This is a genomic window from Rufibacter soli (assembly GCF_054781795.1).
Genome location: NZ_BAAGTS010000002.1, coordinates 2,234,762 through 2,292,432 on the forward strand (window position 1 = coordinate 2,234,762; position 57,671 = coordinate 2,292,432).

The 57,671-nt window shown below is 49.8% G+C and carries 46 protein-coding genes and 1 tRNA gene (2 of these 47 running past the window's edge); 28 read left to right on the plus strand and 19 right to left on the minus strand.

Annotated features, from left to right (window positions below; all coding sequences use genetic code 11):
* A protein-coding gene (locus tag ACYVJQ_RS11215) for a glycoside hydrolase family 43 protein (protein WP_460893164.1) crosses the window boundary here: on the minus strand, positions 1-913 show its 5' portion. Its footprint begins 227 nt before the window's first position; 913 of the gene's 1,140 nt are visible here — the first part of the coding sequence; the start codon lies at positions 911-913; its stop codon lies beyond the left edge, outside the window.
* 312 nt (positions 914-1,225) lie between these two features.
* Here ACYVJQ_RS11215 and ACYVJQ_RS11220 point away from each other — a divergent pair, with 312 nt between their 5' ends.
* Both ACYVJQ_RS11220 and ACYVJQ_RS11225 read left to right on the plus strand, forming a co-directional pair.
* Positions 1,226-3,133, plus strand: a complete 1,908-nt coding sequence (locus ACYVJQ_RS11220; protein ID WP_460893165.1) for a sugar-binding domain-containing protein — start codon at positions 1,226-1,228, stop codon at positions 3,131-3,133.
* A 167-nt stretch (positions 3,134-3,300) separates the two neighbouring features.
* Positions 3,301-4,059: an MBL fold metallo-hydrolase gene (locus tag ACYVJQ_RS11225; protein WP_460893166.1), complete on the plus strand. Its 759-nt coding sequence runs from the start codon at positions 3,301-3,303 to the stop codon at positions 4,057-4,059.
* 80 nt (positions 4,060-4,139) lie between these two features.
* Here the strand turns inward: ACYVJQ_RS11225 and ACYVJQ_RS11230 are convergent, their stop codons facing one another.
* The gene (locus ACYVJQ_RS11230) at positions 4,140-4,511 is read right to left on the minus strand and encodes a hypothetical protein (protein WP_460893167.1); all 372 of its coding nucleotides are present in this window, start codon (positions 4,509-4,511) and stop codon (positions 4,140-4,142) included.
* A gap of 146 nt (positions 4,512-4,657) precedes the next feature.
* Positions 4,658-4,999, minus strand: coding sequence for a hypothetical protein (locus tag ACYVJQ_RS11235; RefSeq protein ID WP_460893168.1), 342 nt, complete (start codon positions 4,997-4,999; stop codon positions 4,658-4,660).
* A gap of 378 nt (positions 5,000-5,377) precedes the next feature.
* Here ACYVJQ_RS11235 and ACYVJQ_RS11240 point away from each other — a divergent pair, with 378 nt between their 5' ends.
* Positions 5,378-7,849, plus strand: coding sequence for a prolyl oligopeptidase family serine peptidase (locus ACYVJQ_RS11240; RefSeq protein ID WP_460893169.1), 2,472 nt, complete (start codon positions 5,378-5,380; stop codon positions 7,847-7,849).
* 163 nt (positions 7,850-8,012) lie between these two features.
* Here ACYVJQ_RS11240 and ACYVJQ_RS11245 read toward each other — a convergent pair whose 3' ends face one another.
* From ACYVJQ_RS11245 to dnaB, 7 genes are all read right to left on the minus strand, one after another.
* Positions 8,013-9,059 carry a 2Fe-2S iron-sulfur cluster-binding protein gene (locus ACYVJQ_RS11245; RefSeq protein WP_460893170.1) on the minus strand — a complete coding sequence of 349 codons (1,047 nt, stop codon included), beginning with the start codon at positions 9,057-9,059 and terminating at the stop codon, positions 8,013-8,015.
* A 220-nt stretch (positions 9,060-9,279) separates the two neighbouring features.
* Positions 9,280-9,669, minus strand: coding sequence for a methionine-R-sulfoxide reductase (locus ACYVJQ_RS11250; protein WP_460893171.1), 390 nt, complete (start codon positions 9,667-9,669; stop codon positions 9,280-9,282).
* Between the two features lie 140 nt (positions 9,670-9,809).
* The gene (locus tag ACYVJQ_RS11255) at positions 9,810-10,610 is read right to left on the minus strand and encodes a phosphatase PAP2 family protein (RefSeq protein WP_460893172.1); all 801 of its coding nucleotides are present in this window, start codon (positions 10,608-10,610) and stop codon (positions 9,810-9,812) included.
* Between the two features lie 119 nt (positions 10,611-10,729).
* Positions 10,730-12,592, minus strand: a complete 1,863-nt coding sequence (locus tag ACYVJQ_RS11260) for a S41 family peptidase (protein WP_460893173.1) — start codon at positions 12,590-12,592, stop codon at positions 10,730-10,732.
* A 257-nt stretch (positions 12,593-12,849) separates the two neighbouring features.
* Positions 12,850-13,299, minus strand: coding sequence for a hypothetical protein (locus tag ACYVJQ_RS11265; RefSeq protein ID WP_460893174.1), 450 nt, complete (start codon positions 13,297-13,299; stop codon positions 12,850-12,852).
* A 230-nt stretch (positions 13,300-13,529) separates the two neighbouring features.
* Positions 13,530-14,516, minus strand: coding sequence for an ABC transporter ATP-binding protein (locus tag ACYVJQ_RS11270; RefSeq protein ID WP_460893175.1), 987 nt, complete (start codon positions 14,514-14,516; stop codon positions 13,530-13,532).
* Between the two features lie 560 nt (positions 14,517-15,076).
* Positions 15,077-16,648: a replicative DNA helicase gene (gene dnaB / locus ACYVJQ_RS11275; RefSeq protein WP_460893595.1), complete on the minus strand. Its 1,572-nt coding sequence runs from the start codon at positions 16,646-16,648 to the stop codon at positions 15,077-15,079.
* Positions 16,649-16,986: 338 nt separating this feature from the next.
* On the opposite strand from dnaB, the gene ACYVJQ_RS11280 reads away from it, so the two are divergent.
* Positions 16,987-18,369 (plus strand): UDP-N-acetylmuramate--L-alanine ligase, encoded by a 1,383-nt coding sequence (locus ACYVJQ_RS11280; protein ID WP_460893176.1) that lies wholly within the window; start codon positions 16,987-16,989, stop codon positions 18,367-18,369.
* A gap of 40 nt (positions 18,370-18,409) precedes the next feature.
* The gene (locus ACYVJQ_RS11285; RefSeq protein WP_460893177.1) at positions 18,410-19,231 is read left to right on the plus strand and encodes an exonuclease domain-containing protein; all 822 of its coding nucleotides are present in this window, start codon (positions 18,410-18,412) and stop codon (positions 19,229-19,231) included.
* A gap of 277 nt (positions 19,232-19,508) precedes the next feature.
* On the opposite strand, the gene ACYVJQ_RS11290 is transcribed toward ACYVJQ_RS11285, so the two are convergent.
* Positions 19,509-20,303: a M48 family metallopeptidase gene (locus tag ACYVJQ_RS11290; protein WP_460893178.1), complete on the minus strand. Its 795-nt coding sequence runs from the start codon at positions 20,301-20,303 to the stop codon at positions 19,509-19,511.
* Positions 20,304-20,542: 239 nt separating this feature from the next.
* On the opposite strand from ACYVJQ_RS11290, the gene ACYVJQ_RS11295 reads away from it, so the two are divergent.
* The 12 genes from ACYVJQ_RS11295 to ACYVJQ_RS11350 all read left to right on the plus strand — a co-directional run bounded on the left by ACYVJQ_RS11295 (position 20,543) and on the right by ACYVJQ_RS11350 (position 32,833).
* Positions 20,543-21,154, plus strand: coding sequence for a fumarylacetoacetate hydrolase family protein (locus ACYVJQ_RS11295; protein WP_460893179.1), 612 nt, complete (start codon positions 20,543-20,545; stop codon positions 21,152-21,154).
* Positions 21,141-23,060 carry a M23 family metallopeptidase gene (locus tag ACYVJQ_RS11300; RefSeq protein WP_460893180.1) on the plus strand — a complete coding sequence of 640 codons (1,920 nt, stop codon included), beginning with the start codon at positions 21,141-21,143 and terminating at the stop codon, positions 23,058-23,060. Before ACYVJQ_RS11295 ends, ACYVJQ_RS11300 begins: the two co-directional genes overlap by 14 nt.
* A 162-nt stretch (positions 23,061-23,222) precedes the next feature.
* Complete coding sequence (gene bcp / locus ACYVJQ_RS11305; RefSeq protein WP_460893181.1) at positions 23,223-23,669, plus strand: thioredoxin-dependent thiol peroxidase; 447 nt, start codon at positions 23,223-23,225, stop codon at positions 23,667-23,669.
* A 130-nt stretch (positions 23,670-23,799) separates the two neighbouring features.
* Entirely contained in the window at positions 23,800-24,657 is an 858-nt protein-coding gene (locus ACYVJQ_RS11310) for a transketolase (protein ID WP_460893182.1), read from the plus strand.
* A gap of 51 nt (positions 24,658-24,708) precedes the next feature.
* Complete coding sequence (locus ACYVJQ_RS11315; RefSeq protein WP_460893183.1) at positions 24,709-26,103, plus strand: vWA domain-containing protein; 1,395 nt, start codon at positions 24,709-24,711, stop codon at positions 26,101-26,103.
* A 1-nt stretch (position 26,104) separates the two neighbouring features.
* Complete coding sequence (locus ACYVJQ_RS11320) at positions 26,105-27,061, plus strand: transketolase family protein (protein WP_460893184.1); 957 nt, start codon at positions 26,105-26,107, stop codon at positions 27,059-27,061.
* 168 nt (positions 27,062-27,229) lie between these two features.
* On the plus strand, positions 27,230-27,769 hold the full coding sequence (locus ACYVJQ_RS11325; protein ID WP_460893185.1) for an RNA polymerase sigma factor: 540 nt from the start codon (positions 27,230-27,232) through the stop codon (positions 27,767-27,769).
* Positions 27,770-27,825: 56 nt separating this feature from the next.
* A complete protein-coding gene (locus tag ACYVJQ_RS11330; protein ID WP_460893186.1) occupies positions 27,826-28,242 on the plus strand; it encodes a hypothetical protein in 417 nt (138 codons plus the stop codon).
* 10 nt (positions 28,243-28,252) lie between these two features.
* Positions 28,253-28,711 carry a hypothetical protein gene (locus ACYVJQ_RS11335; protein ID WP_460893187.1) on the plus strand — a complete coding sequence of 153 codons (459 nt, stop codon included), beginning with the start codon at positions 28,253-28,255 and terminating at the stop codon, positions 28,709-28,711.
* A 253-nt stretch (positions 28,712-28,964) separates the two neighbouring features.
* Complete coding sequence (locus tag ACYVJQ_RS11340) at positions 28,965-30,158, plus strand: aspartate aminotransferase family protein (protein ID WP_460893188.1); 1,194 nt, start codon at positions 28,965-28,967, stop codon at positions 30,156-30,158.
* 161 nt (positions 30,159-30,319) lie between these two features.
* Positions 30,320-32,086, plus strand: coding sequence for an SLC13 family permease (locus ACYVJQ_RS11345; RefSeq protein ID WP_460893189.1), 1,767 nt, complete (start codon positions 30,320-30,322; stop codon positions 32,084-32,086).
* 87 nt (positions 32,087-32,173) lie between these two features.
* Entirely contained in the window at positions 32,174-32,833 is a 660-nt protein-coding gene (locus ACYVJQ_RS11350; RefSeq protein WP_460893190.1) for a hypothetical protein, read from the plus strand.
* Here ACYVJQ_RS11350 and ACYVJQ_RS11355 read toward each other — a convergent pair.
* Positions 32,830-33,258 carry a tellurite resistance TerB family protein gene (locus ACYVJQ_RS11355; protein ID WP_460893191.1) on the minus strand — a complete coding sequence of 143 codons (429 nt, stop codon included), beginning with the start codon at positions 33,256-33,258 and terminating at the stop codon, positions 32,830-32,832. The genes ACYVJQ_RS11350 and ACYVJQ_RS11355 overlap by 4 nt on opposite strands.
* 305 nt (positions 33,259-33,563) lie before the next feature.
* Between ACYVJQ_RS11355 and pfkA the strand changes: the two genes are divergently transcribed.
* Positions 33,564-34,535, plus strand: a complete 972-nt coding sequence (gene pfkA, locus ACYVJQ_RS11360; protein ID WP_460893192.1) for a 6-phosphofructokinase — start codon at positions 33,564-33,566, stop codon at positions 34,533-34,535.
* 91 nt (positions 34,536-34,626) lie between these two features.
* Here pfkA and miaA read toward each other — a convergent pair whose 3' ends face one another.
* Positions 34,627-35,544 (minus strand): tRNA (adenosine(37)-N6)-dimethylallyltransferase MiaA, encoded by a 918-nt coding sequence (gene miaA / locus ACYVJQ_RS11365; protein ID WP_460893193.1) that lies wholly within the window; start codon positions 35,542-35,544, stop codon positions 34,627-34,629.
* A gap of 3 nt (positions 35,545-35,547) precedes the next feature.
* Positions 35,548-36,630, minus strand: coding sequence for a glycosyltransferase (locus tag ACYVJQ_RS11370; protein ID WP_460893194.1), 1,083 nt, complete (start codon positions 36,628-36,630; stop codon positions 35,548-35,550).
* A 160-nt stretch (positions 36,631-36,790) separates the two neighbouring features.
* On the opposite strand from ACYVJQ_RS11370, the gene ACYVJQ_RS11375 reads away from it, so the two are divergent.
* The 5 genes from ACYVJQ_RS11375 to ACYVJQ_RS11395 are packed head-to-tail and all read left to right on the plus strand — an operon-like array spanning position 36,791 to position 45,046.
* Positions 36,791-42,049, plus strand: coding sequence for a PAS domain S-box protein (locus tag ACYVJQ_RS11375; RefSeq protein WP_460893195.1), 5,259 nt, complete (start codon positions 36,791-36,793; stop codon positions 42,047-42,049).
* Between the two features lie 2 nt (positions 42,050-42,051).
* The gene (locus tag ACYVJQ_RS11380) at positions 42,052-42,429 is read left to right on the plus strand and encodes a response regulator (RefSeq protein WP_460893196.1); all 378 of its coding nucleotides are present in this window, start codon (positions 42,052-42,054) and stop codon (positions 42,427-42,429) included.
* A 24-nt stretch (positions 42,430-42,453) separates the two neighbouring features.
* Positions 42,454-42,732, plus strand: coding sequence for a hypothetical protein (locus ACYVJQ_RS11385; RefSeq protein WP_460893197.1), 279 nt, complete (start codon positions 42,454-42,456; stop codon positions 42,730-42,732).
* The gene (locus tag ACYVJQ_RS11390; protein ID WP_460893198.1) at positions 42,729-43,490 is read left to right on the plus strand and encodes an MBL fold metallo-hydrolase; all 762 of its coding nucleotides are present in this window, start codon (positions 42,729-42,731) and stop codon (positions 43,488-43,490) included. Before ACYVJQ_RS11385 ends, ACYVJQ_RS11390 begins: the two co-directional genes overlap by 4 nt.
* Before the next feature lie 2 nt (positions 43,491-43,492).
* The gene (locus ACYVJQ_RS11395) at positions 43,493-45,046 is read left to right on the plus strand and encodes an NFACT RNA binding domain-containing protein (RefSeq protein ID WP_460893199.1); all 1,554 of its coding nucleotides are present in this window, start codon (positions 43,493-43,495) and stop codon (positions 45,044-45,046) included.
* A gap of 184 nt (positions 45,047-45,230) precedes the next feature.
* Here the strand turns inward: ACYVJQ_RS11395 and ACYVJQ_RS11400 are convergent.
* Positions 45,231-45,313, minus strand: a tRNA-Leu gene (locus ACYVJQ_RS11400).
* 1,564 nt (positions 45,314-46,877) lie between these two features.
* Here ACYVJQ_RS11400 and ACYVJQ_RS11405 point away from each other — a divergent pair.
* The gene (locus ACYVJQ_RS11405) at positions 46,878-47,678 is read left to right on the plus strand and encodes a DUF1206 domain-containing protein (protein ID WP_460893200.1); all 801 of its coding nucleotides are present in this window, start codon (positions 46,878-46,880) and stop codon (positions 47,676-47,678) included.
* 523 nt (positions 47,679-48,201) lie between these two features.
* On the opposite strand, the gene ACYVJQ_RS11410 is transcribed toward ACYVJQ_RS11405, so the two are convergent.
* The 3 genes from ACYVJQ_RS11410 to ACYVJQ_RS11420 all read right to left on the minus strand — a co-directional run bounded on the left by ACYVJQ_RS11410 (position 48,202) and on the right by ACYVJQ_RS11420 (position 51,929).
* Positions 48,202-48,786 carry a hypothetical protein gene (locus ACYVJQ_RS11410; RefSeq protein WP_460893201.1) on the minus strand — a complete coding sequence of 195 codons (585 nt, stop codon included), beginning with the start codon at positions 48,784-48,786 and terminating at the stop codon, positions 48,202-48,204.
* Positions 48,787-48,877: 91 nt separating this feature from the next.
* Positions 48,878-50,125, minus strand: coding sequence for a hypothetical protein (locus tag ACYVJQ_RS11415; RefSeq protein ID WP_460893202.1), 1,248 nt, complete (start codon positions 50,123-50,125; stop codon positions 48,878-48,880).
* A gap of 430 nt (positions 50,126-50,555) precedes the next feature.
* Complete coding sequence (locus ACYVJQ_RS11420; protein WP_460893203.1) at positions 50,556-51,929, minus strand: hypothetical protein; 1,374 nt, start codon at positions 51,927-51,929, stop codon at positions 50,556-50,558.
* Positions 51,930-52,418: 489 nt separating this feature from the next.
* Here ACYVJQ_RS11420 and ACYVJQ_RS11425 point away from each other — a divergent pair, with 489 nt between their 5' ends.
* Both ACYVJQ_RS11425 and ACYVJQ_RS11430 read left to right on the plus strand, forming a co-directional pair.
* Positions 52,419-53,345 (plus strand): PhzF family phenazine biosynthesis protein, encoded by a 927-nt coding sequence (locus ACYVJQ_RS11425; protein WP_460893204.1) that lies wholly within the window; start codon positions 52,419-52,421, stop codon positions 53,343-53,345.
* 112 nt (positions 53,346-53,457) lie between these two features.
* Positions 53,458-54,648 (plus strand): metal-dependent hydrolase family protein, encoded by a 1,191-nt coding sequence (locus ACYVJQ_RS11430; RefSeq protein WP_460893205.1) that lies wholly within the window; start codon positions 53,458-53,460, stop codon positions 54,646-54,648.
* Positions 54,649-54,726: 78 nt separating this feature from the next.
* On the opposite strand, the gene ACYVJQ_RS11435 is transcribed toward ACYVJQ_RS11430, so the two are convergent.
* Positions 54,727-55,617: a TolB family protein gene (locus tag ACYVJQ_RS11435; RefSeq protein ID WP_460893206.1), complete on the minus strand. Its 891-nt coding sequence runs from the start codon at positions 55,615-55,617 to the stop codon at positions 54,727-54,729.
* A gap of 191 nt (positions 55,618-55,808) precedes the next feature.
* Between ACYVJQ_RS11435 and ACYVJQ_RS11440 the strand changes: the two genes are divergently transcribed.
* Positions 55,809-56,504 carry a glycosyltransferase family 2 protein gene (locus tag ACYVJQ_RS11440; RefSeq protein WP_460893207.1) on the plus strand — a complete coding sequence of 232 codons (696 nt, stop codon included), beginning with the start codon at positions 55,809-55,811 and terminating at the stop codon, positions 56,502-56,504.
* A gap of 6 nt (positions 56,505-56,510) precedes the next feature.
* Positions 56,511-57,671, plus strand: partial view of a cellulose synthase family protein gene (locus ACYVJQ_RS11445; protein WP_460893208.1) — the 5' portion only. It continues 300 nt past the right edge of the window; the window shows 1,161 of its 1,461 coding nt (coding positions 1-1,161); the start codon lies at positions 56,511-56,513; its stop codon lies beyond the right edge, outside the window.

Sequence of the window (57,671 nt, forward strand, 5' to 3'; positions counted from 1 at the left end):
CGTAGGCAATGTTGTGGGTGTCTCCCGTGGAATAAGAGAAGTAGTATTTGCCATTGTATTTGTGCAGCCAGGCGGCTTCAAAGAAACGCTTGTCATGGTTGTTGGCCTGGAAGGGCTTGCCGTTTTCATCCAGGATCTGCACATCCTTCACAGGGCCTTCAAAGCCTAGCATGTCTGCGCGCATTTTCGCCATTTTGGGGGCCAGGGCATTTCCGGTAGCAGGCTCGGGTGTGGCGGTGGAGTCATATTTGCCTTTGGCCCAGCGCTGCAGCTGTCCGCCCCAGATGCCGCCAAAATACATGTAGGAAGTCCCGTCAGTATCCGTGAACACGGCCGGGTCAATGCTATAGCTGCTGGCAATAGGCTTGGCTTCGGCTTTAAAAGGGCCGGTGGGTGAGGTAGAAGTAGCCACCCCAATTCTAAAAATATCTTGCTTGTCTTTGACAGGGAAGTAGAGGTAATACTTGCCGTTTTTAAAGGCCGCGTCTGGGGCCCATAACTGCCGCCCGGCCCACGGAATATTTTTGATATCCAGCGCCACCCCGTGGTCGGTTACTTTGCCGCCAATGCTGTCCAGGGAGAAAACATGGTAATCGCGCATGTCAAAATGGTCACCGTTGTCATTCTCAGGGGTACCGGCCTCAATGTCGTGCGAAGGGTAAATGTAGATTCGGTTGTTGAACACGTGCGCCGAGGGGTCTGCCGTATAAATGTCTTTTACCAACGGCTGGGAAAGGTATTTAATACCGGAGGTGTCTGCCGTGGCGGTAGAAGTGTCTGCCGTGGCCGAGGTGGTATCAGCGGAGTTTCCCTCGGCGGTGCCTAAGGGTCTTTTCTGTTCGCAGGCGGTGGTGAGCACAGACGCTGAAAGGGCCGCCATCACCAGATAGCGGAAATGTTTTGGATGTACCATTGTTCGTTAGCGTTTAGGTAGTTGGTGTGGTGAAGATAGGCAAAACCCGCCTCAATTCGCAACCGATTGCAGCGTAAATTGTCCGTTATTTTCAGGTACGCAAATACGTTATACTTTCGGGCATACGGTACGTTTTTGCTTCCTTGTCCCAGCTGTTTTAAGCCCGTTTTTCTGAAAACAGGCTAAAACCAAACTTAATTAGGCTAATCCCGGTATTTGGCATCGGCTTTCATAATTGAGACAACCTTGGGGGAAAATATTTCCGTTAAAGACAAAAACAAACAAGACTCTGTTCTTATACCATTGCCCACTATGACAAATCCACATCCAAATCTCAGTGCCACTGAAAGCATTGAGGAATCTGAGATCGCCAATAATCGACAGGGCTCCACGGAGGTAAGCAGCACCCTGGAACCTAACGCAGACCGAAGTTCCCAGAACCCTCTCCCCCGCACCGTCCTTCGGCCCAACACCTATTCCCTGCTGGATGGCGAATGGAAATTCCAGCTGGACCAGGAAGACCGGGGCCTGCTGGAAGGCTGGTACCTGGGCCATAAATACCCGCACACCGCCCACTGGCCGGGCTCTGTGGAAGAGCACATGGCCAAAACCCGTGGCGAGGTACAGGCTGCTCCCTGGCAGGACAAGATCATTGCCTGGTACGAGCGGGAATTCACCCGGCCCGAGAAAATTGAGAGCAACGGTAAAACCATGTACCAGCTCACGTTTGGGGCCTGCGGCTATGAAACCCGCGTCTGGTTAAATGGACGACTCCTCACTGATATTGAAGGTGGCGATGTGCACTACGGTGAATACACCTCCTTCTCCTTTGAGATAAACGAAGAGCACTTGCTGCCCGTGAACTGGCTCACCGTGCGCGTCTCGCACAGCATGGACGCCGAGGTACCCCGTGGCAAGCAGGAATCCCATGTGTATAAGCGAGGCGGTATCTGGTACCAGACGTTTTCTGGCGCGGTACGCAGCGTGTGGCTGGAAACCATTGAACGGAACCGGTTGCGGTCCAGGGTGGGCGTTTTCAGTTTGATTGAGGATTCCCTGGTACGCTTTGGGTTTACCACCAGAATCCATGACCCGGGCCAGTACACCCTTCGGTTACACGTGTATGAACGGGAGAGCGACGGCAAGAAGCCGCTGGCCTCCTCAGATTTCCAGCTTCGGCTGGAGGCCGGGCAGAAGCAGCAGCATGTGGTCATCCAGATCCCCAATGCCCAGATCTGGTGCCCGGAAAACCCGCACCTGTACCGGTTTGAGGCCCAGTTGGTAGATGCCAGCGGTTACGCCGCCGAAATTGGCGGTCACTTCGGGCTCCGGAAAATTGAGGCGCGGGGCCGCCATATCTACCTCAACAACTCAGAAATTTACATAGACGGTATTCTCTACCAGCCCGGCACGGCTACCTATGAGGAAATGCGCCGCCACATGTACGCCATGAAAGAACTGGGCTGTAACCTGGTACGGGTGCACATTGCCGGGATTGACCCGCGTATCTATAACCTGGCAGATGAGATTGGCATGCTGCTGTGGGTGGAAGTGCCCAGTCCGCACACCTCTACCAAACGTAGCCGCGAAAACCACTGGAAAGAACTTCTCAGGATGCTGGCCCTCATTGAGACGAACCCCTCAGTGATTATCTGGAGCCTTTACAATGAGGACTGGGGCGCCCAGGACATAGCCACCAACCCAGAGACCCGCCAGTACATCATGGACACGTTCCATTACATGAAAATCAAATACCCGCAGTTTCTGGTGGTGGACAATGACGGCTGGCAGCACATATCGTATGAGGGTAAGCTCAAGTCTGATATCCTTACCTCTCACCTGTACACTCCAGACCTGCCCCGCTGGATAGAACTGCTGGACCAGTTGACCAGTGGTCAGATGGAAGGCGTAGCCGCGTTTCCGCTGGTTATCGGGGACCAGTATTTCTTTAGGGGCCAGGTGCCTTTGATCGTAAGCGAATGGGGGGGTTTTGGGTTCTCAGACTACGGCGGACCCAATGACCTGGAAGAGCGTACCGAACGTATCAGGCAGTTCAAGCAGGAGCTCAGGAAACGGCCCATTGCCGGCGATGTGTATACCCAGGCCACTAACATTGAAGATGAACGCAACGGTCTCCTAGACCCGCATACCGGTGTTCTTTCAGTGCCTGCTGGCCTGCTGAATTCTGGCCAGGATGACAACTCCTGTGATAGCAATTGAGTTTGATTAATTAAAGAAACAGAGGGCCTTTCTCTTAAGAGAAGGGCCCTTCCTGTTTTTTGAAAAACGGCCCTGAAACAGAAAGGCTATCTTTGACCTGTAGCTATTTGAAACAATCTACCAGCGGTGGAGTTAACCACATACATACTACCTCTAACCAAACGCGCATGAAGAAAATCTTAGCCTTACTCTGCTGCCTGGTAACGCTTACGGCCCAAGCCCAAAAATTAGCCACCGCAGATCGCCTAAAGGTAACCGGCGGCAACCTGATGATCCAGCCCGTCATGCACGCCGCCCTGGTGCTGCAGTGGAACGCTAAAACCATTTGGGTGGACCCATCTGGTGGGGCAAGTCTTTACGCCGGCCTCAGCAGCCCGCACCTCATTCTGCTCACCGATATCCACGGAGACCATCTGGACCTGAAAACCTTGGAGGCCCTGCCTATCCACAATGCCAAAATCATAGCGCCCCAGGCCGTGATTGACAAGCTCCCGGCCAAAATGAAAGCGCAAGCTATGGAGTTGAATAACGGAGACAAAACCAAGCTGATGGATATGGAAATTAAGGCGCTGCCCATGTATAACCTCCCGGAAACCGCCGATTCAAGACACCCCAAGGGCCGGGGAAATGGCTATGTGTTGTCTTTGGGCTCCAAGAAAATCTATATTTCCGGTGACACGGAGGATATTGCCGAAATGCGGGACCTGGATGATATTGACGTGGCCTTTGTCTGCATGAACCTGCCCTATACTATGGACGTTAACCAAGCCGCCGATGCGGTGTTAGATTTCAAACCTAAAATTGTTTACCCGTACCATTACCGAGGCCAGAATGGGTTGAGTGATGTCAATGAATTTAAAGCCAAGGTAGAAGCCAAGAACCCTAAAATTGAGGTTAGGCTTAGGAACTGGTACCCTGCTCAGTAAGATAAGCCAGACATAAAAAAAGCCTTGCCGCATGTTACGCGGCAAGGCTTTTTTTATGTCTTTATACGAAAGGGGATCGTTTAGATTCGGCTGCCGGGTTCATCGCCGGGCTCTGTCTCCTTGGCACCCAGGGGTTGCTCTGAAGAACGTATTCCGTTGCCGCCTTCGCCAGAAACGCCCTGATGGCTGCCTTCACTGGCAAAGCCCGGTCCCTGGTTGCTGGACTCATTGCTGTCTGGGTGGTTGTCGCCGTAGCCCGTTACCTCATTGCCCTGAATGTGCAGGTTCTCCAAGCGGTCCTTCTGGTCATTGCGCTCGGTTTCCCCGCCCAGACCTATGTTGCGCTTAGCAGATGGGTCTGGTTTGTTACCGGGGGCATTGCGTTGATGGTAATCATCGTTCACACTGTTGGGTTTCCCCGGTCTATCGTTTTTTTTGTCTGTAGTAGCCATGTCAAAAGTGTTTAGTTTTGGTATAGGTACGCAGAGCAAGACTAACGGGTTAAGAACGGCGGGCTATAGTCCTGGGGATTGTTAACAACACCTTAAATAAAAAAGGCCCTGGCTAAGTGCCGGGCCTTCTTTATTAATTGGTTCGCTTAGTGCTTTTTGCCTTTTCCCTTGCCTTTACCTTTTCCCTTGGCTTTGGAATTGCTTTCAGAGGTACGGTAAACTACGTTTCCGGCTTTTTTCTGCTGTCCAGGCGCGTAAGCCTTCGCAGACTGATCACCGTAGACTTTCTTGGCCTGGCCCGGAGGCATGCCCTGGGTAGAAGTTCTACTGCCCGGGAATAAGATGCCTGGGATATCTGAGGTCCGTTGGCTTCTGGTGCCCGTGCCTGATGGATAGCGGGAACTGCTGGTATTTTTGGAGCTGGAGCAACTGGCCGCCGTGATTAACACAAACGCCAGGGCCAAAAGGTGTACTAATTGCTTTTTCATGGGTTCAGCCTTAGGGGATTTAACATCTCAATTTCTCTGGCAGCAAGTTTGGAGCCAGAAAAGGAACTTTTTACAATTCTTTGCAGAAAACCAGGCTACTTCTTGCTTTAGTTACAAGATAGTCTAGCATAATAATAGATAAACTTACCTAACAAAAGCCGCTGCTAGTATTTTCCTGCTCAATGAGTGATGCAAGTTACGGCATAATTCTTTCTGGTCTTTCTACGGGCATCAAGGAAATTTTAAATTCACGGTTAACTTTCGATGTTGTCCCTTTTAGGCTTAAATCAGAAAAACGGCCTGTAAAGAGAGATTAGTCTACAATTGTGGATTTCAGTATCTTAGCTGAACCATGCTAACTATCAAACAAATCACTTTATGCAGATGAACATAATCTCCAGGCGCTCCAGGGCGGCTGTTTTGTTTCTGGCGCTGGGCCTGGGTACGCCGGCCGCCATGGCCCAGACAGGCAAAGACCTGAATGTGCCCTACCAGCGTCCCGCCGAATCTATTGCCAAGCTGATTGAAGCGCCTGCCACCCCATCGGTAAGTTTTGATGCCAAAGGCGAATGGATGCTTTTGATGGAGCGCCCTGGGTACCCTTCTATTGAGGAGGTTGCGGCCCCCGAGGCCCGAATTGGCGGCCTAAGAATCAATCCGGCTGTGAATGGCTCCAGCCGAGGTTCGTCTTTTACCAACCTTACCCTTAAAAAGCTAGACGGCGGACAGGAATTGAAAATCCAGGGCTTGCCGCAGAACGCCAAAATCACAGACGTTACCTGGTCCCCGGATGAGAAGCAGGTGGCGTTCCTGAATACCGTAGAAAACGGCATTGAACTCTGGGTCTTGAACGTGCAGGACCGTGCCGCCCGCAAATTAACTACCGCCACCGTCAATGACGCGTACGGCAACGCCTTCACCTGGGCCCCGGACAGTAAATCTCTGCTGGTGAAACTGGTGAACGCTACCCGCGGCTTGGCCCCTAAAACCAACACCACCCCGGTAGGGCCTGTTATCCAGGAAAACCTAGGCCGCACGGCCCCTTCCCGAACCTACCAGGATCTGCTGCGCAACCGGCAGGATGAGGCGCTCTTTGATTACATTCTTACGGGCCAGCTGGTACAGGTTTCTCTAGACGGCGCTACCCAAACCAACGTAGGCGGGTCCGGCATTTACCGCTCCTTTGGGTATTCGCCAGATGGCCAGTACCTATTGGTGTCGGCTACGCACCGGCCTTACTCCTACCTGGTACCCGCTAACCTGTTCCCCTACACCGTGCAGGTCTGGGACCGCCAGGGGAAACTGGTGAAACAGATCGCAGACATTCCGCTGGGCGAGAACATCCCCACCGGCTTTAACGCCGTGGCCACCGGCCCCAGAAACGTGGCCTGGCGCCCCGAACAAGCAGCCACGCTGTATTGGGTAGAGGCCCAGGACGGTGGCGATGACAAAAAAGAGGTGCCCATTAGAGACATGGTGTACACCCAAGCCGCGCCTTTCACCGCCAAACCAATTGCCCTGGTAGGCACCAAACTGCGCTACAGTGGCATCACCTGGGGGGCCAATGACCTGGCCCTGGTAGCAGAGCGGTGGTGGAAAACGCGCCAGGAACGGCGGTTGCTGGTAAAGCCCAGCCAGCCCGGAGCCGCTCCCGTGGTATTGGTAGAGCGTTCTTATGAAGACCTGTACACAGACCCCGGTACGCCGGTTATGACCAAAAACCAATACGGACGCCAGGTGCTCATGACCGATAAAACGGGTCAGAATCTGTACATGATCAGTCCGGGAGGATCGCCGCAGGGCAACCGTCCTTACCTAAGCAAATTCAACCTGGGCACCAAAAAAACAGACATTCTATGGCGTTCAGAGGCTCCTTACTATGAGCGGCCCATTGACGTGCTGGACCCGCAGAAAGGCATTTTCATCACGCTACGCGAATCTGAGAACGATCCGCCCAATTACTTCAAGCGCACCGTGGGCTCCAAAAAGCTGACGGCCGTCACCAAGTTCCCGCACCCAGCCCCCGATCTGATTGGGGTGGACAAGCAACTGCTTACCTACAAGCGCAATGACGGCGTTACGCTTACAGCCACATTATACACGCCCAAAGGCTATAAAAAAGAGCAAGGACGCCTGCCTATGTTGATGTGGGCGTATCCGCGCGAGTTTAAAGATGCCGCCACGGCCGGTCAGGTGAAAACCTCACCGTATGAATTTACGCGCATCAACTACGGTTCTCCCCTTTTCTGGGTAACCCGCGGGTATGCTGTGCTGGACCGCACCGATATTCCGATTGTAGGCGAAGGCGCCGCGGAACCCAATGATACCTACGTGGAGCAACTGGTAGCCAGCGCCAAAGCCGCTATTGACGAGGTAGCCAAAATGGGCATCGCTGACCCCAATCGCGTGGCCGTGGGAGGTCACTCTTACGGGGCCTTCATGACTGCCAACCTGCTGGCTCACTCTAACTTGTTTGCCGCTGGTATTGCCCGTAGCGGGGCCTATAACCGCACGCTAACGCCATTCGGGTTTCAGGCTGAGGAGCGCACCTTCTGGGAAGCACCAGAAGTATACGCCAAAATGTCGCCGTTCAATTACGCCAATAAGATCAAGACGCCTATTCTGTTGATTCACGGCGAGGCAGATAACAACTCGGGCACCTTCCCTATCCAGAGTGAGCGTTTCTACAATGCCCTCAAAGGCCACGGCGCCACCACCCGGTATGTGGTGCTACCTGCTGAAAGCCATGGTTATGGTGCCAAAGAGTCTGTCATGCACATGCTCTGGGAAATGGACCAGTGGCTGGAAAAATACGTAAAAAACAAACCCCAACCGCAAACCATGCGCTAAGAGTTTGCCAAGCACAAAAAAGAGAGGGCTCCCCAAAAGGAGCCCTCTCTTTTTTGTGCTTGGCCTGCCTGCTTGCTAGACAAGGGAAGTGAAATTGAAGATTTCTGTTTTAAGCCTGTTTTTGGAAAAACGGGCCTGAAACAGATTTATGCGTTATAATCTATTACAAAATCTGAAGCACCACATCTCCCTCCACGGGATAACCCACGCAGGTAAGGGTCAATCCTTTAGCGACTTCCTTATCTGTGAGCACTTCATTATAAGACATCCAAACGGATCCTTCCAGGCATTGGGCGGCGCAACTACCGCATTTCCCGGTTTCACAGCTGTAGGGTAAATAGACCTTAGCTTTCCGGGCTGCCTTTAAAATGGTGTCTGGGAATTGCACCTCCAAGGGAAAGGTTTTTCCCTGATATAGCAGCGTGACCAGGTGCGGTTTGGTATCTGGCGGCTCTACCTTCACCGCCACCTTTACGCTGTTAAAGTTCTCCTGCTTTATGTTTTCCCGGGGTACGTTAAGCTCCCTGAGGCCATACACGCACAGGCGGCGGTAACTTTCGGGGCCGCAAACATAACATAATACTTCAGATAGGGGCACTAACGCATACTCTAGGACCAATTGTTCCAGCAGTGATTTATGTAGCCTGGCCTGGTCCAGGCGCGGGTTGGTACTGAAGAGGTAATGCAGCACCAGTCGGTCTGGGAATTGTTCTGCCAGCGCATCCAGTTCCTGCTTAAAGATGGTGTCTTGCGGGCTATGGTTGCTGTACACCAATACCACCGCTACCGACGGGTGCCCGAAAAGAATGGTTTTAAGCAGAGAGAAAATGGGTGTAATGCCACTGCCGGCGGCCCAGAAAAACACCTGTCCCACGCGCTGTTCCATTTCCGGGGGAAGGGTAAAAAAACCGCCGGCACCAATGGTGAGTACCTGGTCGCCTACCTGGGCCTGGTCAATTAAATGCCGGGACAAGACCCCATTGGCAATACGTTTCACCCCTATGCTCAAAGGCTCCTGCCCCACCGGCGAAGAAGTAATGGAATATGACCGGCGCACCTCCTGCTCCCCTTTCAAAACCACCAGCGTTAGGTACTGCCCTGGTTTATAGGAGATATTTTCGGCGTCTGGTCCGCCAAAAACAAATGTCTTTACGCCAGGGGCTTCTTCCTTTATCTGCGTGATGGTTAAGGTTTGAAAATGGGTGGTCATGGCAGGCGTTAATCTATTCTATGGTTTCTAAACGCGAGATTTGAGTAAAGGGATTATACTTCCTTTGGTCATGGGCTACACTATTCCTGATTGCGTTTTAAGCCTATTTTCCCAAAAACAGGCTTAAAACGCAAAGACCTGTGACGTTACAAAAACGTCACAGGTCTTACCTTAAATGATGTAGTATCAAAGGTTTATGGAAACATAAAACCCAAGTCTCTTATGCCTCCTTGTCTTTAGCGGGCACAAACTCCATGGAGATGGAGTTCACGCAGTGACGGGTATTTTTGGCTGTGAATCGCTCTCCTTCAAATACGTGGCCCAGGTGGCCGCCGCAGTTGGAGCAGACAATCTCAGTGCGCCGGCCATCGGCATCGGTGAGGCGGGTGATGGCGCCGGCAATTTCATCATCAAAGCTGGGCCAACCGCAGTGCGACTCAAACTTGTCTTCAGAGCGGTATAAGGGGGCATCGCAGCGACGGCAGACATAGGTACCAGACTCTTTGTTGGTATACAGTTTGCCGGTAAAGGGGCGTTCCGTGCCTTTGTGCAAGATCACGTATTCTTCTTCTGGGGTAAGCTGGTTATATTTTTTTTCTTGGTTATCCATGGGTAAGATTCGGTTTATGTAATAGAAGGTACTTCTTTTTAACACCCGCAGGGAGCTGTTTGTTTCAACTAAGGGATAAGAGGCATCAGCCTAAATTTGGTTTAGGGCAATTTTACAGAAAACGGGCTCAAAACGGAAAATCATTCTTTTACCGGTAATCTGGTGGCTTTGCTGTTTTGCCGGTAGGTGAAGAATTCCATGAGGCTTACGCCCAACAGCACCCAAGAACTCCCCAGTAGAAAACCGGCCAGCACATCAGAAAGAAAATGTACCCCCAAGTAGATGCGACTAAAGCCGATGAGTAGAATTAACAAGGCAGCCAGGATCAAGATTACGGTGCGCTGCGCTGTTTTTTGGGAGTGCCGGTACACAAAATAGGCCAGCATGCCATACAGCGCGATAGCGGTAGTAGCGTGCCCGCTGGGGAAAGAAAAATTATGTTCAGGGTAAAAGGCCAGGATCTCCTGGGGGCGGTCACGGCTGATAATTTTTTTACCGTATTGCACAGACAAGCCTACACCCGCCATAATTAGCCAGAATACCAGCGTGGCCGCATAGCGCCGCCGGACCAGAAAAACCAGGGTGGCCAACCCGCCCATGGCAAACACCGCCTCTCGCGTACCCAGTTGGGTCACAGAAAAAAGCAGCTGGCTTAGCCAGCCGCTGCGTAACCCAAACAGAAAATTGGTGAATTGCTTGTCTAACGCGACCACGCCCTCCGACTCTACTACACTTTCGGTTAGTTCAGAAAGCAGGGAGATGTTTACATAGATGACCAGCAATAGCAAGGTAAGCGGCAAGCCTACAAAGGAAGAGGTATCAAAGCGGTTCAGCAGGAAGTCTGAGCTTCTTGGAAAACGGTGGCGTAACCGCTGTACCAAGGGCTGCCGTAACAGCCAGGCTAAAAAGGTTTGGAGCAGGTGCGTGAGAAAGTTCTTCATAGGCAATTAAGGAGAGATACGTAATCTGCTCCTGCGCTTCCTGCTTTGGGGCACTTTTTCTGCTATTTTCTAAAGGCTGGCTATATTTTCATGAAGGAAACTTTCCCTACTCTACCCTTCTACTTTTTCTCCTCTGGGGTTTTGCCTTCGTCGTTGATCCAGTCAATGGCCTTTTGCAGGACCTCGTCTTTTTTGGACAAGATTCCTTTTAAGGTGGGGGTAATGGTCTGGTCTACTTTTAAGCCCTTGCGCTGGGTAACGGTATGGTCTGGGTAGAAAACGGCGTTCCCCGAAAAGGTGACCACGTAGTTTCCCGGCAGGGTAAGCCGCTTAATATCCCCATCGGCGCCCGCCGATTGCCCGCCCATGGTCACGCTGTTGGGGAAAAGGTGCTGCAGGTTCATGGTAAGCCACTCCCCTACACCTTGGGTAGCCGCATTAACTAGAATCACCACCTTGCCTTTGTATTTGTCGCCTTTGGGCGTGACCGTAGACGGAAAATAAACGTCTGCCTGGGGCAGATACTTGTAGGTGCCCAGCGCCTCTTGGTTTATAAGGTAGTAGCGCGCAAAATAATTGGTTTCCTGGCCAAACTTCCGGAAAAGGTCCAGGTACACAAAATCACTGTTATCTGCCTCGGCGCGCATGTCAAAAATGAGCCCTTTGGCTTTGGCCGCTACCGTCAGGAGAGAGTCCATGATAACCACTTCCCGGGCCTCTGTGGCATTTTCAATAAACCGGTTGGTGTCATTGACCTTAAATCGCACAATGCTTCTGGCCGGCCTTTCCAGCCCTTTGGTGGGCTTGGCTACCGTTTGTTTCTTTTTAAAATAGGCGTCAATCAGTTTGGCTTTGGCCGGTTCAGTGGGGTTCATGAGCTGTATCTTGCCCGTGATTTTTTCCTCGCCACGGGTAAGGAGCACCTTCAGGTTGGTGTCTTCAGACCGGAACAGGAAATTGTCTCCGTATTCACCCACGCGGTGCCAGAGGGCCTCCTGGTTAGAGACCGACAAAACGGTACCCAGGGCTTTCACCCATTCGGCTATGGTGATATCATCCAGTTCTTCCAGCACATCGCCTACTTTAATGTTTGATTTTTTGCAGAGCGCAGGGTCAATAAGGGCCGTGACCAGAATCTTGTCTTCCACTACCTGGTAGTCAAAGGGCGGGAAATACAGGTTACGGAAGATTTTTTCTTTATAAAACAGCTGCCGGAAGAAGGAATACGCCTGCGTATCATTCAGTTTGGCGTTGAGGGTGATCAAAAGGCGTTCATAGTCGGCGCGGCTGTCACAGATGGCAAACAGGGGCACGAAATGGGAGATGACCTCATCCCAGTTCTCATCCATGAGGTATTTGTAGGGGAACAGGTACTCTATGCCGGCCTTGAACTTGGCTAGCGCCAGCATGCGCAGCGGGTACGGCAGGTTCTCAGCGGGCGGAAAGTCGTATTTGGGCTCATTGGGCAGCGTACCGCCGAAGGGATTGTTTTTAATGGTGGCGTATTGATGCTTTTCGCCGGTGAACCGTCGCTGGAAAATGCTCTCCAGCTTTTTGCGGTTGTCATTGTTGAGGAACTTGGCTTTGGTGTACCACCGGTCATCCAGGTTCTGGAGCAGAAGCGTGCCTTGGGGCTCATCGCGCGGCTTATCTAGTTTCTTGGTGGCTGGCACCCCCACTTCATTGAGCATGGCCTGGAACACTTTGTTGGTTGCTTTCTGGTTTTTGGCGGCATCTACCTCGGGCAAATAGCGCAGGAAAAGGGAATCGGCGGGAATCTGGCCAGTGGCTAGCGCGGGGTGCTGGTATTTGAGAAAGCCCCAGATATGGTAAAAATAAAGGTGTTTTTGGGCATCAAAGGAATCTTGCCCCTGGGCCTTTCCCGGAAGGAGTGCCCCCAGAATCATAATCAGGAACAAAGCCTTGTACAGGAATCGGGCAGTAGCCCCACTAAGGGATTTTATATGTAAGGGTATAATCATAAATGCGTGTAATTTCCAGCTAATCAGGTAAGCCTCCCTTAGAGCGGAAGATTTATTGCCCTCCGTCCCGTTCCCGTTTTACTTTTGCCATAGCGCATTGTTAGAGCCTAGTCTCTGCCGCCTGATTGCGCCTTAGAAGGATACTACGTTTTAAGCCTGTTTTACGAAAATCGGCCTTAAAACGGAGTGATTTTTTTCTTGCATACGCACCGGAGGAGGATTAATTAACCAAGCCAAGTAAGAAAATAGACAATCACCTATTCGGTGATGGGTACTCCCCAGACGGCCAGGGAATCGGCAAAATGGAGGTCATCCAGCTTGTCAAATTCAAGGGTTCTTTTTCGGTTGTCTTTTAAGTGCAGGGTAATCAGGGGGGCGTCTTTGGTAGGCCTGAACACCCGCTGGGCCCGGCTGATTTGCTGTAGCGGTATTTTGTTCAACCCCGACGATTTCAGATTCACCACATACCCTACCCATGCCCAGAAAAATATGGCCAGCAAACTCAACCCTAAAAAGACAAGGTGTACCTTCTCCCTGGTGGCCATAAAATAGGCATAATGCTGGTAGCCTCTGAAAGCAAAGAACAGAATCCAGCAGAGGGCGGCCACCGCGTACAGCACCTTTTGAAACCGTGCCTTTTCGCCTTCAATAAGAATAGTATCATTTTCTATTCTCACCGTGCCCGTTTTCAGTTGAAAGGTTTTCATAAGTATGATATACGCAAAGTACTTCACCGCCCATACGCAAAAAGGGAGGCAAATGGTTGAACGAAAGGCCAAAGCTACCCCAGGGCTGATCACCTGGCTTTTTATGGTATCACTCCCTTCAGCGGTGGTTAAAGGCCGAAGGCAATGTGGGGTTGTTTTCTCAAAAGTAAGCCAAAACGTTACATTACTTACTTTCTGTTGCAGGTATAACCGCCAAAGGCCTGCCTCTGTTATAAATGCCAGATTCTATGAGCCGGCAGATTCACTGAAACAACCTGGCCGGGCACCCAGGTGTTCTCCTGCACCCTTGCCATTAACACCTGCTTTTGTACTACTACCTCCAGTTCATAGTAACCGCCCAGAAAAGCCACGCTGGAAATTTTTCCCGGCAGCCCTGGGCCACCTTCTGGGTGAAGCACCACGTTCTCTGGCCGTACCAGCAATTTTTTATTTTTAGCAACGGGTAGGCCCAGGGCCTTGGTAAAAGCCTTGGTCTGGGTAAGGGAAAGAAGGTTGTAGCTGCCAAACAAACCTGCCGTATACTCATTCACTGGTTGCCGGTAAATCTGCTGGGGCGTACCTTGTTGCTGCAATTGCCCTTCTTTAAGGACCAGAATCTCATCTGCCCAGGAGAGCGAGTCCAAGGGGTCATGGGAAATAAGCATCAAACTAATATCCAAGGATTCGCTCAAGTTCTGGATCACCGACTTCAACTGCCGTTTATGGGCCATATCCAGGTTGGAGAAGGGTTCATCCAGGAGGAGCAGCCGCGGCGAGGTGAGCAGCAATCGGGCCAGGGCAATGCGCTGGCGTTCGCCTCCAGAAAGTTCATCGGTACGGCGCTTGAGTAAATGGTCAATCTGGCACAGCGAATACAGTTCATCGGCAGATTCCTGCTCCAGGGTGTTAGCGTACTTTAGGGCCTGTTCTACCCGTAAAAAAGCGGGCAACTCAAACTGCTGGGACAAGTAGGCAATGCCCGGGTGACCCGCCACCAGTTTTTCCTCAGGTCCCAGAACCCTGTCGCCTTCAAAGACCACCTTCCCTGCATCGGGCTGCATGAGTCCCGCAATGATCTTAAGCAGCGTGCTTTTCCCAGAGCCGGTCTCACCGGCAATGGCTATTTTCTGCCGCTGGCGCTGGTGAAAGCTAATCTGCTCTAACACCTGCTCACCCCTTACCTGTTTACTTATACCTGCTACCTCTAAAAAAGCCATATATAAAAGAAAGCGTGCACTGCTTCCTGGTCTGAAATCTAAATGATAAAAGCTGGTTAGCCTCTTGTCTTTTCCTTCCTTAAAAAAAATACACCCCTTCCACTGACCGCCATGCAAGCAAACTTAAGGAACGAATACCGTAATCACGCCCAAATCTATTAAAATGTATTTTATACAAGTAAATACTACCAATGTAGAGCCTTCTGGGACTAGTGCCCAATTGTATCCTCGCAGGGTAGATTAATGACTTACTCCCTCTAAATCTTCTTGCCATCCTGAAAGAATTTTAAGCGTGAGCGCCAGTACCATTTAATTAATGATTATGCCGTTCGCTACTCAGATCCTTCCAGGATGACAAAGAGAGGTAAAACCCTTTAGGAAGATAATTGTAATGGGAGGTTTACAGATTTCTATAGCGGTCAAATTCCTCTTGACTCCTGAGTCAGGAAGCTTTTCCCTAAAACTGTTTTAGGCTCGTTTTCCTAAAAATGGCCTTAAAACAGCAAAGCCGCCCCATAACCAGGAGCGGCTTTGCCAATGTATTTATGATAATTAATATCTTAGAACGGAGGGGCGTCATCAAAAGACGAAGCCGGGAAACCGCCGCCGTCATTCATCTTGCTACCTACTCTTATAGAATTAGGAGCACCGCCACCCAGAGCCGGGCCGTCAAAGTCTGACGTAGGGAATCCCGCGGGGCCGTCAAAACCGGTACCACCACCAAAACCGTCCTCCAGGTTCCCGAACTTAGTGAACTTACCAATGAATTTAAGGGCCACGCTGCCTACTTCACCATTCCGGTGTTTGGCAATAATTACCTCGCCCACGCCTTGGGTAGGGTTGCCCATTTCGTCTTCGGTGATACCGTAGTACTCAGGGCGGTACAGGAAGATTACCATATCCGCATCCTGCTCAATAGACCCAGATTCACGTAAGTCAGAGAGCATTGGCTTCTTGTCGCCTCCGCGGGTTTCCACGGCCCGGCTTAGCTGTGACAGGGCAATAACCGGTACGTTCAATTCCTTGGCTAGCTGCTTAAGCGCCCTTGAGATGGAGGCAATCTCCTGCTCGCGGTTACCGCCACCTTTGCTTCCCTCGGCGTTACCGCTCATGAGCTGCAGGTAGTCAATGATAATCATCTGGATGTCATGCTGCGCCTTCAAACGGCGGCACTTGGTTCGGAGCTCTCTAATAGAAAGTCCCGGAGTGTCATCAATGAAGATAGGCGCCTGGCTCAGGCGGGAGATCTTGTGGTTCAGCTGGGCCCACTCATAATCCGCCAGGTTCCCTTTCTTGATCTTCTCCCCTTCCAACTCGGCCTCCGCTGAAATAAGACGATTCACCAACTGAATGGAGGACATCTCCAGAGAGAAGATAGCCACGCCCTTGTTGAAATCCACGGCGGCGTTGCGCATGGCAGACACTACGAAGGCGGTCTTACCCATGGCGGGACGTGCTGCCAGGATCACTAAGTCAGAAGGCTGCCAGCCCGAGGTCACACGGTCCAGGGCGGTAAAACCACTGGGCACCCCGGTTAAGCCTTCTTTTTGGCTTTTCTTCACTTCCAGTTCTTTGATGGCTTTGTGCATCAAAGACTGCATGTCATCAAAGTTCTTTCTAATGTTGCTTTCAGAGACCTCAAACAGCTTGGCCTCCGTAGAGTCCAGCAGGTCAAACACGTCGGTGGTGTCTTCGTAGGCGCGGCCCAGCACCTCAGAAGAGATGCTGATCAGGTCGCGCTTAATGGCGGCTTCCGTGATGATACGGGCGTGAAACTCAATGTTGGCCGCCGAGTTGATGCGGGTAGTAAGCTGCGTCACGTAATAAGCGCCGCCCACAAACTCCAGCTCGCCCTGCTCGCGCAGTTCCTGGGTAACCGTTAAAATATCTATGGGCTCAGATTTGTCAAACAAACCTAGAATAGCCTTGAAAATGCGCTGGTGCGCGTCTTTGTAAAAACTTTGGGGTTTTAGTAGGTCAATGACCGCGGTGAGGGCATCTTTCTCCAACATGAGCGCGCCCAACACCGCCTCCTCCAACTCCAGCGCCTGCGGCGGAAGTTTGCCAAGTCCCGGAGAGACAGTGGGTTTGGGGTTCCAGGCTGCCTTTCCTCTCGTCGCTTTCAATTTCATATCCTCCATGAGAGCAAATGTAAGACTGGAAGGCATTCAGGTAATCCACAAAATGACCTACATATCCACATTTTGCCGGGATATTTGAGGAAATGGGACGTGACCCCGCAGCAGATCAGCTACCGCCGGAGTCAGCCGTTTTAGGCCCGTTTTCCTGAAAACAAGCCTAAAACAGAGAGAATTTTCTAGTTTGTATTTTCCAACTCAGGAATTTTAAGCCAAGGCCTGAAGAAAAAGTAATCCACAAATTTCCTGCTACATATCCACAAATACCTAAAGCCCGAAGCCATACGGCGTATTTTAAAATCATTACATTTGCTCTCTTTGAAATTGACTACATGAGTACAGCGGCATATAACCACATTCACCTTATTGCCATTGGCGGCAGTATCATGCACAACCTGGCGTTGGCATTGCACCGGAAAGGCCTGAAAGTAACGGGCTCAGATGATGAGATCTTTGAACCAGCCAAAGGCCGCCTGGCTGCCGACGGAATCCTGCCCGAGCAGGAAGGCTGGTTCCCCGAGAAACTGAATCCCCTCCCCGATGCCGTGATTGTGGGCATGCACGCCCGCCCCGATAACCCGGAATTATTGTACGCCCAGGAACACGGGGTTCCCATTTTCTCTTTCCCGGAGTTCATCTACGAGCAGTCCAAAAACAAGCAGCGCATTGTGATTGCCGGTAGCCACGGCAAAACGTCTATCACCTCTATCATCCTGCACGTTTTAAAATACCACAACCGCCTGTTTGACTACGCGGTAGGCGCCCAGCTGGAAGGCTTTGACCTGATGGTGAAACTCACCGAAGAAGCTCCTATCATCATCATTGAAGGTGATGAGTACCTCTCCTCGCCTATCCAGCGCGTGCCCAAGTTCCATAAGTACCACCACCACATTGGCGTGATGAGCGGCATCAGCTGGGACCACATCAACGTCTTCCCTACAGAGGAGAACTACCGCGAGCAGTTCCGCATCTTCGCGGAGATGACACCCAAGGCCGGAACCCTCATCTACAACCAGGATGACGAGCAGGTGCTGGAGGTGTGCGTGCCCAATAACTCAGACGTGAACTATATTGGCTACACCATTCACGAGCACAAGATCAAAAAGAGCGGCAAGACCATCCTCAAGACCAAGAAGGATGACGTGGAGATCCAGCTCTTTGGCGAGCACAACCTGCGCAACATCTCGGCGGCCAAAGAGGTCTGCAAGCAGATAGGCATCAAGGGACAGGCGTTCTATGAGGCGCTGGCTACGTTCAAAGGCGCGGCCCGCCGTCTGGAGAAAATTGGCGAGAACGAACACACGCTGGTATATAAGGATTTCGCGCACGCGCCGTCTAAACTGAAAGCCACCTCTGAAGCCCTCAAGAAACAGTACCCAGACCGCCAACTGGTGGCTTGCTTGGAACTGCACACCTTCAGTAGCCTTAACCGTGATTTTCTACCACAGTACCGCCATACGTTCCTGGCCCCTGATGTAAAGATTGTCTACTTCAGCCCTAAGACCCTGGAGCACAAGCGCATGCCCGCCCTGGACCCCCAGGATTTGAAGGCGGCCTTTGGCGATGAGGAGATACAGGTGTTCACAGACAACCAGGCCCTGCAGGACTACCTGCTCAACACCAACTGGAAAGACAAAAACCTGCTGATGATGACTTCCGGCACCTTCGGGAACCTGGACCTGCAACAGCTAGCCCATACCATTACCGCTTCTTAATCAGGTTCTCTCCATTGTCAGGCTCTTAACTCCGTTGCCTATGAAATTACATCTACGCAAGCCCATTGTCTTCTTTGACCTGGAAACCACCGGCGTGGACATTTGCCGCGACCGCATTGTGGAAATAAGCATGCTCAAGGTGATGCCCAACGGCGAGGAAATCATCAAGACCCGCAAGGTAAACCCCACCATCCCTATTCCCATTGAGTCTAGCATGATTCATAAGATCTATGACGATGACGTGGCCGACTGCCCTACCTTTGCGCAGCTGGCCCGCTCCCTGGATGATTTCCTGAAGGGCTGCGACCTGGGCGGTTTCAACCTCATCAAGTTTGACATTCCCCTGCTGGCCGAGGAGTTTTTGCGCGTAGACATTGACTTTGACATTGAAAACCGCTCCATTGTGGATGTGTGCCGCATCTTCCACCAGATGGAGCAGCGCACGCTCTCAGCGGCCTATAAGTTCTACTGCGACAAGACCCTAGAGAACGCCCACAGCGCGGAGGCCGACACCATTGCCACCTATGAGATCCTAAAAAGCCAGGTGGCCCGTTATGAGGGCGTGCCCCTGCCCGGCGCAGAGGACCAGGCCAAGTTCCCGGTCCAGAACGACATGCAACAGCTGCACCACTTCACCTTCCAGAAGACCGCCGACCTTTGTGGCCGCATCGCCTATAATTCCAGCGGCGTGGAGGTCTTCAATTTCGGGAAGCACAAGAACGTGCCCGTGCTAGATGTCTTCCAAAAAGAGCCTAGCTACTATGACTGGATGATGAAAGGCGACTTCCCGCTCTACACCAAGAAAGTACTGACCCGCATTAAGCTGCGCGGCGCCCTGCAGCAAACGGCTCTGAAGTTCTAGGCTTGGATTGAGTATAAAAGCATTACAAAAGAGGCGCCTACTGATATTCAGCAGGCGCCTCTCTTTTTATGGAATATCGTTTTGGGCCTGTTTTTTCAAAAACAGACTCAAAACAGAAAAAGCCTCCTGATTTCTCAGAAGGCTTTTCATTTCTACCCAGGCCTTAAACCTGTGTCCTCATTTTCCATCCCAAAAGCTACTTCGCTTTGTCAGATTTCAGGAGCAGGGCCATGAGCACTGCGCTGAACACCAGCCATTTGCTTTTGATCTTCATGGCTTAGCGGGCGTTGTAGTACTTTTTGGCTTCGGGCATGTTCTTCTTGATGTCCGCAATCCGGGTTTCATTGCTAGGGTGGGTGCTCAGGAACTCAGGTGGGGACTGGCCATTGCTGGCAGCAGCCATTCTTTCCCAGAAGGCTACGGCGCTCTCAGGGTTATATCCGGCCATGGCCATGAAAATAAGGCCTAAGCGGTCGGCTTCAGACTCTTGGGTTCTACCGAACTTCATTAACCCTACTCCGGCCCCAATACCATAGGCAGTGTTCAGGATTTGGGCAGAGGTTCCGCCTCCTAACGCGCCCAGCGAAGAACCTACCCCTTGGGCGGCCATCTGCTGGCTAATGCGCTCGTTTGAGTGCTTGGCTATGGCGTGGGCAATCTCGTGGCCCATTACTACGGCCAGACCGGTTTCGTTTTGGGTAATGGGCAGCAAGCCGGTGTACACCGCAGTTTTTCCGCCGGCCATGGCGAAGGCGTTCTGCTGACTGTCATCCTGAATGAGGTTAAATTCCCATTGGTAGCCTGCTAACTGGTCTGAAGCTCCTTGCTGGCGCATAAACGATTCTACGGCCCCTTGTATACGCTGGCCTACCCTTTTTACCATGGCGGTCTGGGTGGCGTTGGAGGAAAGTTTGCTTTGCTTCATCAGGTCATTATACGCCTGGAAAGACATGGTCATCACTTCCTGGTCACTCACCAGAGACAGCTGGCGCCTTCCTGTAATAGGAACAGTGCTACAGCCTGCCGCCACCAAAAGAGCCAGGGAGACGAATACGTTTCTAAACAATTTCATTTTTCATAATTGGTTAAGTGGTACATGTTCTGGAGTTGGCCCAGAGACTCCTTTTTACGGGAGCGTTCTCCTATACGTCTGAACCGCTTTAAGGTAACGGCTCTGGGCGCAATCCGGGCGCAAATCTATTTTTTACTATATACAATTCCATGCCAATTTTTTATTTTACCTAAACTCTCTGCCATAAATGCTTGAGCCCGCTGCCCTAAATGCCTTATATTTGAAGCAAAAGACCTGCCATGAAAATACTAGCCATAGGCCGTAACTACGCCGAACACATAGCCGAACTCAAAAACGAAGTGCCCGACGAGCCCGTGATTTTCTTTAAGCCAGACACGGCGGTGCTGCGTAACAATGAGCCTTTTTATTACCCAGAATACAGCAATGACATCCATTATGAGGTGGAATTGGTGTTGCGCATCAGCAAAGAGGGCAAGAACATTCAGGCGAAATTCGCGGACAAGTATTTTGACGGCATTGGCATTGGCATAGACTTTACCGCCCGCGACCTGCAGACCAAAGCCAAAACCAAAGGCCTGCCCTGGACGTTAGCCAAGGGCTTTAACGGCTCGGCTCCTATCTCAGACTTTTTGCCGGTAGAGAATTTCCCGGCCCTGGATAACATCAATTTCGGGTTGAAGGTGAACGGAGAGATGAAGCAACAGGGCAACTCCAGGATGATGCTGCACAATTTCGGGGCTATCCTGGCGTATATGTCTAGGTTCATCACCTTAAAAAAAGGCGACCTTATTTTCACCGGTACGCCGGCTGGCGTAGGGCCCATTAAAATAGGAGACCGGTTGGAAGCGTTTATAGAAGACAAAAACCTATTACATTTTGAAGTTAAATAAAGTCAAGGCTTACCTTTTCGCGTTTTTACTGGGTGGCAGCGGTAGTGCCCTTGCCCAGCAGGCCCCCGCTCCTACCGCCCCTTTTTCGGCTAGCCCGTTTTTGTTTCCGGTAAAGCCAGGCACGCAGAATTTCCTTTCGGGAAGTATGGGCGAGATCAGGCCCAACCATTTTCACGGGGGCATTGACATCAAAACCGATGGCCGGATTGGCCTGCCTATCTACGCCGCCGCCGATGGCTATATCTCCCGGGTGAAGGTGTCCAGCTACGGCTACGGCAATCTCATTTACGTCACCCACCCGGGCGGCCTGGTGACTACCTACGCGCACTTAAACCATTTTGCGCCCGGCTTAGCCGAGCACATGCTGCAGTTGCAATACCAGAAAAAGGCCTTTGAAGTAGAAACTACCTTCACTGAAACCCAATTCCCGGTTAAGAAAGGAGACGTGATCGCGTTTTCTGGCAATACCGGCGGTTCTGGGGGACCCCACCTGCACTTTGAGGTACGCGACCAGAAAAACAACCTGCTTAACCCGCTGCGCTACGGTTTCACTGAAATAGCTGACCAGATTCCGCCTACCATCTACAATTTCGCGTTAACGCCCCAGAGCATTGACGCCCGCGTGAAAGGAGAATTTGTGCGCCGGGAATTCACCCCCGTTAAGAAAGACAATGTCTATACCCTGCCAGATACCCTGTCGGCAGCGGGACTAATCGGGCTGGAGATTCAGGCCATTGACCAGTACAACGGCGCCGCCAACACCAATGGGGTACAGGCGATGGAACTGAAGGTGAACGGCCAGACCATTTACCGCCACAACATAGACGGGGTGCCCTTTGACAAGCAGCGGCAGGTATCGGCGCACATCAATTACCCGGTGCTCAAGCTTAATAACCGGGCTTTCCAGCGCCTGTACGTGGCCGACGGAAACTCGCTCCCTATCTATGAGCTGGACCATAACCGCGGTCGGTTCCGGGTGGAAGAAGGTAAGGTATATGAAGTGGTGGCAGATCTGCAGGACTCCTATAAGAATGTCTCGCAACTGCGGTTTTTCTTGAAGGGCGCCCCCAGCACCTACCAGGTACTGGCCGCACCGGCCAAGGTGGCCAAGCCCAAAATCACCTATGACGTGATGGAAAGCATTTTAAAGATCACCGCAGCTGACACCGCACAGGAAAAACGCAACCTTGACCTTTACATTGGCAACTACAAGTACGCGCTGCTGCCGTCTTACACCAATGCCACCGGTTCTGTGTACCTCTACAACATGATTGGTGGCCTGCCAGACTCCGTGGATCTGACGGGTACCAAAGTGCGGTTCCCGTTTAACCAGCTGGTTCCGCCGGGCACCGAGTTTCTCTACTCTAACCGGTTCATGGACATCACCTTCCAGGAAGAGTCTCTGTTTGACACGCTGTATCTGCAAACCAGCCGTGACGCCAATGACGTGTTTTCCATTAATAACCCGCTTACCACGCTGTATCAGGCGGCCAAAATCACCATCCGGCCCGCCATTTTGCCGGCAGATAAGTCTAAAGCAGCGGTCTACGCGCAGGGCTGGGGGAAATCGGCGGGCTTTCTGGGAGGTACCTGGAACGGCGATGCCATCACCTTTTATGCCCGGGATCTGGGTAAATTCAAGGTCCTGAGTGACACCGTGGCCCCAACCGTGAAACTAGTGCAGAAGTCACCTAACCAGATCAGTTTCCAGATCAGAGACAACCTGTCTGGTATCTCTTCCTGGGAGTGCGAGGTAAACGGCCAATGGCTTCTATTGAAATGGGAACACAAAAACGCCACGCTTACCTCTGAGAGATTAGATAAAACAGTACCTTTGGCTGGACCAGTGGTTTTGCGCGTGAAAGACGCCATGGGCAACGAAGCCGTGTATACCACTAAGATTTGATATAGTTGATTGCTGGTTGTTGATGGTATCTTTGGGGATGGACTTTTATACACCTCTTCCAGAGTGACACCTATTTTAAGGCTGTTTTTATAAAAACAGGCTCAAAACAGAAAGCCATTGCCTTCTTCAACAAGCAACAATTAATTACCAACAATTGAAACAATGCTACAAATAGGTGACCTCGCCCCAGACTTTGAAGTAAAAGATCAGAACGGCCACGTGGTGCGCATGCGTGATTTCAAGGGCAAGAAAGTAGTCTTGTATTTCTACCCCAAAGATGACACGCCCGGCTGCACGGCCCAGGCCTGCAACCTCCGCGACAACTATGACGCCTTGCTGGCTAAGGGTTTTGTGGTGCTTGGCGTAAGCGTAGACAATGAGAAGTCGCACCAGAAGTTTGTGCAGAAGTTTGACCTCCCCTTCCCGCTGCTAGCCGATACCGAGCATGAAATTGTAGAGAAATACGGCGTCTGGCAGGAGAAAAGCATGTACGGTCGTAAATACATGGGCACCATGCGCTACACCTTTGTGATAGACGAGGCAGGCACCATTGAAGACATCATCACCAAAGTAGACACCAAGAACCACACAGCACAGCTGTTAAAATAAGCAAAGGGCTGCCTTTCCTTAACAGGATAGGCAGCTTTCCTGTTTTAGGCCTGTTTTCTTAAAAACAGGCTTAAAACGCAAAAACATACACAGAACCTTAACTTACATTTTTCACCTTCACCTCATCAGAATGAACCCTTTCAACTACCAAACGGATCAACTGCTGGACGTAGCCCAACAAGTGCGCCGTGACATCGTGCGTATGGTGCACGCGGTTAACTCTGGCCACCCGGGCGGCTCTTTGGGCTGTACTGAATTCCTGGTTTCGCTGTATTTCAAGCAGATGACGCACAACCCTTCCTTTGATATGGATGGCATTGGCGAAGACCTTTTCTTCCTGTCCAACGGGCATATCTCACCGGTTTGGTACAGTGTGCTTGCCCGCGCCGGTTATTTTGACGTAGCCGAGCTAGCCACGTTCCGTAAGTTGAACTCTCGCCTGCAGGGCCACCCCGCCACTGAGGAAAACCTGCCGGGCATCCGCATTGCGTCTGGGTCTTTGGGCCAGGGTCCTTCTGTGGCCATTGGCGCCGCTCAGGTAAAGAAACTGAACAAGGATGACAAGTTGGTGTACGTACTCACCGGCGATGGTGAGCTGGAAGAAGGCCAGGTTTGGGAAGCCGCTATGTACGCCGCCCACCACAAAGTAGATAACCTTATCTGGACCGTAGACTACAACGGTCAGCAGATTGACGGCCCCGTAGATGCCATCATGAGCCTAGGTAACCTCCGCTTAAAGTTTGAGTCGTTTGGCTGGAAAGTGATCCATTGCGAAAACGGGAATGACTTTGACCAATTAGTGCCAGCCCTGGAAGAAGCCAAAAGCCTGACCGGCCAAGGCAAGCCCGTAATGCTGTTAATGAATACCCAAATGGGCTATGGCGTTGACTTTATGATGGGTTCGCACAAATGGCACGGCGTGGCACCAAATGATGCCCAGCTCCAGGATGCCCTGGTGCAATTGAAAACCACCCTCAACGACTATTAATCTACCTGAAGCGGCGGGCGCAGGCCGGCCGCTTCCTTGTTTTTCTGCGGCATGAAATCTGGGCGTTCTGTATGTGTATGGCTGGTCTGCCTCCTGTTTGGGGTCATGACGGCTTTGCCGGCGGCAGCCCAGAACAAACAACCTGCCCCTAAAAAGACGCGCCTGCTGTTTCTCCTGGATGCTTCGGGTTCTATGTTGGCCAACTGGGAAACCAGCACCCGCTGGCAGGTGGCAAAGACCATGCTGGCCCGTATGGCAGATTCCCTTAACACATACCAGAACCTGGAGATAGGTTTGCGGGTGTACGGGCATCAAAGCCCGGTGAACGTCAAGAACTGCAAAGACAGCAAGCTGGAGGTGGCGTTCGGCCCTAAAAATGCCGAGGCCGTCAAACGGAAGCTGCAGCAGATCACGCCCAAAGGCAATACGCCCCTCACCTATTCCCTGGGCCAGGCGGCCAATGATTTCCCGCAAGACCCTAATGGTCGTAACGTGGTCATTATTATCACAGACGGGCTGGAAAGCTGCGGCGGTGACCCTTGCGCGGTTTCTTTGGCGCTCCAGAAAAAGCGGGTGTTCTTGAAACCGTTCATTATTGGCTTAGGCGATGACCCGGGCTATGCGCAACAGTTTGGGTGCATGGGCCAGTACTACAACGCCTCAGACATCAGAACCTTTCAACAGGTGCTGGACAACGTGATAAGTATTGCGCTCAAGAAAACCACCGTGTCTGTGGAGCTCACAGATGAGGCGGGCCGGGCCGTGGAAACCAACGTGAACATGACCTTCCTCAACAATGTGACGGGCCAGCCAGAGTATAACTTTGTGCATTACCAGACCGGCGAAGGCAAGCCAGACCAGGTAGAGATTGACGCCCTGCTCAGCTATGACCTGCTCGTTAACACCCTGCCGGCCGTGCAGCTGCGCAACCTGGACATCAAGCCCGGGCGCCACAACGTGATTAAGGTGAAGGCACCCCAAGGCTACCTGTACCTGCGCCAGGACGCCCCTACCGCCTACGGTTCTGTAACAGCCATTGTCCGGCAAAGAGGCAACCCCGAAGTGCTCAACACGCAACGCTTCCCCAGCCAGCATAAATACCTGGCTGGCACTTATGAAGTAGAGGTCTTCACCATGCCTCGCCTTCGGCAAACCGTGACCATCAGGCAAGGTCAGGCCACGCCTATTACTTTTGCCCCGCCGGGTTCCCTTACCATTACCCAAGACCTGCAGGGCTACGGAAGTTTGTACCTGCTGCACAAAGACGGCACCCAGGAATGGCTCTGGAACCTTCCCGAGGGCAGTAGCAAAATTAGTTTACCTTTGCAGCCAGGGCGTTACCGCGTGGTGTACCGGTTGAAAACCGCCAAAGGCAGCAAGTTCACAGACGTGAAGGATTTTTCCATTAATTCGAATTTGACGACTACGATAAAACTTTTCAATTAAGATGAAGGACTTCCCTTACTCAGAATCAAAAGATACCCGTTCCGGTTTCGGGGCCGGCCTGTTAGAGCTTGGCCGTACCAACCCCAATGTAGTGGCGCTTTGCGCCGATTTGATAGGCTCCCTGAAGATGGGCGATTTCCAGAAAGAGTTTCCGGAGCGTTTCTTCCAGGTGGGCATTGCCGAAGCCAACATGATTGGTCTGGCTGCCGGTATGACCATTGGCGGCAAAATCCCGTTCACGGGTACCTTCGCCAACTTCTCTACCGGCCGCGTGTATGACCAGATCCGTCAGTCAGTTGCCTATTCCGGCAAGAACGTGAAAATATGCGCGTCACACGCCGGTTTAACATTGGGCGAAGATGGCGCTACGCACCAGATTCTGGAAGATGTGGGCATGATGAAAATGCTGCCGCACATGACCGTGATCAACCCTTGTGATTACAACCAGACCAAAGCCGCCACGTTGGCCATTGCCGAGCATGAAGGCCCGGTTTACCTGCGCTTCGGGCGCCCGGTGGTACCTAACTTTACCCCGGCAGACCAGAAGTTTGAAATTGGCAAAGCCTTGATGCTCAATGAAGGCAAAGACGTGACTATTCTGGCGACCGGTCACCTGGTTTGGAAGGCTATCCTGGCCGGCAAACTGTTGGCGGAACAAGGCATTGACGCCGAGATCATCAACATCCACACCATTAAGCCTTTAGACGCTCAGGCCATCCTGGCCTCTGCCGAGAAAACCGGCTGCGTGGTAACCGCCGAAGAGCACCAGTTGAACGGTGGCTTAGGCGAATCAGTGGCTCGTCTGCTGGCCCAGAAAATGCCTTTGCCCCTGGAGTTGGTGGGCGTGGATGACACCTTCGGGGAAAGCGGTACCCCAGAACAACTGATGGAGAAATACGGCCTTAATGAGCAAAGCATAGTAGAAGCCGCCAAGCGGGCTATCTCCCGCAAAAAGTAGTTTCTGTCCGTAAAATAATGGAACGGGGCCCGTCTTTTCTTAAAGTCGGCCCCGTTTTTTTGTTTTCCCGTTTCGGACCTGTTTTTAGAAAAACGGGCAGAAAACGGACATAATTGCTAAATTCAGCCGGGCAATTATAATCACTGAAACAAACGGCGCAGGTTCCCTTTGGAAGACAAAGAGATATTAGAGAAATTTCACCACCCAGACTCCAGAAACCTGGCCTTTAATCAGTTGGTGCGCAAGTATCAGCAGAAGGTATACTGGCACGTGCGCAAAATGGTGATTGACCATGACGATGCCGATGACCTGACCCAGGAGGTGTTCGTGAAAGTCTGGACCCACCTTGACGGCTTCCGGAAGGATTCTCAACTCTACACCTGGATCTACCGTATCGCCACCAATGAATGCCTCAATTTCCTGAGTTCCAAAAAAAAGCGGTTCTTCCTTCCTATCCATGACGTGGCCGCTGAGCTGGCCGAAAAACTGGATTCCACAGACTCCCTTTCCGGTGATGAGATTCAACTGAAACTGCAGAAGGCCCTCCTTAAGCTACCAGACAAACAGCGCCTGGTCTTTAACATGAAATACTTTGATGAGTTGAAGTATGAGGAAATCTCTGAGATTCTGGGCACGTCAGTGGGCGCTTTGAAGGCCTCTTACCACATTGCGGTAAAGAAAATTGAAGAATATTTGAAAAAAGATTAAACCACTATAGGTAAATCACATCTAACTGGTTGATAGATATGAATGAGGAGTTAAAAATGGAACAATTACCTAAGGACCCGGGCTTTACTGTGCCGGACCGCTATTTTGAGGAGTTGCCTACGCGCATTATGCAGCGTACGGCCTATGCCTCTAAGCGGCCTGCCTTACCGGTGGCCTGGTACTGGCAGTTTAAGACGGCGTTGGCCGGGGGAGCGTTGGGATTGGTTTTTGTGCTTTCTTTTCTGGTTTCCAACTATTTGGCGCCCGAGCCTTCTACCCAAGAGGTGATGGCCAACCTGTCACAGAAAGATATTTACCAGTACCTGGTCAACCACACAGACCTGGAAACGGCAGACCTGGCCGACGTACCGGCCGTGAAACCCCGCCAGCCCCTGGAGTTCCTGGACGTAAGAACCAGTGACATCAGTGATGAAAACACAAGAGAATTAGTAGAGGAATATGAGTACAAATAACCCCAAAGGAATGCAAATACCCCGAATTCTATTTTTGTTGGCGTTTCTGCTTTGTGGGACCTTGGCGATGGCCCAGACCCAGAAAAAAGAAACCCCCGAAGAGCGCAAAGCCAGAATTGAGAAGATTGAGACCGCCAAGATTGCCTTCATCACAGATAAAGTTACGCTGAGCGCTGAGCAGGCCCACCGGTTCTGGCCCCTTTACCAGGAATACCAGGACCGCAAAGACCAGATCAGGTCAAAAAGCCGTCATTTCAAGGAAGAGAACCTCAGCAAATTAACCGATGAGCAAATTCAGGAGGGCCTTGAAAGCCGGTTAAACTACCGCCAGGCAGAGCTCAATATTGAGAAGGAATACATGGATAAATACCTGCGGGTAATAAGCCCCCGGCAATTGGCGCTCTTTTATCGCGCTGAGCGCGAATTCACCAAACTTTTGCTGGAGCGTCTGCAAACGGCCAGCAAGTAAAGATTAGGTTTAATTGTTTGTACGGAGAGGGGGGCATTTGCCTCCTTTTTTGTTTTAGGGCTACTTTTCAAAAAACGGGCTTAAAACGCTTCCTCACTTTTTCAGCCGGCAGGTTATCCAAGACCTTAGGCAGGCAACACAGAAAAGCATCATCCTTTTGGGTTACCTGTCCTCCCCCATTCCAGGCACAGGCCTGGAAGTAGTAGGTAAAGGCTTTCTGCGTACCTTTACAGCTCAATTACCACATGCACCTATGTTATCACCCCGCCAACTTTTCCTGCAGCACCAAGCCCAAACCACAGATTTCCCTTTGCTTTTAGAGGTGGAGCGCGCCGAAGGGATTTATATGCACGGACCCAACGAGGAGCGCTACCTGGATCTGATCTCGGGCATTGGCGTGAGCAACGTTGGTCACCGGCATCCCAGGGTCATCAAAGCCATCCAGGACCAGTTAGAGAAATACCTGCATTTAATGGTGTACGGCGAGATTGTACAGGCTCCGCCCGCCCAACTTGCCCACGCCTTGGCCCAAACCCTGCCCGCCGGCTTGGATAATGTGTACTTTGTCTCCTCGGGGAGTGAGGCGGTGGAGGGCGCCTGCAAGGTGGCCAAACGGTTCACGGGCCGCACCGAGTTGATTGCCTTCAACAATGCTTACCACGGTTCCACCCAAGGTGCCCTTTCACTGAACGGCTCAGAGAATTTCAAGCGTGCCTTCCGGCCGTTGCTTCCAGACGTACGCCATATTCAGCATAATAACACAGCAGACTTAAATCAGATTACTTCCCGTACCGCGGCGGTCATTCTGGAGACCGTGCAAGGCGAGGCCGGGGTACGAGTGCCAGACCAGGAATACCTGCAGGCCCTGCGCGCCCGTTGCACAGAAGTGGGCGCCTTGTTGATTCTGGATGAGATACAGAGCGGTTTCGGGCGTACGGGCACCTTCTGGGCCTTTGAGCAATTTGGCATCGTGCCAGACATCCTTACCTGCGCCAAGGGCATGGGCGGCGGTATGCCCATTGGGGCGTTCATTTCCCGGCAGGAAATTATGCACTCGCTTAAAAATGACCCCATGTTGGGCCATATCACTACTTTTGGCGGCCACCCGGTTTCCTGTGCGGCTTCCCTGGCCACCCTGCAGGTAATTCAGGAAGAAGGGCTCCTGGATCAGGTACCGGCCAAGGCGGCCCTATTTAAAGAAAGGCTGACCCACCCGGCCATTAAAGAGATCAGAAACCTGGGCCTGATGATGGCCGTGGAATTTGACTCATTTGAGGTGTTGAAGGCCATCATTGACAGTGCTATCTTAAAGGGTGTACTCACAGATTGGTTCCTGTTCTGTGACAACTCCATGCGCATTGCCCCTCCCCTTACCATTACATTTCAGGAGATTGAGGAAGCCTGTGCCCTGGTACTCAGGGCTATTGAGGAACAAGTGCGTTTCTAGCCTGTTTTTACCAAAACTAATCCAAAAGACTTCTTTCAAATGTCCAACCTTTTACCTCCTGTTTCAGTAAAAAGGCCAATTACTACCCAGCGTTCCTGATACCGTCTAATTCCTTTCATTCAGGAGAAAACGCTCCCCAATCTTAAACCTGCGCTTCCCCAATGGAGATTGCCCTTGTCTTGTTTTTACTGCTGGCTGCCATCGCCTTGTTTGCCTCAGAAAAACTTTCTGTAGATATCGTTACGCTTATTCTTCTTATAGTACTTACCAGTACGCAGATTATCTCGCCAGAAGAAGCATTTGCCGGCTTTAGCAGTGACTTCATTATCATTCTGGCCTCTATTTTTGTGTTAAGCGCGGCCCTTGAAGACACAGGGGTACTGGACTTTCTGGTGAACTGGCTTATGCGGCACACCGGGCATAAACCCCTTACCCTCCTGCTGTTCATCATGGTGATTCCGGGTCTGGTATCTGCGTTCATGAACAACACCACAGTGACCGCTCTTTTTGTGACGCCCATTGTGGGCGTGGCCAAGAAGATGAAAACCAGCCCCTCCAAATACCTTATGCCTCTGGCCTACGCCTCTATTCTGGGCGGCACCTGTACGCTTATTGGTACCTCTACCAACGTGGCGGTGAGCGGCTACATGGCCAAGGCCGGATATGAGCCCTTCGGGTTCTTTGAGTTCAGCGGCATAGGCTTGATCATTTTTGCGGTGGGCGTGGTGTACATGATGACCATTGGACGGCGCATGCTCCCAGAGACCTCTACCCAAGGGCTTACCACCAAATACAACATCAAAACCTATCTCACCGAGATCATTGTACAGGAAGACTCCCCCCTTATTGGCCAGATAGCCTTTGCGTCAGACCTTTCCAAAATGGGCTTCCGAATCCTGAACATCATCAGAAACAAAGAGAATTTTCTGCCCGATTACCGCACCCGCATCAGGACCAATGACGTGCTGTTGGTGGAAGGCGAGATAGAGGATCTGATCAAGGTAAAGGAAACCAAAGGGATTCAGATTCTCGCCGATGTGATTGTGGAGGAAGACTTGGTGGGCGGTGACATTCGGTTGGCCGAGATCCTGATTACGGGCAAGTCTGACTTGCTTAAGCATTCCATCCGGCAGGTGGAGTTTCTGCGGCGGTTTGGCCTAGTGGTGCTGGCGGTATCCCGGCAGGGCGAAACCATCAGGACCAAGATTGGCGATGTGCAGTTGCAACTGGGAGACCTTCTGCTGGTCCAGGGCTCCGCTGAACGCCTGGAATACCTCAAGATGAACCAGCACCTGGCCGTGTTGGATGAATTCAAGCCTATTCTCTTCAAAGAGCGCAAAGGCCTGCTTACCCTGGGCTTCTTTATCCTGGCCATTATTCTGGGCAGCGTGGGCGTGTTACCCTTGTCTATCTGCTTTTTAGGGGCCGCTGTGCTGAGCGTTCTGTTTAAGTGCATTTCCACAGATCGGGCCTACCAGGTAATTGACTGGCGATTATTGATTTTGATTGGGGGCATGACAGCCTTTGGCATGGCCATGGAGAATACCGGAGCAGATAAGTTTCTAGCCGACTTTATTGTACAAATGCTCCAACCCTTTGGGCTACTGGTGATTCTGGCGGGTTTTGTGGTGCTTACGGTCTTCCTCACCCAGCCCATGTCTAATGCCGCTGCGGCCCTGGTGGTGCTTCCGGTGGCACTCCAGACAGCAGTACAGTTAGACGCCAACCCTCGCACGTTCGCCATTGCCATTATGTTGGCCGCCTCTGTGTCCCTCGTCACTCCGTTTGAGCCTTCCTGCATCCTGGTATATGGCCCGGGCAAATACACCTTCCGCGATTTTCTTAAAATAGGGTCTGGGCTAACCTTGCTGCTCATTGCCATCATTCTGTTCTTAGTGCCAATCTTCTGGCCGCTGCACCAGGTTTAACCCTGTTTTTAGAAAAACAGGCTCAAAACGCTCTGCGCACCCAACAGTACCCTAATGGCTCCGTAAACTTGAGTAAACTGGCTACCTATGACCCGACTTTTTGCTTTCTGTCTGCTATTGCTGTTTGGCTGCGGCCCAGAGAAGGCCAAGGAGGAAGTAAAGGCGCTCCCTAAAAGGAAGGCCAACGCCGCTCTGGAACAGGTAGCTGATTCGGTGAGCAACGCACGCCAGGACGGTACAGACACTAGCACCGGCTTGCCCCTGGACATTAAACAGCAGCTACCGGCAGAGCTTGAAGTGTACCTGGACCGTGCCCATGGCCTCTGGCAATTCCCTTCCCTCTCAAACCAGGACCTGGCCCGTATTCCCAAAGAAGAGCAAGGCCCTTATTTTCTACAAGCTGATCTTAACCAGGACCGCCTGCTGGATTACGCCATACAGATTGTGGAGGACGATACCATTTATATCTATGCCTTTCTGAAAAACAAAACCGATGAGGACTTTACGGTACACCTGTTGGAGAAACACCCCTTATTGGCCAGGGACGGCAAAAAACGCAGCAACCGCTATGTGCAACTGGCCAAAAAGTCTGAGCGGTATTATGATAAGGTCTTACAGAAGGAAATCACCATGCCGCAGGACGCGGTGGCAGTAGGAAATGAAGATACCTTGGTAGTGTACCTGTGGGCCCAGGGAAAATTCAAGAAGGCAGCCACAGGAACCGGTCCTAAAACCGAAGGGCGCTAAAGCTCCAGAAAACTGATGGCTTCCTGCTTAATTTCATCACGGCTCAGGCCATCTTTTACCCCGGTAGTAATTTTCTTGATCAATACTCCCACCACTGCTTTTCTAAAGCCCATCTTAGTGGCAATGTCAATGCAGAAGTCCATTTCGCTGTCATCCACAATACCATCGGCCAGCATCATTTCCACTAAATCATAGATCTGGTCAAAGCGGTCCAGGTCATTGTTGGGCATGGTGAGCTTAATGCTTTCAGCGTCAGACAGCAAGGACCGCACATCTTGCGGGCGCATGCCTTTCCTTTCGCCTATAGAAATAATGTGCTCCATCTCAGCCGCATCAATGTGCCCGTCAATCTTGGCCAGGGCACCCAGGTTCACGATGTGGCTCTTTAGCCTTTTTGTTTCCTCACTTTCAAAAATAGAAAACATAGGGGTTTATGACGTTGGTGGATGGACAGAATCTTCTTGCCAGAGGTACTATAACTTCAAAAAAAGTATTACCGCGGGTTCAGACTACATAATTTACGGATTTCTGCGATAAACGCTGCATGAAGACTTGAAAAGGTTCGCATTTTTTTACAATTAGCAGTGCAGGAGACTACTTTTAGAGAAACTGCCTCTTTTTGATGAACGCGCTGGCCGGTCCCTAAATACTTTTTAAGGCCAACTTCATTCCTAAATGCTTGAGTTCTCTTAGGTAATGCCTTACTTTGCAACTCCGTATTTGAAACAACATGAAGAAAATAGCTGTTTTTACGTCCGGGGGAGATGCCCCGGGTATGAATGCTTGTATACGCGCCGTGGTGCGGACAGCAGTCTACCACAAACTTGAAGTTTACGGCATAGGCCGCGGTTATAATGGCATGATTCAGGGAGAGATCTACCGGTTGTTCTCCCATTCCGTGAGTAATATCATCCAAAAAGGCGGCACCATCCTCAAATCGGCCCGCAGCCCAGAGTTCCAAACCCCAGAAGGCAGAAAACGCGCCTTTGACCAAATCTCTAAGTTTGGCATTGACGGCATTGTGGCCATTGGCGGAAACGGGACGTTTACTGGCGCCCAAACCTTTTATGAGGAATACGGCATTCCGGTGATTGGTGCCCCTGGCACCATTGACAATGACCTGTACGGCACTGATTATACCATTGGGTATGACACCGCCGTGAATACTGCCCTGGACGCCATTGACAAAATAAGGGATACCGCAGACAGCCATGAGCGCGTATTCTTTGTGGAAGTGATGGGCCGTGACTCAGGTTACATTGCCATGCCCTGCGCCATTGGCGGCGGGGCCGAGATGGTAATGATCCCGGAAACCATCACCTCACTACCCGAAGTAATTGAAACCCTCCAGCAGGGCTGGCGCCGGTCTAAGACCTCATTCATCATCATCGTTGCCGAAGGAGAGGAAGAAGGCGGGGCTACGGAAATTGCCGCTAAGGTGAAGAAGGCTTTGCCACAGATGGATGCCAAGGTAACCATTATCGGCCACGTGCAACGCGGAGGCAGTCCTACCGCCGCCGACCGCCTGTTAAGCAGCCAAATGGGCATGGCCGCCGTTGAGGGCCTAATGGCCGGCCGCACCAATGAGATGGTGGGCATAATCAATGGGGAGATTGTGTACACTCCTTTCCATGATACCATCACCAAGAAAAAACCAATTAGTGAAAGCTTCCTGAAGTTGGTGCAGATTCTGAGCAACTAAGAGCAAGCATTTTACTTTAAAAGCCGTTTTAAGCCCGTTTTCTGAAAAACAGGCTTAAAACGGCTTTTCTTATATTTGGCTGGTTCCTCTCCTACTTTGCCTGCATCTGCGCTTTCACAAAAGCAACCACTTCTTCAAACTGCGAGGGGTGGAACCAGGTAATTTCAGGGTCTCTGGTGAACCAGGTTAGCTGCCGTTTGGCGTAGCGGCGGCTATTGCGTTTCAAAAGCCTTACCGCCTCTTCAAATGGGTATAGTCCGTCTAAGTAATGGAACAGCTCCGTGTAGCCAACCGTCTGCAGTGCCTGGTGTTGACGGAAAGGTAACAGCCGCTTAACTTCTTCCAGCAGCCCCTGCTCCAGCATTTGGTCCATGCGCTGGTTGATGCGGTCGTAAAGCTCGGGCCGGTCCCGGTTCAGCCCTATTTTGATAAGGGTATAGTCGGGTTCCTGCCCTTTGCTGCGGGTACGGAAGGAGGAATAGGGCTGCCCGGAACTTAGGCAAACCTCTAGTGCCCTTATAACCCGTTGGGGATTCTGAACATCTACCTGGGCCGCATAGGCTGGGTCCAATTCCTGAAGCTGCGCCACTAGAGGCCCAAGCCCCTCCTGGGCCAGCCGCTGTGATAGGGATTCCCTCACCCCTGGAAGAACTTCAGGCATTTCATCTAGCCCCTCGCAAAGGGCCCGAACATATAACCCAGATCCGCCCGTGGCGATTACCACCGGGTGATTCATAAACAAGGTTTGTAGCAGTTGTTTGGCGTCTACTTCAAAGGCCCCGGCGCTATACTCCTCTTCAATGGAGTGCGAATCAATGAAATGATGCATTACGCCCCCTTGCTCCTCCTGCGTAGGTTTGGCCGTCCCAATAGTCAGTTCCCTATAAAACTGCCGGGAATCCATAGATATAATTTCAGTGGAGAAATGCCGGGCCAACTGCACGCAGAAATCAGTTTTACCCACGGCCGTTGGGCCTACCACCACCACTAAAAAGCGTTTCTCCCTCATTATCTAAAGTTTGTCATAAAGATCTACCAACCGTTGTCCTTCGGCTTCCCAACTCCACTCATGCCGCGCCGCCAGGCAATTATTCCGCAGACGCGCATACAGGTCAGGTTCTTGCAGCAAAGTTAACAGGGCTTGCTTTACTTCCTGTACCTCCGGCTGGGCCATGAGGGCCACCTGATGCTGTTCGTTCAACCGTAGATATTCCGGAAAAGGAACGCACACCTGGGGAATTCCGGCCTGCACGTAGTCAAAAAACTTATTGGCCAGAGAGTAATAATAGCTTAATCCTGTGTTCTCCAGCAGCATTATTCCTCCTACCGCTGAGGCTGTTAAACTAACCAGGGCCGCAGGTTCTACATTTCCTTTGAAAATCACCTTCTCTTCTACCCCCAGATTTTGGCTTAAGGTTATCAAATGGGCCTTTAAGGGACCATCGCCGCAAATATAAAGCTGGGCGGGCACCTGCTGCATGGCCTCCAGGGTACATTCCAGTCCCCGGCCCACATTCAAGGCTCCCTGGTAAATAAAATACGGGGGGTTCTGGGCCATCCCAACCTGCGTCTGCCGAAAAGGCATGTTCCGGACTAAGCCCACCGGCCTAAGGTATTTCTGCTGGAAATGTTCCTGCAGAGAGGCGCTTACTGTATAGGCCAGGCGGGCTCTTTTAAACGCCAGCCGTTCTAAAAAGGCCCAAATTTTTTTGACCCAAGGCCGATGCACCACCTCTGGTAACTCCTGGAAAAACTCATGCGCGTCATACACCAAAGGCTTTTGCCGCCACCAGGAGGTAAAAATTCCGGCCAGGGCGGTATCGGCGTCCACCGCGCCATAGGTATCAAAGGGATGGCTTAAAAACCAAATGATAAGCCGCAGGTTATACTCTAGGTAGAAGAGCGAGCCTTTTAAAAATAAACAGGAAAACCGGTACTGGCGGTAAGGAAGAGTTTCCAGTGGTCTGGAAAAGGGTAACTGTCTTCCCAGCAGGGTCACCTCATACCCGGCCGCGGCCAGGGTGCCCGCAATGCGGCGCATGCGCTGGTCATGGGTCAGGTCTGTAGTTACGGTGAAGACAATGGATTTTCCCATATTTTAAGGCTTTCGCCAGCCATATTTCAGGGCCTGTATTTGGCTATGATTAAGGTTTGATTAACCAATATTTCTTATAATTTTGCTAAATTAGATTATTTTCAGCCAAGTGCCTTCTTTGACTTACAGGGCACTCCAAAGAAACAGCAGAAACCAGGGTATGACAACAGTGAATGCAGCGCAGGAGCGGAAGGCAGAAATTGCGGCGGCCGAGCAGTTAATAGATTTAGCGGAACACGTGAGTGGCAGCCGCAAATATATGCTGGTCTGTACGCCAGACGGCACCATTCTGGCCGTGAACAAGCAGACCCGAAATGTTTTCTTTAAAGGCCAGGACCCTGCGGAACAGGTCAACCTCAAAGATCTGCTGGATGAAAAGCATCTGCCCGTCTTTGAGAAAACCATTAAACTGCTGAGCAAACGCAAGAATATAAGCGGTTTTCTGCAGCCCAAGCAGAACCTGCCTGAAACTCACTTGTTATATTTCAAGTCCAGCCTGATTAAGCAGGACGGCCATGATCTGCTTTACATTGCGGCCCGGGCCGCCTCCGCTGAGATAATGCCAATAGGAGACATGTTCGCCTCTGAGTCCAGCTACCGGAGTATGTTTGAAGAAAGCAACGAGCCCTTGTTCATTCTGGACAAGGGCGGCATGTTCATAGACATTAATAAGGAGGCGCTGGGCTTTATTCAGATAGAGAAACAGCAGCTGTTAGGCAAGAGTGTCTTTGAGGCCTTTGACCTGAACCCCTCCGAGAAAATAGCCTTTAGGAAACGTATTCTGAAGGCCTGTGAAGGGAAAACCCAACGCTTTGACTGGTGGTTCAAAGACAATGATGGCACCCTCTTCCCGCTTTGGTTGTCCTTCAGGTGCGGAAGGTACTTTGGTCAGGAGGTGGTGTTAGGCACGGCAAAGCCGATGGAGGACTTCAAAAGCCACACGGAAGCAGGCCGGCAGCGGCAGGAACAACAGGAATTCATGGGCAAGCTTGCCCCAAAACTGGTTACCCTTAAAACCGCCGAAGACATTCTCTCCGCAACCATGGAGGCGCTCCTGCAGCACCCTAATATAAATGGCGGCGGCGTATACGTGTACCAGCCGGCCAGCCGCATGGTGCAGTTGGTAACCAGCCGCGGCGAAAACTCCATTCTATTACAGGAGAAAAGCGTGTTGGCTTTAAAGACCGAATTCCTGGCCCAGTTAGAGAACAAGAGCAAAAACCGGTCTCTGCTAAGTATCTCCCGCAATTTTCAGCACCTCTTTAACAAGCGTGAGGTGCTGGCCATGCCCATCTGCTCAGACAAACGTTTTCTGGCCACCATCATTCTCCTGATTGATGATGCCAAGAACATGACCAGCACGCTCACTGAGTTTATCAACCTAGTAGGGTTTGAGCTGAACTCCATTCTATCCAGGTTTGAACTCCAACAGGAACTGCATTACTCTGAGGGCAAATACAAAACCCTTTTCGAATCCTCTAACGATGCCATTTTCCTACTTAATAACACCCAGATCGCGGACTGCAACTTCCAGGCCACGGTTCTGCTGGACTGTGACAAGCAGGACATCATAGGCAAGCGGCTGGCAGACTTTTCGCCGGGTTTGCAGGCAGACAACTCCTCCTCCGTTGAGAAGTCCCTGCAGATGATTGAAGGAACCCTAGCCGACGGGCAACCCCGCAGCCTGGAGTGGCGCATTGAGAAAACAGACGGCAACATCATAGACACCGAAATCAGTTTCAGTTCCATCCAACTGGAAGGGATTTCTTTTGTGCAGTCTATTGTGCGGGATATCACCTCCCGCAAGGAAGCCCAGGCGCTGGTAAGAAGACAGGAAGTGCTACGGGAATCTATGCACCAGTTCCGCTCTTTCCTGAGCCAGGTGAACCTGGCCTACGTGAGCATGGACCTGGATCTGCGCGTGCTGTACGTGAACGATTATTTTCTGCAGTACACCGGCTATAAGCGCGAAGAAGTGGTTGGCCAGAATTACTATGAACTCTTTGTGACAGAGCGGGAGCGCCCCAGCCGCATTCAGGAGATCAGAAAGGCCCTGCAAACCCAATCCCTGCGCAGCTACTATGAGTGGGACCTTATCACCAAGTCCAAATCAGTGAAGATTCTGCGATGGAACATCATGTTTGAGATGGACGCTGAAGGAACGGTGATTGGTATTACCGCCGTCGGTAAGGACATGACCGACAAGCGCATTGCCATGGAGGCCCTCAAAGACAACAAGATACGGTTGCAGGACTTGTTTGACAATGCCCATGACCTGATCCAGAACATCTCCACAGACAACAAGTTTATCTTCGTGAACCGGGCCTGGAAAGAGAAACTAGGCTACAATGACTTTGACATTGAGAACCTTACCCTCAATGACATTGTGCACCCCTATTACAAGGCCAAGCTCATCTACCAACTCCGCAACCTCTACAAGGGCGAGGATGTCAATAAGATAGAAACGGTATTCCTGACTAAAAGCGGCAAGCCTATTCACTTAATTGGTAGTATCAACTGCAGTTGGCAGGACGGCAAGCCCATTGCTACCCGGGCCATTCTCCATGATATCACAGACCGGATCAAAGCTGAGCGTCTGCAGAAGGTGTATTACAGCATAGCCAATCTGGCCATCAGCTCGAAAGACTTGCCATCATTGTACAGTGCCATTCACCGGGAGCTGAGTAAGATCATTGAAACCCATAACTTCTACATTGCCCTGTTTGATGAAGAGAAAAACGCCATCAACTTTGTGTATTATGTAGATCAGCTTTCAAATATTCCTGCTGCGCCCAGGCCTTTCTCTTTGGGCATGACCGAGTACGTGATAAAGACGGGCAAGCCGCTCTACGCCTCTAAGGCAGATTTCATGAAGCTAGTGGAAGAGGGTAAGATTGAGGTGAATGGCATTGTGCCAGAGGTGATGCTCTCCTCCCCGCTTTCCATTGGCGAGCGCATCATAGGCGTTATAGCGGTACGGGACTACAAAAACCCGGAGGCCTACGTGAAGACCGATATTGAGATTCTGCACTTCATCTCTAACCAGGTAGCCCTGGCCATTGAACGGAAACGAAACGAAGAGCAAATCACCATCCAGAACGCCCGGTTAAAGGCCATCTTTGAAAGCGGCAACCATTTAATGTGGTCTGTAAGCCGCAATTTCCAACTTACCTCCTTTAACCAGAATTTCTATAACGATGTCTTCTCCTGGTCTGGGCAGGCAGCTGCGCCAGGCATGAAACTGGGCGCCTTAATTGATAAATACGTTTCACCGGATACCTTCCATTTGATCAAGGGCGCCTATGAACTAGCCTTTGCCGGCGAGCCGCAGCAGTTTGAAATTGAGCTGGACAAAGGGAATGGGGATAGCCAGTGGCGCGAAGTGTTGCTCAACCCTATCTACCTCCAAGACGGTAGCTTTGAAGATGTTTCCGCTATCGCCCTGGATATCACCGAAAAGAAAATCTCCCAGCTGGCCCTGGCCGTGAACGAAGAGAAATTCAGGCAGATATTTGAGTCTTTCCAGGACCTTTATTACAAAACCGGTCTTGATGGTGAATTCCAACTGATAAGCCCTTCAGTGCAGGAAGTTCTAGGGTATTCCCAAAGTGAGGCCATGCGCCTGAACGCCAGCAATTTGTATGTGCACGGGCAGGATAGGGAACAGCTACTGGCTATGCTTTTCAGGCAGACCAGTGTCCGAAACTTTGAGACTACCCTGCGCACTAAAAACCACCAGGAGATTGAGGTGTTGATCAACTCCCGCCTGATCTTTAATGAAAACCAGGAAGCCATTGCCATAGAAGGCGTATGCCGTGATATCACAGAGTTGAAAGACACCCAACGTGAACTTATCAGAGCCAAAGAACTGGCTGAGAATTCATTGCAGGTGAAAAATCAGTTCCTGGCTAACATGAGCCATGAGTTGCGCACCCCAATGAATGGTATCATAGGCATGATTGACCTGTTGCACCATACCGTGGCCAATGAAGAACAGCTGGATTACATTGACACCCTGCGCAAATCCTCTGATGCCCTACTGGAAATCCTCAATGACATTCTGGATCTGTCTAAAATACAGGCAGGAAAGCTGCAACTGAACCTGGCTGGCATTGACCTTTTCTACAGCCTGGAGAAAATCCATTCGCTGTTTGCCAACCGCGCCACCCAGAAAGACCTCTCCTTCACCTATGAGATTGCGGAAGACACGCCCCGGTATATCATCACAGATGAGACCAGGTTGCTTCAGGTATTGTCAAACCTTACTTCTAACGCCATCAAGTTCACCAATGAGGGAAGCGTGCACGTGCAGGTAAACAGGTTAGGCGGCGAAGGAGACGAACACATGCTGGAATTCAGGGTACAGGATTCTGGTATTGGGATCAGTGAAGAGGACATTCAATTACTTTTCACAAATTTCACCCAATTAGATAACTCTTCTTCCAAATCCTTTGGCGGCACTGGCTTGGGTCTGGCCATTTCTAAACAATTGAGCGAACTGCTGGGCGGAAGCATTGGCGTTGAGTCTGTGGCTGGGCAAGGCAGCACCTTCTGGTTCACAATTGTGTGCCAGGAGGCCGAGAACATCACTCAGATCAATGAGCAGCTGATCTCCTCCAAAGAACTGGAGGAGGTGGGGCATTTTGAGCCCTCGCCTTACCTGCTGCTGGTAGATGATAATCAGATCAACCAGAAAGTGGCTCTCAAACTGCTTGAACGCATGGGTTGCCAGGCAGATGTGGCGTCTAATGGATTTGAGGCTCTGGATAAAGCCACCCAAAACCAGTATGACCTCATCTTTATGGACATTCAGATGCCGGAGATGGATGGCGTCACGGCCACGCATGAGCTTAAAAAGCTTTTGGGCAGTAAATGCCCGCCTATTGTGGCTATGACCGCCTACTCCATGAAAGATGACGCAGAAAAATTCATCAATGAGGGCCTGGACGACTATGTTTCAAAACCAGTAAAAATCTCTGATCTTTATGACCGCATTTCACGGTGGTATGGCCATAACGTAGAATCAAGCACACCTACAAGTAAAGAGGTAAGCCCCACCAAATCAGACCAAACCGCATTGCAATTGGACATGAACGTAGTGGAGCAATTACGCAGTATTGGTGGTGATGAGTTTGCCTTGCAACTTTATGTGGACTTTGAGGAGGAAACCGCTGAACTTTTAGAGGAAGCCAGAAAAGAAGTGGCTGCACAACATTACACGGGCATTTTAAGTACACTGCATCAAATTAAAGGTACAGCCTCTACCCTTGGTTTGGACTCTGTCTCTACCATTGCCAAGGAGCTGGAACATGACATTCTAAAAGGTAAATTAGCATTAGTAAATAATACCTTTTCTGATTTAGAGTCAAGTTTTACTAACTTTAGAACAAACTATAGAAATAAAATCTTATCTAACTGACCATGTCTGATTCTAAAACCATTTTAATTGCAGAGGATAGTTCTGTAATTCTGAATCTTACCAAGAAAATACTTGAACTCCAGAACTACAAAGTAGTATCTGCCAAGAATGGTGGAGAGGTGCTCAAGAAGGTACAAGACCAGAAAATTGACGCTATTCTCATGGACCTTAACATTCCAGTGAAAAACGGAATGGAGTGTACCAAAGAAATTAGGGCCAGTGAGAACCCTGACATTAAAAACATTCCTATTATTGCCGTAACCGGAAACGCGAACAATTATACATTGGAGCAATTCAAGGAGGCCGGCATTAATGCGTACCTTCCTAAGCCCTTGGATTTTGACATGTTGGTGCAAACGGTGAAGGAGTACGTTCACTAATCAGAGTAAATTTAGTACAAGTATATGCAGCTGAAATATACCCGGCCATTTTTGACCCGGTTAGAAGATATATTTGCAGAGTCGGAGTACATGCTGCGTTATGAGAAAGGCACTTTCAAATCTGGGTTCTGTTTACTCAAAGACACGAAGGTGGCCGTAGTCAATAAATATTTCCCCCTTGAGGGGAAAATAAATTGCTTAGTGGAGATTCTCCGGGCAGTTGACATAAGCCCGGAGAATCTGCGCCCAGAAAGTCAGGAACTTTACCTGGCTATTAAAAACGAAACCCTTATCACCCCGTGAAAGTAACGTTCTTAGGCACGGGCACCTCTCAGGGCGTACCCGTTATTGGCTGCGAATGTGAGGTGTGCCGATCCTTAGATTACCGGGACAAGCGCCTGAGGGTCTCCGTGTTGGTAGAGGTGGAAGGGAAAAGCCTGATCATAGACGCGGGGCCTGATTTCAGGCAGCAGATGCTGCGGGAACGGGTAAAGCGGTTAGACGCTGTTCTGTTTACCCATGAGCACAAAGACCACACGGCTGGCCTGGATGACATTAGGGCGTTTAATTTTCTGCAGCACATTGACATGCCCTTGTACGCAGACCAGCGGGTGCTAAACCAACTGCAGCAAGAGTTCAGTTACATTTTCACCAACGCTACCTACCCGGGTGTGCCCAAGGTAGAACTTCATCCTATCCAGAATAGCCCTTTTGAGGTAGATGGGATTACTATTACCCCCATCCAGGTCATGCACCACCGGTTACCGGTAAACGGCTTCAGAATTGGCGATTTTACTTACATTACAGACGCCAATTTTATTTCTGACGCTGAAAAAGAGAAAATAATGGGCTCTAAGGTGGTGGTGGTGAATGCGCTCAGAAAAGAACCCCATATATCCCATTTTTCTCTTTCAGAAGCCCTTAGCTTATTGGAAGAGTTACAACCCGCTCAAGGTTATCTTACCCACATCAGCCACTTACTGGGCCAGCACCGGCTGGTGGAAAAGGAGCTTCCCGCTGATGTGCGCTTAGCGTATGATGGCCTTTCCATTACCTTGTAACCGTGCACCAGAATTCTTTCTTTTTAAAAAAGCTCGCCCAAAAATTAAATGCAGTCTTACGGGGCTATACCCTAAGGGCCGCTTTCAGCCAGGAAAAAGACGAACTGTTGCTGGATTTTGAAAAGGACGGCCAAGCTTTCTTTCTGAAAGCCATTCAAACCTCTACTTTTTCCAGCCTTCAGTTTCCTTCCACCTTTAACCGGGCACGACAAAATTCAGTTGACCTGTTTCAGGCATTACTGGGGGAAACCGTGCAGGAGGTACGCGCGCACCAGCAGGAACGCAGCTTTTATATAAGGTTTAGCCACCAGAAGGTAATTCTGTTTAAACTCTTCGGGAACCGTTCTAACGTGGTGCTCTTTTTGGAAGATGTAGCCGTAGAACTTTTCCACCGGAAACTGGAAAAGGACCTGAACCTGGATTACCGGCAAATGGACCAGCAATTTGCTATAAGCAAGGAGACTTTTCTGGACGCCCCCCTTCAGTTGCGCAAAGCCCTCCCCACCTTAGGAGATTTGCCCTGGCATTACCTGGAGGAGAAAGGTTTTGCCTCACTCCCACCTCTACAGCAGTGGGCCTTGGTCCAAGATATGCTGCAGGAATTGGAGAATCCTTCCGGTTATTATCTCACAACCTTTCAAAAGGTCCTGCGGCTATCCCTCCTTCCCATTGGTGATATCCAGGAGAAATTCTCAGACCCTGTTCTTGCTCTGAATGCTTTTGTGCCAATGTACCGGTCGCAGGAGTATTTCCAGAAGAATTACACGGCCACCCACAGGCAACTTAGCAGGCAGCTGGAAGGCGCGCAGAAAATCTGGTTTCAGATACAGGAGCAGTTAGAGCATTGGCACCACGGCACGCCTTACTCCCAAACCGCTGATGTGATCATGGCCAACCTGACCAATATTCCTGTGGGAAGTAAAGAAGTGGAGCTGTTTGATTTCTACCAGGATACCACCAGGGTCATAAAGCTCCATGCCACAGAGACACCCCAGAAAACAGCAGAACGGCTGTACAAAAAAGCCAAAAACCAGCAGATAGAATTACGCCTTTTGCAGGAAAGAGCCAACCGGAAAGAAGAGGAAGTAGGACGCCTGTCTGACGAACTAAAGACCCTGGAGCGCCTACAAACTGCGCAAGAACTACGTCAATTTCTAAAGCAGCATGCCCCCGCACAGCCTACCCAGCAAGTAGATGTCCCTTACTATGCCTTTGAGGTGATGGGATTTAAGGTATGGGTGGGCAAAAACGCAAAGGCCAACGACAAACTTACGCTTAAGCACACGCATAAAGATGATTTGTGGCTGCACGCAAAAGATGTACCTGGCTCACATGTGGTGATTAAATTCCAGCCCGGCAAAACGTTTCCTATGCCGGTCATTGAAATAGCGGCGAAGTTAGCGGCTTTTTATTCTAAGCGGAAGAATGACAGCCTCTGCCCGGTCCTCTACACACCTAAGAAATACGTCAGGAAGCCAAAAGGCGCAACACCGGGGTCAGTGTTCGTGGAGCGCGAGAAAGTGGTTCTGGTGAAGCCGGAGAACCCCTTAAGGTGATGTGAAAATTAAACTATACCCTTTCCCTGTTTTAAGCCTGTTTTTTGAAAAACAAGCTTAAAACAGGAGGGAAATCTTTAATGTAATACTATAAGAAATTACCAAATGCTTATTTACGCCATTGGGTTTGCCAAAAACAAAAAGCCCTGTAACCAATAAAGTTACAGGGCTTTTTGTTTCATTGTGCGCGCGGGGAGATTCGAACTCCCACACCCGTAAGGCACCACCCCCTCAAGATGGCGTGTCTACCAGTTTCACCACGTGCGCATTACCCAAAAGAGGCGATTCGATTCATCTGTTACCTCGTTTGTTGTGACAAATTTATCTTATCCTTTTGTTTCCTGCAAGCCCTTTCACAAATCTTTCCTAGGAAATAGCTGCTCACAATACCCTAGAATCCTTTTAAAGTCGCCTTCCACTGCCAACCAAAGAATTCTTCCCTCATAACATGGTTGTATACAGAACCTTCTGGAAACACCTAATAAAGGAAAGAATGGTAGATCATGAAAAAAACTTTTTATGTGATAAGGTCTTCCAGTAAACCGGTTTTTATATGTGTTGCATTAGCAGTGCCTGGATTTTCTTCATTCTACCTAGAAAATAAGGTTGTGGAATTTCAATTGTAACCTCAAATAAGTAATGATGCTTTTCATTAGATTATCTAATTATCAGTATTTACTAATAATAAATATTTTAAGTTTTAAAAGTAGGTAACTTTTACTATCCATGGTTAGTGTATAACACTCGACACTAATATTTTTTTATTGTTATAGGCTTAGGATAGCAATCAATTATACCAGATTCATTATTAATATTAATAACGAATTATTTTATTTATACTGTTATTTAATTACAGTTATCATATATCCATTATCTAATAAGAATTGTATCTCTTAAAATTTACAAACCAAGAATAGATTAATTATTTTTTTTATAATTTAACTTTACATACCATATCCATTTAACCAAATGATTAACTTTATATATTTTTTCAACTATAATATCTTTACACCTCCAGTTTTCAACTTCATTAAAATCCTATTTAATAATCAATGTTTATATACCGGTTATACTAAACTTAAAAATACATTTCTTATCATCGACTGACTTATTTTTTTACTATAAACCAAACTTTAAACAAATTTTCAAATATTATAGCTTACAACAAAACTTAACCAAATAAAATTTTCAGAATAAACAATCTTCATAAACACATAAACTTAATACTTCCATAAATACCAATAAGGATACATTAATTAAACTTACTAACTTTTACAAAAACAGAAAACAACTATATATTAAACCAACCGTATTAATAAAACGCACTTATCATAGCCTCCCTTGCCATTGGCAAATTCTGGTTAATGCTTATTGATGGACTGCTGTTTGGCACAGGAGAAAAGAGAAAGGTGCTAAAACCTCACAAGGAGTCAACTACTTCCACTAACAAATCAGGTTACCTCATTTAATATCCATATTATCCAGCTACTTATAAGGTGAAACCTACTATTTCCCTTTAAGGTATACATTGGCTTAAAATGCAAGCCTGTTAGGTTATAATTTAGATTGAAAAAGGAATCACCCGGTTATGCTAAAAATCTTATCAAAAATAATTGGCTTTCTAAACGGCAGAAATTAATTTTCACCATTTTAATTTTAATTCCTTTTCATTTGCTCTTACCTCAAAAAAATCATTAATCTATTTCAAACAACACACAGTGTTAACAGAGAGCATATAAAATCTATAATCTTCCAACATAGAACCAAAATTATTTACCATCGTTTAAAGCCCCATATTCTTTACAGCCTTTTCATTCACCTATAAAACAACATGGACCAGCAAAAAAAGCACTGGATTGAGTCTTTTGCTAAAGTAGGATATATTGCCAAAGGCATAGTTTATTTTCTAGTAGGTATTCTTACCGCAATGGCTGCTCTGGGATTAGGCGGTGAAAAAGCCTCTAATTCAGACGCCTTCTCTCATGTAAAACAAATACCTAGTGGGTCCCTCCTTTTAGCTCTCTTGGCCATTGGGTTGGTGGGTTATAGTTTATGGAGATTTACCCAAGCTATTAAAGATACAGAGCACAAAGGGGCAGGAGCAAAAGGAGCCGGCAAAAGAATTGCATATGCTTTCAGTGGGTTACTTTATGCCTCTTTAGCCTATCTGGCATTCAAAGTATTAACCGGTAACGGAGGAGGATCAGGAGGAGGATCAAAAGAACAGACCTTGGTGGCTGAATTACTGGAGAAGCCCTTTGGGAAATGGCTGGCTATTGCTATTGGTTTAATGACTATTGGCAACGGTATTTACCAGATCACTAAAGGAGTAACCGCTTCTTTTATGAAAAACATTAATGGTTTACCCAGAGACAAATTTGACATCCTCAAAAAAGCCGGACAGGCAGGATATATTTCCAGGGGAGTAGTTTTCGGAATTATTGGTTTCCTTTTTGTTAGGGCGGCATGGTTGCAAAAACCTAAAGTGGCAGAAGGAACAGAAGGCGCTTTTTCATTTCTGCAAACCTCTCCTTTCGGCAATGTACTTTTGGCCGTGGTAGCGATAGGGTTAATGGGCTACGGCATCTTTATGTTCGTTCAGGCAAAATACAGTGATATCTCTATTGACTAATCCTCCTTGTAGCTACTTCTAAAAAGAGCTATAATATAAAACGGGTGTTTGCAAGGTATACTGCCGGCAGACACCCGTTTTCTGGTTTGGGCCTGTTTTTGCAAAAACAGCCGTTACTCAGGTTATAGGGAAGTGTTTGCTTAATTGAAGATGGCCTTGGCAGAAATTATCAAGAGGCATTTAAAGTAGTAAGTGGGTGTTTGGGAAAAGGCGCCGAATGGCATGGCGATTTTCTGGTCTAAAGTTGCTCTGGCTGCCCCTGAATGTCTGCAGGAAGAAGTACCTAAGTTGCCGGTTCGAGTTCAAATGGAGGTAAAGGATAATGCCACAGCCGCCGGAGTATTGTTTGCAAACCAATCTTTAAGCAAATGCAACCCTTCTTTCTAGTTTGTCTGAAAGTAGATGAAGAAAAGCTCAGCTGTTTTTGCGTTCTCCTTTACGTTAAGGCCACCCAGGTACAAGTGACTTGAGTAGGAATGGGAAGTGAATGATGGGTAACAGGTAAAGGCGAACAGGTCCTGAATTACTTTTTTGTCACGGTTACTGGTGGCAGCCCCCAATTACTTTGCTCAATGGTGATGTTCATATTGTTCCCTTGCTGAATTACTTGGTAGGGCCTGGAAGTAGGGGCGGTTTCTATTTGGTTAATGGAATTATGATTCCCCAGTTGGATTAAGGTATATTCTAAATTGTTCCCTTCCACCCGCTGGTTGATGGAGTTAGAAGAGCCCTGCTGATGGACGTTGGTTAGGTTGTTCACCCCAATGATCTGCCCCATGTAACTATTGTTGGTGCCTACCTGCCTAGCCGTGGCCCTGTTTCCTTCCCCTTGCTGTTGTATGGAAGCAGTATTATAAGCCCCCACTTGCACCAGAAAAGCGACATTGCTCCTGGAGGACAAGTTTCTCTGTGAGATAACTCCATTGTTGCCTGTACCCTGTTGAGATACCAAGGCCTCTTGTTTTAAAGCACCAGTAGTGGCAATTTCTGCTAATCGCTCAGACTTTAGGTTTTTCCCGAGCTCGTCTTCATTTCTGTTGCCCTGCCCATAAGCGGCAAGCCTTATAGTAAGGAAGAATAGAAAAGATAAAGTGCAAAGCGTTTTCATAGGCGGCATAAAAAGTGAAACAGGTTCAAAAAGTAAAATCTCATGGCGTGCCGTAAAGGGCACGCCATGAGATTAATCCAAAACGTAGGGCTTAGTGTTGAGTAATAGTAGCGGTGTTACTTACTCCTGATTGGTTCATATAGGCACTGTTACCAAAACCAGATTGGGTAATGGTACCACTGTTATACCAGCCAGACTGGTTCATGAGGGCGCTGTTCATCATGCCGCTTTGGTTGATGACACCTTCGTTCATAAAGCCGCTCTGAGTGATCAACCCGATACCGTAAACTCCGCTTTGGTTAAGTTCAGCATAGTTTGCTACTCCCACTTGGCTTACCAAGCCAGAGTTCATTTCACCAGACTGGGTAGTGACGGCATAGTTATAATCCCCAACTTGCCAGGTAGAAGCCATGTTATCTAGACCGGTTTGGTTAATATATCCTTGGTTTCCCCAGCCAGCCTGCAGAATATAACCGCTGTGGCCATCCCCAACCTGATCAATGCCAGCCAGGTTGTCACCACCGCCTAATTGCAGGATATAGGCATCATTCATGTTGCCTTCCTGATCTACTTCGGCGTCATTATCTTCTCCTCCAATTTGCTGAATTGAAGCAAGGTTAACATCTCCATCCTGGTCAATATCAGCGTCATTGAACTCCCCGCCTTCCTGGTAGGTAGAAGCGGAGTTTAAATCTCCGTCCTGGTCAACGTCGGCGCTATTTTCCTCGCCCCCTGCCTGAATGGCTTCAGCGGTGTTTGCCCAGCCGTTTTGTCTTAGACTGGCTTCATTTTCCTCTCCGCCCACCTGGCTTATGGAAGCCCGGTTGCTTATGCCGGTCTGGTCTACTTCGGCGTTATTGAATTCGCCCCCATCCTGAGAAATAGTGGCCCAGTTAACAAAACCATCCTGGTCAATATCTGCATTATTGTCATATCCTGCCAGTTGCCCAATGGCGGCTTCGTTCCAGTACCCAAATTGGTCCAGGTCTGCCCTATTGTCTTCCCCATAAGTTTGAGAAATAGTGGCCAAGTTTTCCAGGCCGCTTTGGTACACGTCAGCTACATTTAGGAGACCACCCCATTGGTCAATTAGGGCCATATTATAGTAGCCAAATTGATTAACCATAGCCGTGTTAAGCCAGCTTCCTGTTTGAGTGACGGTGGCATTGTTGGCTTCGCCTACCTGGTTTATCATAGCCAAACTCCCAAGGCCTCCCACCTGGGTAGTAGTGGCCACATTGTCATCACCAGATTGTGTAGTGATGGCTACATTCTGAGCCATGGCCGAGCTTGACAAAAGGATAGCAAGCGCTCCTGCGTAGATAGATAATTTTTTCATAAGGTTTTTGAATTAGGGGGTTAATAAATGATGGTTGAATGATGAATATGATTTATGTATGGCAATTTTACAAAATAAAAACGGAATAGTTACAATAAATATTAAAATGATTTGATTATTTATATTTTCTATATAATTTTTATGTTAAACAGAAATTTAAAATATAGTAATTAACAATATATACGCATTTAATTGTGTCATTATATATGATTTTTAGTATATATTTTCTTTAATTTATTCAATTATTTTTAAAGAATTTTAGGTTGGCAATTCCTTGTGGCACCTAAACTCAGCTTTAAACCGATTTTATTCCGTGTTCTGACAGGTGCTGCCCATGCCTACCTGGAGGCAACCATTATTGTAAACAATAAAAAAAATCTCCGGCAGCGACCTTCAAATGCCGCTACCGGAGATTTCACAACTCGTAACGCTACTGGGTGATGGTGGCCGAATTGTTAGCTCCCCTCTGTTGAATGATAGCGTTATTTTGGGCCCCTCCCTGGTTGATTACCCCCCAGTTCAAAAGCCCAAACTGCGTTACTGAGCTGTTGCCCCGTGCGCCTGTTTGGTTAATTTCTACGTAGTTGTCATTGCCTACTTGTAATGAGTTGGCAGCGTTACCAAACCCTGTCTGGGTAACAAGGCTCCAGTTATACCATCCATCTTGCAAAACAGAAGCCATATGGGAGTTGCCACCTTGGTAGATATCCGCTACGTTTTCTCCACCTACCTGACCAATGCTGGCAGCGTTTCTATTACCTAACTGATAGATGTATGCGTCATTGTATTCCCCACCGTATTGCCCAATGCTGGCCCAGTTATCATTCCCTAGCTGGTCAATGTAAGCGTCATTATAAAGGCCCCCTACCTGGTTTATAGAAGCCATGTTTCTATTCCCCAACTGGTCAATGTAGCCATCAACATTGTTTCCGCTTACCTGCGAGATGGAAGAAGTATTAGCAGTGCCTTCCTGGTCTATTTCGGCGTCCTGGAATTTTCCGCCTTCCTGGTAAGTGGAAGCGCCATTAGCCGAGCCACTTTGGTCAATATCGGCGCTGTTCTCCTTTCCGCCCACCTGGGTGAGATCTGCTATATTGCGGTTACCACCTTGCCGGATGTCCGCTTGGTTTCCTTTTCCTCCTGCCTGCCAACTGATGGCCTCATTACTGGTACCCCGTTGATCTATCTCTGCCTTATTGAATTCCCCCTCCTGCTGGTCAACATTGCCAATATTACTGGAGCCGTGCTGGTCCACATCACCGCTGTTTGCATAACCTCCCCATTGTGTGATATTGCCAATGTGGTCTGCCCCATCTTGGTCAATGTCGGCCCTGTTCTCTTCCCCGTAGGCTTGCCATACACTGGCAAGGTTTTCGGTTCCTTCCTGCCTGATGTCGGCTATATTGAGAACGCCGCCTATCTGGTTTATCTGGTTGAGGTTATAGGAGCCATCCTGGTAACTTAACGCCAGGTTACCTATGCCGCCTGTTTGGTTGATAGTGGAATAGTTGCCCTCTTCCTGAATTGAAGCCATTTGCCAAATGGTGGCTGAGTTGCCGGTGCCGTCCGTCTGGTTCGTGAAGGCCCGGTTACTGGTTCCCATCTGGTTAGTTAAAGAACTGTTGGCAAACCCCCGGGTTTGGTTAACTGTGGCAGTGTGGCCTACCCCAACTGGCAGACTAACCTGGTTGATAAGCGCTGAATTTAGGGTTCCCAGGGCCTGCGTGGTAGTGGCTGAATTACTGGCCCCTGATTGAGTGGTTACCGCCGTATTGTTTACCTGGGCGAAGGTCGGGCTTGCCATGAATAGTGTTATGGCACAAGCATAGATAAATTTCTTTTTCATACTTTTTAGAGATTAAATGGAGGTTATAAGATTAGTATGAATAATTTACTAGTTTTTATTTGTTTTGTTACATATTATATGTAATCGATTATATTTTATAATTCATTATTATAATTTAACCTATTTACCACAGGATAAAACTATTTATTAATTACTTACTTGGTTTAGATTTGCACTAAAGTCAGTGGCAGAAGTTTTGCCTAACCCATTATGGAATCCTCCTCTCTACCTTTCTTCAACCCAAAAAGACCAGATAAGAGAATCCGCCTCCCAGCTTCTAAAACTACTCTGCTGTTTTAAGGCCGTTTTTATGAAATTAGCTCCAAAACACAGTTCAACCGAAAGCCGCCTGCGACAAAAGAAGAAACATAAACCATTTCCGGCAGGGTCAGAAATTAAACACCACGGGCTGACGTATTTTTCGCAGGCATTCTGCTAAATTCCGGCATGCAAACCTTACCTTTTTACATTGTAGACGTGTTCGCGGGGGCTCCTTACCAAGGTAACCAGTTAGCCGTCTTCTTGAACGCTTCTGGTATTGGCCAGGATCAAATGCTGAAGATAGCGCAGGAAATTGGCTTCGCCGAGTCTGCTTTCATATTATCAGACACCTCTGCTCAGGATAACTTTGAGGTAAAGATTTTTACTGTGGAGTATGAAGTCCCCTTTGCCGGCCATCCCACCCTGGGTACCGCCTTCGTGCTGCAGCAGTTCTTTTTACAAAAACCCGTGCCCGAGCTGAGCCTTCAGTTAAAGGTAGGATCCATACCCGTTTCCTTTACTTACTCCGGTTCCCAGCCTGACTTTCTGATGATGCGCCAAAAATCTCCCACTTTTGGGGAGCCTCTACCCAAACAGGAGATAGCAGATTTACTAAGTTTACCAATGTCTTGCCTCCATCCAGATTTTCCGGTGCAGGAAGTTTCCACGGGCCTTCCGTTTTTGATTATTCCGTTACAACGCTTAGAAGACATCCGGCAGATTGCCCTTACTCCAGAAAAAGTACTGGCCTTTCTGGAGCGGCTTGGTTTGTATAAAACCCAGCGGGAAGATGGCCTTACGGTAGCTTTCTATTTCTTCTGCCCGCAAACCTATACCCCCACCCACCAGGTGAATGCCCGCATGCTGGCGCTGGAGCATGGTAGCATCATGGAAGACGCCGCCACCGGCAGCGCCAATGGTTGTTTGTTAAGTTACCTGCTCAAGCACCGGTATTTCAACCAGGACCAGCTGGAACTGCAGGTGGAACAAGGGTATGAGATACACCGGAACGCCTCTATTAAACTGAGCGGAAGCGTTTCAGGGGACCACTATGAGATTAAGGTGGGCGGGCAGGTACAGTTAATCGCGAAAGGAGAATGGTATGTTAAGTAAAAGCTTTCCAGTGCTTCTACCAAAGTATATCTTCCTTTCAGGGTTGCTTTGGCTTTTTGCGTTTCAAGGGTGTTTTGGCCAAAACAGGCTTAAAACAGATTCCGTCTTTGTCTTGAAACCCAGCCACGTTTTTGACGGACACACGCTCCAGAATAATTGGGTTGTGGTAGTACAGGGCGAGATGATCACGGCCGCCGGCCCTGCCTCGTCCATTACCATCCCACCAAAGGCCAGGGTTTTGGACCTACCGGGGCAGACCCTGCTGCCTGGCCTCATTGAAGGGCACTCCCACCTCTTGCTCCACCCCTATAATGAGACGCCCTGGAACGACCAGGTCTTAAAAGAGGCCGATGCCCTCCGAGTAGCCCGCGCTACCGTACATGCAAAAAACACATTGCTGGCGGGTTTCACTACGGTGCGGGATTTAGGCTCTGAGGGCGCGGAATACGCTGATGTAGGGTTGAAACAAGCCATTGACCAAGGCATTGTACCAGGTCCGCGCATGTTGGTGGCGGGGAAGGCGCTAATTGCCACCGGCAGTTATGGGCCAAAAGGGTTTGACCCAGCATTTGAGGTGCCCCAAGGCGCGGAAGCCGCCGATGGCGTAGACGGAATATCTCGTGTAGTACGGGATCAGATTGGAAAAGGCATTGACATTGTAAAAGTGTATGCAGATTACCGTTGGGGACCAAACGGGGAAGCGATGCCTACCTTCACGCTGGCAGAATTAAAACTAATAGTGGAAATAGCCAGCAGCAGTGGCCGGCCGGTGGTGGCCCACGCCAGCACTCCGGAAGGCATGCGCCGGGCCGCAGAGGCCGGAGTAGAGACCATTGAGCACGGGGACGGGGCCACTCCAGAGGTGTTTAAACTTATGGTGAAAAAGAATGTGGCCCTATGCCCTACCCTTGCTGCGGGAGACGCCATTTTGCAGTACAATGGCTGGCGCAAAGGCCAGGATCCTGAACCCGCCCGCATACAACAGAAACGGGCCAATTTCAAAGCCGCCCTAAACGCGAAGGTACCTCTGGTGATGGGCGGAGACGTGGGGGTTTATCCCCACGGTGACAATGCCCGGGAAATGGAAATGATGGTGAATTACGGCATGGCTCCCCTGGAAGTGCTTAGAACTGCCACCACAGGCAACGCCCAACACTTTCATCTGGACAACCGCCTGGGAGCTATTAAAACAGGCCTCCTCGCTGACCTTATCTCTGTTTCCGGGGACCCTTCTCAAGACATTACGGCCTTGCGCAAGGTCCAACTGGTCATGAAAGGCGGACAGATCTTCAGGCAGCCCTAACTTCTCACTTTTGCCGAGCGTCTGCGTTTTAGGCCTGTTTTTCAGAAAACAAGCCTAAAACGCAGACGCTCTTTTCTTTTATTGGTTCGCTACAAAAGCCAGGTACTCCCCTTTGGGGCTTACCGCCAGCCGGGTGATGGATTTAATACCCATCTTAGAAAAATCAGCGATCTCCTGCCATTGGGCATCTGGGCCTGGGTCCAGAAGAAACAATTTTGCCCCTTTCGCCATAAGCAGACGCCTGTTCGGCAACCAGGCCATGTCCTGGCTACCAGGCAGCGCCTGCTCAATCTTCAGGTGTTGGTTAGTTACTGGGTGGTACTGCCATATTTCCCCTTCTGCCTTTGATACTGGAACCAAGTAACTGATAGCTGGCTGCCCTGGTACCTTTTGCAGGCTACGGCCAATAGCTGGAACTAGCGGGGCCGGTTGGTCTTTCTGCCCCGGTTTGACCAAGTAAAGGGCCATGGGTGGCTGCTCAGGAAAGGCGGCAATCAAAAGAGTGTCTTGCCCGTACCAGACATGGTAGCCCACCAACAGCGGGAAATCCAATAAAAGCTTGGGTTGGCTGCGATTAGGCTGTAAAGGGAAAGTCCACAGGTCTTGTTCCTTGCCGCGCACCACTGAAAAGTTTTGCCCATCTGGTAAAACCAGCGGCGAGTACTCGTTCTCTGGCGTATGGGTTAGTTGCTGCGTTTTCTTCCCTTTCAGGAAGTACTGGTAAATATCGGTTTGTGCCCCGTCCCGCTGCGAGGTATAGAGAATAGACTTTCCGTCTGGGGTGAAACTAGGTTGGTTGTCATAGCCAGGGCGTTGGCTTATATTCAAAGGCTTCCCTACCTGTACCTCCTTTTTCCTCCCCTTAAGCGAAACCAGGAACACCTCTGTGTCTGGGGCGGCCTGTCCCCAAGCAACTGGGCTTACTGCCACCAAAAGCAGAGAGAGTAAAAAACAAGGGGAGACTTTCATAGGAGCAATGAGTTCAACATGACTTTATTTAACATATTATTCAAAATATATACAAAATATCTTATTTATAAACCTCTGCTCTTCTCAGTATCTCCCTAAAGAGAAAAGTACCTATTCTATAAAAGCAGTGAAGCAAGGCAAATTAGTTTAACCCACCGGATTTACCCATCTTTGAGTACCTAAGTTTTGGCATGACCCAGATTAAAGTCATTATTCCCGCCTACAATGAGGCGTTTTCTATTGGCAAGGTAGTAGCTGATATCCCCCGGGACCTGGTGCAGGAAATCATTGTGGTAGACAACAACTCCACAGACGCCACCGGGGCAGTGGCCGCCGCCGCCGGGGCCACCGTAGTACCAGAGCCCAGGCAAGGGTACGGACAAGCCTGCCTGACTGGTATTAAATATGCCCTGGAACAATCTCCCCTCCCAGAGGTTATCGTTTTTATGGACGGCGACTATTCTGATTACCCTGAAGAAATCTCTTTGCTGCTGCACCCTATTCTAACTCAGGGGGCAGACATGGTGATTGGCTCTCGGGCACTTGGCAACCGTGAGCGGGGCTCTATGACTGCGCCTCAGGTTTTCGGGAATTGGCTGGCTACCACCCTGCTCCGTCACCTTTACCAGGCTACTTTCACTGATCTAGGCCCGTTTAGGGCCATTACCACCAAGGCGCTGATCCAAATCAACATGCAGGACCGTGACTACGGCTGGACGGTGGAGATGCAGGTGAAAGCCGCTAAGCAGAATTTAAAATCAGTGGAGGTTCCCGTAACCTACCGCAAGCGGATTGGCGTCTCTAAGGTTTCTGGCACCGTGAAAGGCGTGGTGATGGCCGGTTACAAAATCCTCTGGACCATAGGAAAGTATTACTTCAAAAAGTAACGCCACATGAGGGGTCTGGAAATATCGCTGCTGGTGCTGTACGGGGGTTGCCTGGTGTTTCTGTTCCTTTACAGCCTGGCCCAGTTGCACCTCACCCTACTTTACCGGTATTTCAGAACTCCAAAGAAATTACCCGTCCCACTATCCTCCTTGCCTACTGTTACGGTACAGTTGCCGCTTTACAATGAGTTGTATGTGGCCGAACGCCTTTTACAGAACATTGCTGGCCTTGATTACCCAAGGGAGAAACTCCAGATTCTGGTCCTGGACGACTCCACAGACGAAACCCTGCAGGTGGTGGCCCAGGAAGTGGAAAAGCTGAAGCGCCAGGGCCTGAACATCGCGCAGATCAGGCGGGAAGACCGCACGGGCTATAAGGCAGGAGCCCTGGAACATGCCCTGCCCCTTTCCACTGGGGAGTTCATTGCCATTTTTGACGCAGATTTCCTGCCCGAACCAGACTTCCTGCAGCAGGCCCTTCCCTATTTCACCCATGACCGCGTGGGGGTGGTACAGACCCGCTGGGGCCACCTTAACCGTAACTTTTCCCTCCTCACCCAATTGCAGGCCTTCGGGTTAGACGCCCACTTCACGGTTGAGCAGGGCGCGCGCAACGGCGGCCACCATTTCATCAATTTCAACGGCACGGCGGGTATCTGGCGGAAACACACCATTCTGGATGCCGGAGGCTGGCACCATGACACGCTCACCGAAGACCTGGACCTAAGTTACCGCGCCCAGTTGCGGGGCTGGGAATTTGCGTACGTAGAAGACATTGCTGTCCCCGCTGAGCTTCCGGTTAGCATGCCGGCCTTGCAATCACAGCAATACCGCTGGACCAAAGGAGCCGCCGAGACCGCACGCAAACACCTGGGCCACGTACTTAACTCCCGTAAACCGTTTACCACCAAATGGCTGGCCTTCTTTCATTTGCTTAACAGCACCGTATTTGTGGCGGTGTTTCTGGCGGCTTTGCTGAGCGTTCCTGTGTTGCTGGTAAAATCCCACTTCCCTGAGCTGGCCCAGGTACTGGCCTATGCCTCTGTCTTTAAAGCCAGCTTTGTGATTCTGGCTTTCTTTTACTGGACATCGGTGCAAAGGCTCCAACCCGAGTCTGGCTCTACCGTTTTGTTTCTGCCCCGGTTTTTCCTGTTCCTCACCATGTCT

Coding starts and splice junctions, on each gene's coding strand:
- ACYVJQ_RS11415 (WP_460893202.1), bottom strand. CDS start 50,125: ATGAAAAAATTATCTATCTACGCAGGAGCGCTTGCTATCCTTTTGTCA.
- miaA (WP_460893193.1), bottom strand. CDS start 35,544: ATGAGGGAGAAACGCTTTTTAGTGGTGGTGGTAGGCCCAACGGCCGTG.
- ACYVJQ_RS11425 (WP_460893204.1), top strand. CDS start 52,419: ATGCAAACCTTACCTTTTTACATTGTAGACGTGTTCGCGGGGGCTCCT.
- ACYVJQ_RS11355 (WP_460893191.1), bottom strand. CDS start 33,258: ATGTTTTCTATTTTTGAAAGTGAGGAAACAAAAAGGCTAAAGAGCCAC.
- ACYVJQ_RS11260 (WP_460893173.1), bottom strand. CDS start 12,592: ATGATTATACCCTTACATATAAAATCCCTTAGTGGGGCTACTGCCCGA.
- ACYVJQ_RS11385 (WP_460893197.1), top strand. CDS start 42,454: ATGCAGCTGAAATATACCCGGCCATTTTTGACCCGGTTAGAAGATATA.
- ACYVJQ_RS11330 (WP_460893186.1), top strand. CDS start 27,826: ATGGAACAATTACCTAAGGACCCGGGCTTTACTGTGCCGGACCGCTAT.
- ACYVJQ_RS11220 (WP_460893165.1), top strand. CDS start 1,226: ATGACAAATCCACATCCAAATCTCAGTGCCACTGAAAGCATTGAGGAA.
- ACYVJQ_RS11405 (WP_460893200.1), top strand. CDS start 46,878: ATGGACCAGCAAAAAAAGCACTGGATTGAGTCTTTTGCTAAAGTAGGA.
- ACYVJQ_RS11375 (WP_460893195.1), top strand. CDS start 36,791: ATGACAACAGTGAATGCAGCGCAGGAGCGGAAGGCAGAAATTGCGGCG.
- ACYVJQ_RS11345 (WP_460893189.1), top strand. CDS start 30,320: ATGGAGATTGCCCTTGTCTTGTTTTTACTGCTGGCTGCCATCGCCTTG.
- ACYVJQ_RS11230 (WP_460893167.1), bottom strand. CDS start 4,511: ATGGCTACTACAGACAAAAAAAACGATAGACCGGGGAAACCCAACAGT.
- ACYVJQ_RS11290 (WP_460893178.1), bottom strand. CDS start 20,303: ATGAAATTGTTTAGAAACGTATTCGTCTCCCTGGCTCTTTTGGTGGCG.
- ACYVJQ_RS11270 (WP_460893175.1), bottom strand. CDS start 14,516: ATGGCTTTTTTAGAGGTAGCAGGTATAAGTAAACAGGTAAGGGGTGAG.
- ACYVJQ_RS11315 (WP_460893183.1), top strand. CDS start 24,709: ATGAAATCTGGGCGTTCTGTATGTGTATGGCTGGTCTGCCTCCTGTTT.
- ACYVJQ_RS11240 (WP_460893169.1), top strand. CDS start 5,378: ATGCAGATGAACATAATCTCCAGGCGCTCCAGGGCGGCTGTTTTGTTT.
- dnaB (WP_460893595.1), bottom strand. CDS start 16,648: ATGAAATTGAAAGCGACGAGAGGAAAGGCAGCCTGGAACCCCAAACCC.
- bcp (WP_460893181.1), top strand. CDS start 23,223: ATGCTACAAATAGGTGACCTCGCCCCAGACTTTGAAGTAAAAGATCAG.
- ACYVJQ_RS11350 (WP_460893190.1), top strand. CDS start 32,174: ATGACCCGACTTTTTGCTTTCTGTCTGCTATTGCTGTTTGGCTGCGGC.
- ACYVJQ_RS11255 (WP_460893172.1), bottom strand. CDS start 10,610: ATGAAGAACTTTCTCACGCACCTGCTCCAAACCTTTTTAGCCTGGCTG.
- ACYVJQ_RS11295 (WP_460893179.1), top strand. CDS start 20,543: ATGAAAATACTAGCCATAGGCCGTAACTACGCCGAACACATAGCCGAA.
- ACYVJQ_RS11265 (WP_460893174.1), bottom strand. CDS start 13,299: ATGAAAACCTTTCAACTGAAAACGGGCACGGTGAGAATAGAAAATGAT.
- ACYVJQ_RS11340 (WP_460893188.1), top strand. CDS start 28,965: ATGTTATCACCCCGCCAACTTTTCCTGCAGCACCAAGCCCAAACCACA.
- ACYVJQ_RS11335 (WP_460893187.1), top strand. CDS start 28,253: ATGCAAATACCCCGAATTCTATTTTTGTTGGCGTTTCTGCTTTGTGGG.
- ACYVJQ_RS11410 (WP_460893201.1), bottom strand. CDS start 48,786: ATGAAAACGCTTTGCACTTTATCTTTTCTATTCTTCCTTACTATAAGG.
- ACYVJQ_RS11420 (WP_460893203.1), bottom strand. CDS start 51,929: ATGGCAAGCCCGACCTTCGCCCAGGTAAACAATACGGCGGTAACCACT.
- ACYVJQ_RS11225 (WP_460893166.1), top strand. CDS start 3,301: ATGAAGAAAATCTTAGCCTTACTCTGCTGCCTGGTAACGCTTACGGCC.
- ACYVJQ_RS11245 (WP_460893170.1), bottom strand. CDS start 9,059: ATGACCACCCATTTTCAAACCTTAACCATCACGCAGATAAAGGAAGAA.
- ACYVJQ_RS11280 (WP_460893176.1), top strand. CDS start 16,987: ATGAGTACAGCGGCATATAACCACATTCACCTTATTGCCATTGGCGGC.
- ACYVJQ_RS11370 (WP_460893194.1), bottom strand. CDS start 36,630: ATGGGAAAATCCATTGTCTTCACCGTAACTACAGACCTGACCCATGAC.
- ACYVJQ_RS11310 (WP_460893182.1), top strand. CDS start 23,800: ATGAACCCTTTCAACTACCAAACGGATCAACTGCTGGACGTAGCCCAA.
- ACYVJQ_RS11380 (WP_460893196.1), top strand. CDS start 42,052: ATGTCTGATTCTAAAACCATTTTAATTGCAGAGGATAGTTCTGTAATT.
- ACYVJQ_RS11250 (WP_460893171.1), bottom strand. CDS start 9,669: ATGGATAACCAAGAAAAAAAATATAACCAGCTTACCCCAGAAGAAGAA.
- ACYVJQ_RS11235 (WP_460893168.1), bottom strand. CDS start 4,999: ATGAAAAAGCAATTAGTACACCTTTTGGCCCTGGCGTTTGTGTTAATC.
- ACYVJQ_RS11320 (WP_460893184.1), top strand. CDS start 26,105: ATGAAGGACTTCCCTTACTCAGAATCAAAAGATACCCGTTCCGGTTTC.
- ACYVJQ_RS11285 (WP_460893177.1), top strand. CDS start 18,410: ATGAAATTACATCTACGCAAGCCCATTGTCTTCTTTGACCTGGAAACC.
- ACYVJQ_RS11435 (WP_460893206.1), bottom strand. CDS start 55,617: ATGAAAGTCTCCCCTTGTTTTTTACTCTCTCTGCTTTTGGTGGCAGTA.
- pfkA (WP_460893192.1), top strand. CDS start 33,564: ATGAAGAAAATAGCTGTTTTTACGTCCGGGGGAGATGCCCCGGGTATG.
- ACYVJQ_RS11440 (WP_460893207.1), top strand. CDS start 55,809: ATGACCCAGATTAAAGTCATTATTCCCGCCTACAATGAGGCGTTTTCT.